The organism is Vibrio aphrogenes, assembly GCF_002157735.2.
Lineage (GTDB): Bacteria > Pseudomonadota > Gammaproteobacteria > Enterobacterales > Vibrionaceae > Vibrio > Vibrio aphrogenes.
The window spans coordinates 461373-519043 of record NZ_AP018689.1 but is presented as its reverse complement, the minus strand read 5'-3'; the positions used below and the strand labels follow the sequence as shown (position 1 = coordinate 519043).

General features: G+C 42.1%; 51 protein-coding genes (2 of these 51 cut by a window edge). 16 read left to right on the top strand and 35 right to left on the bottom strand.

What is annotated here, in order from left to right:
- Positions 1-476 carry the final stretch of a M23 family metallopeptidase gene (locus tag VCA1004_RS02445; protein ID WP_086982260.1) on the top strand. The gene continues 622 nt to the left of window position 1, outside the view, so 476 of the gene's 1098 nt are visible here — the last part of the coding sequence; the start codon falls outside the window, past its left edge; the stop codon is at positions 474-476.
- 210 nt (positions 477-686) lie between these two features.
- Positions 687-1172, top strand: a complete 486-nt coding sequence (locus VCA1004_RS02440; protein WP_086982259.1) for a VOC family protein — start codon at positions 687-689, stop codon at positions 1170-1172.
- Between the two features lie 134 nt (positions 1173-1306).
- Here the strand turns inward: VCA1004_RS02440 and tyrA are convergent, their stop codons facing one another.
- Both tyrA and VCA1004_RS02430 read right to left on the bottom strand, forming a co-directional pair.
- Positions 1307-2437, bottom strand: a complete 1131-nt coding sequence (gene tyrA, locus VCA1004_RS02435; protein ID WP_086982258.1) for a bifunctional chorismate mutase/prephenate dehydrogenase — start codon at positions 2435-2437, stop codon at positions 1307-1309.
- A gap of 44 nt (positions 2438-2481) precedes the next feature.
- Positions 2482-3555: a 3-deoxy-7-phosphoheptulonate synthase gene (locus VCA1004_RS02430; protein ID WP_086982257.1), complete on the bottom strand. Its 1074-nt coding sequence runs from the start codon at positions 3553-3555 to the stop codon at positions 2482-2484.
- Between the two features lie 199 nt (positions 3556-3754).
- Between VCA1004_RS02430 and VCA1004_RS02425 the strand changes: the two genes are divergently transcribed.
- Complete coding sequence (locus tag VCA1004_RS02425) at positions 3755-5434, top strand: sensor histidine kinase (RefSeq protein WP_086982256.1); 1680 nt, start codon at positions 3755-3757, stop codon at positions 5432-5434.
- An 11-nt stretch (positions 5435-5445) separates the two neighbouring features.
- Positions 5446-6180, top strand: a complete 735-nt coding sequence (btsR, locus tag VCA1004_RS02420; RefSeq protein ID WP_086982255.1) for a two-component system response regulator BtsR — start codon at positions 5446-5448, stop codon at positions 6178-6180.
- 116 nt (positions 6181-6296) lie between these two features.
- Here the strand turns inward: btsR and VCA1004_RS02415 are convergent, their stop codons facing one another.
- Positions 6297-7763: a RimK family protein gene (locus tag VCA1004_RS02415; protein ID WP_086982254.1), complete on the bottom strand. Its 1467-nt coding sequence runs from the start codon at positions 7761-7763 to the stop codon at positions 6297-6299.
- 102 nt (positions 7764-7865) lie between these two features.
- On the opposite strand from VCA1004_RS02415, the gene VCA1004_RS02410 reads away from it, so the two are divergent.
- Positions 7866-8951, top strand: coding sequence for a GNAT family N-acetyltransferase/peptidase C39 family protein (locus tag VCA1004_RS02410; protein ID WP_086982253.1), 1086 nt, complete (start codon positions 7866-7868; stop codon positions 8949-8951).
- 232 nt (positions 8952-9183) lie between these two features.
- Here VCA1004_RS02410 and VCA1004_RS02405 read toward each other — a convergent pair whose 3' ends face one another.
- Both VCA1004_RS02405 and VCA1004_RS02400 read right to left on the bottom strand, forming a co-directional pair.
- Positions 9184-10968 (bottom strand): cation:proton antiporter, encoded by a 1785-nt coding sequence (locus tag VCA1004_RS02405; RefSeq protein WP_408646892.1) that lies wholly within the window; start codon positions 10966-10968, stop codon positions 9184-9186.
- Between the two features lie 53 nt (positions 10969-11021).
- On the bottom strand, positions 11022-11396 hold the full coding sequence (locus tag VCA1004_RS02400; protein ID WP_408646865.1) for a DUF2799 domain-containing protein: 375 nt from the start codon (positions 11394-11396) through the stop codon (positions 11022-11024).
- A 265-nt stretch (positions 11397-11661) separates the two neighbouring features.
- Here VCA1004_RS02400 and VCA1004_RS02395 point away from each other — a divergent pair, with 265 nt between their 5' ends.
- Positions 11662-13152: a carbon starvation CstA family protein gene (locus tag VCA1004_RS02395; protein WP_086982250.1), complete on the top strand. Its 1491-nt coding sequence runs from the start codon at positions 11662-11664 to the stop codon at positions 13150-13152.
- Positions 13153-13596: 444 nt separating this feature from the next.
- On the opposite strand, the gene VCA1004_RS02390 is transcribed toward VCA1004_RS02395, so the two are convergent.
- From VCA1004_RS02390 to murJ, 8 genes are all read right to left on the bottom strand, one after another.
- Entirely contained in the window at positions 13597-14421 is an 825-nt protein-coding gene (locus tag VCA1004_RS02390; RefSeq protein ID WP_086982249.1) for a DUF4393 domain-containing protein, read from the bottom strand.
- A gap of 79 nt (positions 14422-14500) precedes the next feature.
- On the bottom strand, positions 14501-14818 hold the full coding sequence (locus tag VCA1004_RS15270; protein ID WP_232012633.1) for a DUF4145 domain-containing protein: 318 nt from the start codon (positions 14816-14818) through the stop codon (positions 14501-14503).
- A 716-nt stretch (positions 14819-15534) separates the two neighbouring features.
- Positions 15535-16491 (bottom strand): 4-hydroxy-3-methylbut-2-enyl diphosphate reductase, encoded by a 957-nt coding sequence (gene ispH, locus VCA1004_RS02380; protein ID WP_164520813.1) that lies wholly within the window; start codon positions 16489-16491, stop codon positions 15535-15537.
- Positions 16492-16564: 73 nt separating this feature from the next.
- Positions 16565-16993, bottom strand: coding sequence for an FKBP-type peptidyl-prolyl cis-trans isomerase (gene fkpB / locus VCA1004_RS02375; RefSeq protein ID WP_086982248.1), 429 nt, complete (start codon positions 16991-16993; stop codon positions 16565-16567).
- 189 nt (positions 16994-17182) lie between these two features.
- On the bottom strand, positions 17183-17683 hold the full coding sequence (gene lspA, locus VCA1004_RS02370) for a signal peptidase II (protein WP_408646864.1): 501 nt from the start codon (positions 17681-17683) through the stop codon (positions 17183-17185).
- 17 nt (positions 17684-17700) lie between these two features.
- Positions 17701-20559, bottom strand: a complete 2859-nt coding sequence (gene ileS, locus VCA1004_RS02365) for an isoleucine--tRNA ligase (RefSeq protein ID WP_086982246.1) — start codon at positions 20557-20559, stop codon at positions 17701-17703.
- 60 nt (positions 20560-20619) lie between these two features.
- Positions 20620-21603, bottom strand: coding sequence for a bifunctional riboflavin kinase/FAD synthetase (ribF, locus tag VCA1004_RS02360; protein ID WP_086982245.1), 984 nt, complete (start codon positions 21601-21603; stop codon positions 20620-20622).
- Between the two features lie 102 nt (positions 21604-21705).
- Complete coding sequence (murJ, locus tag VCA1004_RS02355) at positions 21706-23262, bottom strand: murein biosynthesis integral membrane protein MurJ (RefSeq protein WP_086982244.1); 1557 nt, start codon at positions 23260-23262, stop codon at positions 21706-21708.
- A 293-nt stretch (positions 23263-23555) separates the two neighbouring features.
- Between murJ and rpsT the strand changes: the two genes are divergently transcribed.
- Complete coding sequence (gene rpsT / locus VCA1004_RS02350; protein ID WP_086982242.1) at positions 23556-23816, top strand: 30S ribosomal protein S20; 261 nt, start codon at positions 23556-23558, stop codon at positions 23814-23816.
- Between the two features lie 152 nt (positions 23817-23968).
- On the opposite strand, the gene VCA1004_RS02345 is transcribed toward rpsT, so the two are convergent.
- The 6 genes from VCA1004_RS02345 to rppH all read right to left on the bottom strand — a co-directional run bounded on the left by VCA1004_RS02345 (position 23969) and on the right by rppH (position 29965).
- Complete coding sequence (locus VCA1004_RS02345) at positions 23969-24265, bottom strand: ArsR/SmtB family transcription factor (RefSeq protein ID WP_086982241.1); 297 nt, start codon at positions 24263-24265, stop codon at positions 23969-23971.
- A 31-nt stretch (positions 24266-24296) separates the two neighbouring features.
- Positions 24297-25196 (bottom strand): transcriptional activator NhaR, encoded by a 900-nt coding sequence (gene nhaR / locus VCA1004_RS02340; RefSeq protein WP_086982240.1) that lies wholly within the window; start codon positions 25194-25196, stop codon positions 24297-24299.
- Between the two features lie 108 nt (positions 25197-25304).
- Positions 25305-26156: a thymidylate synthase gene (locus VCA1004_RS02335; protein WP_086982239.1), complete on the bottom strand. Its 852-nt coding sequence runs from the start codon at positions 26154-26156 to the stop codon at positions 25305-25307.
- Positions 26157-26159: 3 nt separating this feature from the next.
- Positions 26160-27014 (bottom strand): prolipoprotein diacylglyceryl transferase, encoded by an 855-nt coding sequence (gene lgt, locus VCA1004_RS02330; RefSeq protein WP_086982238.1) that lies wholly within the window; start codon positions 27012-27014, stop codon positions 26160-26162.
- Positions 27015-27161: 147 nt separating this feature from the next.
- Positions 27162-29411 (bottom strand): phosphoenolpyruvate--protein phosphotransferase, encoded by a 2250-nt coding sequence (gene ptsP / locus VCA1004_RS02325; protein ID WP_086982237.1) that lies wholly within the window; start codon positions 29409-29411, stop codon positions 27162-27164.
- A 38-nt stretch (positions 29412-29449) separates the two neighbouring features.
- Positions 29450-29965, bottom strand: coding sequence for an RNA pyrophosphohydrolase (gene rppH / locus VCA1004_RS02320; protein ID WP_086982236.1), 516 nt, complete (start codon positions 29963-29965; stop codon positions 29450-29452).
- 593 nt (positions 29966-30558) lie between these two features.
- Between rppH and mutH the strand changes: the two genes are divergently transcribed.
- Positions 30559-31230 (top strand): DNA mismatch repair endonuclease MutH, encoded by a 672-nt coding sequence (gene mutH / locus VCA1004_RS02315; RefSeq protein WP_086984608.1) that lies wholly within the window; start codon positions 30559-30561, stop codon positions 31228-31230.
- A gap of 45 nt (positions 31231-31275) precedes the next feature.
- On the opposite strand, the gene VCA1004_RS02310 is transcribed toward mutH, so the two are convergent.
- Positions 31276-31584 carry a DUF6482 family protein gene (locus tag VCA1004_RS02310; protein WP_086982235.1) on the bottom strand — a complete coding sequence of 103 codons (309 nt, stop codon included), beginning with the start codon at positions 31582-31584 and terminating at the stop codon, positions 31276-31278.
- 158 nt (positions 31585-31742) lie between these two features.
- On the opposite strand from VCA1004_RS02310, the gene VCA1004_RS02305 reads away from it, so the two are divergent.
- Positions 31743-32777 (top strand): NADP(H)-dependent aldo-keto reductase, encoded by a 1035-nt coding sequence (locus VCA1004_RS02305; protein ID WP_086982234.1) that lies wholly within the window; start codon positions 31743-31745, stop codon positions 32775-32777.
- Between the two features lie 68 nt (positions 32778-32845).
- On the opposite strand, the gene VCA1004_RS02300 is transcribed toward VCA1004_RS02305, so the two are convergent.
- The 7 genes from VCA1004_RS02300 to xerD form a co-directional block, all read right to left on the bottom strand.
- Positions 32846-34177, bottom strand: coding sequence for a sigma-54-dependent transcriptional regulator (locus VCA1004_RS02300; protein ID WP_086982233.1), 1332 nt, complete (start codon positions 34175-34177; stop codon positions 32846-32848).
- Between the two features lie 219 nt (positions 34178-34396).
- Positions 34397-35920, bottom strand: coding sequence for a lysine--tRNA ligase (lysS, locus tag VCA1004_RS02295; protein WP_086982232.1), 1524 nt, complete (start codon positions 35918-35920; stop codon positions 34397-34399).
- A 104-nt stretch (positions 35921-36024) separates the two neighbouring features.
- Positions 36025-37123, bottom strand: a protein-coding gene (gene prfB, locus VCA1004_RS02290) for a peptide chain release factor 2 (protein WP_126000517.1) whose coding sequence is annotated in 2 segments (ribosomal slippage) — positions 36025-37047 and positions 37049-37123 — 1098 coding nt in all. Because the reading frame shifts where the segments join, the coding sequence is not laid out codon by codon here.
- Between the two features lie 203 nt (positions 37124-37326).
- A complete protein-coding gene (gene recJ / locus VCA1004_RS02285; protein WP_086982231.1) occupies positions 37327-39096 on the bottom strand; it encodes a single-stranded-DNA-specific exonuclease RecJ in 1770 nt (589 codons plus the stop codon).
- Between the two features lie 101 nt (positions 39097-39197).
- The gene (yqfB, locus tag VCA1004_RS02280) at positions 39198-39497 is read right to left on the bottom strand and encodes a N(4)-acetylcytidine aminohydrolase (RefSeq protein ID WP_232012632.1); all 300 of its coding nucleotides are present in this window, start codon (positions 39495-39497) and stop codon (positions 39198-39200) included.
- A 29-nt stretch (positions 39498-39526) separates the two neighbouring features.
- The gene (dsbC, locus tag VCA1004_RS02275) at positions 39527-40291 is read right to left on the bottom strand and encodes a bifunctional protein-disulfide isomerase/oxidoreductase DsbC (RefSeq protein WP_232012612.1); all 765 of its coding nucleotides are present in this window, start codon (positions 40289-40291) and stop codon (positions 39527-39529) included.
- A 27-nt stretch (positions 40292-40318) separates the two neighbouring features.
- Positions 40319-41227 carry a site-specific tyrosine recombinase XerD gene (xerD, locus tag VCA1004_RS02270; RefSeq protein WP_086982229.1) on the bottom strand — a complete coding sequence of 303 codons (909 nt, stop codon included), beginning with the start codon at positions 41225-41227 and terminating at the stop codon, positions 40319-40321.
- A 204-nt stretch (positions 41228-41431) separates the two neighbouring features.
- Between xerD and fldB the strand changes: the two genes are divergently transcribed.
- On the top strand, positions 41432-41950 hold the full coding sequence (fldB, locus tag VCA1004_RS02265) for a flavodoxin FldB (RefSeq protein ID WP_086982228.1): 519 nt from the start codon (positions 41432-41434) through the stop codon (positions 41948-41950).
- A 157-nt stretch (positions 41951-42107) separates the two neighbouring features.
- Here fldB and brnQ read toward each other — a convergent pair whose 3' ends face one another.
- On the bottom strand, positions 42108-43430 hold the full coding sequence (gene brnQ / locus VCA1004_RS02260; RefSeq protein ID WP_086982227.1) for a branched-chain amino acid transport system II carrier protein: 1323 nt from the start codon (positions 43428-43430) through the stop codon (positions 42108-42110).
- A 280-nt stretch (positions 43431-43710) separates the two neighbouring features.
- Here brnQ and VCA1004_RS02255 point away from each other — a divergent pair, with 280 nt between their 5' ends.
- Positions 43711-44421 carry a tRNA1(Val) (adenine(37)-N6)-methyltransferase gene (locus tag VCA1004_RS02255; RefSeq protein WP_086982226.1) on the top strand — a complete coding sequence of 237 codons (711 nt, stop codon included), beginning with the start codon at positions 43711-43713 and terminating at the stop codon, positions 44419-44421.
- A gap of 132 nt (positions 44422-44553) precedes the next feature.
- Entirely contained in the window at positions 44554-45786 is a 1233-nt protein-coding gene (gene srmB, locus VCA1004_RS02250) for an ATP-dependent RNA helicase SrmB (protein ID WP_086982225.1), read from the top strand.
- 369 nt (positions 45787-46155) lie between these two features.
- Here srmB and yaaA read toward each other — a convergent pair whose 3' ends face one another.
- The gene (gene yaaA, locus VCA1004_RS02245; protein ID WP_086982224.1) at positions 46156-46932 is read right to left on the bottom strand and encodes a peroxide stress protein YaaA; all 777 of its coding nucleotides are present in this window, start codon (positions 46930-46932) and stop codon (positions 46156-46158) included.
- 98 nt (positions 46933-47030) lie between these two features.
- Positions 47031-48458: an alanine/glycine:cation symporter family protein gene (locus VCA1004_RS02240; protein ID WP_086982223.1), complete on the bottom strand. Its 1428-nt coding sequence runs from the start codon at positions 48456-48458 to the stop codon at positions 47031-47033.
- A gap of 698 nt (positions 48459-49156) precedes the next feature.
- Between VCA1004_RS02240 and VCA1004_RS02235 the strand changes: the two genes are divergently transcribed.
- On the top strand, positions 49157-49342 hold the full coding sequence (locus VCA1004_RS02235; protein WP_086982222.1) for a DUF3545 family protein: 186 nt from the start codon (positions 49157-49159) through the stop codon (positions 49340-49342).
- Positions 49343-49411: 69 nt separating this feature from the next.
- On the opposite strand, the gene VCA1004_RS02230 is transcribed toward VCA1004_RS02235, so the two are convergent.
- Positions 49412-49942: a hemerythrin domain-containing protein gene (locus VCA1004_RS02230; RefSeq protein WP_086982221.1), complete on the bottom strand. Its 531-nt coding sequence runs from the start codon at positions 49940-49942 to the stop codon at positions 49412-49414.
- Positions 49943-50057: 115 nt separating this feature from the next.
- Complete coding sequence (gene ung / locus VCA1004_RS02225; RefSeq protein ID WP_086982220.1) at positions 50058-50753, bottom strand: uracil-DNA glycosylase; 696 nt, start codon at positions 50751-50753, stop codon at positions 50058-50060.
- A 329-nt stretch (positions 50754-51082) separates the two neighbouring features.
- Here ung and grcA point away from each other — a divergent pair, with 329 nt between their 5' ends.
- Positions 51083-51460, top strand: a complete 378-nt coding sequence (grcA, locus tag VCA1004_RS02220) for an autonomous glycyl radical cofactor GrcA (protein ID WP_086982219.1) — start codon at positions 51083-51085, stop codon at positions 51458-51460.
- A gap of 164 nt (positions 51461-51624) precedes the next feature.
- On the opposite strand, the gene thrC is transcribed toward grcA, so the two are convergent.
- The 3 genes from thrC to thrA are packed head-to-tail and all read right to left on the bottom strand — an operon-like array spanning position 51625 to position 56355.
- On the bottom strand, positions 51625-52914 hold the full coding sequence (gene thrC / locus VCA1004_RS02215; RefSeq protein ID WP_086982218.1) for a threonine synthase: 1290 nt from the start codon (positions 52912-52914) through the stop codon (positions 51625-51627).
- Positions 52911-53894 carry a homoserine kinase gene (thrB, locus tag VCA1004_RS02210; RefSeq protein ID WP_086982217.1) on the bottom strand — a complete coding sequence of 328 codons (984 nt, stop codon included), beginning with the start codon at positions 53892-53894 and terminating at the stop codon, positions 52911-52913. The genes thrC and thrB overlap by 4 nt, the downstream gene beginning before the upstream one ends.
- Before the next feature lies 1 nt (position 53895).
- Positions 53896-56355: a bifunctional aspartate kinase/homoserine dehydrogenase I gene (gene thrA, locus VCA1004_RS02205; protein WP_086982216.1), complete on the bottom strand. Its 2460-nt coding sequence runs from the start codon at positions 56353-56355 to the stop codon at positions 53896-53898.
- Between the two features lie 100 nt (positions 56356-56455).
- Between thrA and VCA1004_RS02200 the strand changes: the two genes are divergently transcribed.
- On the top strand, positions 56456-56965 hold the full coding sequence (locus VCA1004_RS02200) for a helix-turn-helix domain-containing protein (RefSeq protein WP_086981789.1): 510 nt from the start codon (positions 56456-56458) through the stop codon (positions 56963-56965).
- Positions 56962-57671 carry the 5' portion of an IS3 family transposase gene (locus tag VCA1004_RS02195; protein WP_086981067.1) on the top strand. The gene runs 136 nt beyond the window's last position, so the window shows 710 of its 846 coding nt (coding positions 1-710); the start codon lies at positions 56962-56964; the stop codon falls past the right edge of the window. The genes VCA1004_RS02200 and VCA1004_RS02195 overlap by 4 nt, the downstream gene beginning before the upstream one ends.

Sequence of the window (57671 nt, the reverse complement as noted above, 5' to 3'; positions counted from 1 at the left end):
CCGCCGACGGAGTGGTAGAAACGACACGCCCCAGTCAACAAGGTTACGGCAATATGATCAAAGTGCGCCATGCTTTTGGATTTATGACCTTATACGCCCACCTTCACCAATTTGCCGTTAGCCAAGGACAATTCATTGAAAAAGGCGATCGTATTGGTTTTTGTGGTAGTAGTGGCAATTCAACCGGTTCACATTTACATTACGAAGTACGCTTTATTGGTAAAGCGCTCAACCCACAAGATTTCATGCAATGGCAACCAAACCATATTGCTTATTTGTTTACCCAACAACAGCAAGTACCTTGGGCGAGCTTAATGGAGCAATTGACCAATACCATCCACTTACAAACCTTCCTCGCCATCAATCAAACCAATTATTCCTCCTCCCCTTCATCTAAAATCATCAAACAACGCTCTCAAGGATTAGATCAATTTGGTCTTAGTGAAGATAACTGGCAAACCGTAAAAGAGCGTTAACCAGTCTTTGTCTTTATCAGTGGCTGACCTCTTCAATCTTTCTTCCCTCTCTAGCCTTTCTTTCCTCTCATGACCAATTCCAACCCTCTTTATTATAAATTAAAATTATTAAAATAATAATTTATGATAATTTTTAATGATACCCGCATCCACCTATACTCTCCTCATCGAAACAAAACACGATATTAATTTTAAAAATTGGAGCAAATTATGAAAATGAATCACGTTGGTATTATGGTTGGTGATATGGATAAAGCGGTTGAGTTTTATACTAAAGCACTTGGTCTTGAGATTGTGATGGGTAACACTAAGGTAACAGAAGAACGTGAAACTGCGATTGGCCGTATGTGTATTGCCGTTTTTGGTGAAGGGTTTAAAGGCTTTAACATTGCCCACTTACTGACTAAAGATGGTATTGGCTTTGAGCTTTTCGAAATGAAAGAACGCCAACAACGTCATGAAGTCGATTTCTCTCGCATTGGTATTTTCCACTTCTGTCTACAAACAGATGACTTTGAAGGTGTGATCAAACGTACTGAAGAGTTAGGCGGTAAAGTTCGTATGGATATTATGCGCTACCACCCTGAAGATGAAAATAACACCTCACAAATGGTTTATCTTGAAGACCCATTTGGTAATTTATTTGAGTTGTATTCTCACTCTTATCAAGAAACTTACGCGGCCGATTACGAATAATCAACAGCCATAACAAACAAAAAGGATTGGTTCATTGCCAATCCTTTTTTCGTTGTGCCTGTCTGGTATAAACAAACCCAATGGATATTCGCGTTCAATAGTTACTTGTGACTTCTAGTCATCCGCAGCTGAGGTTACTTACCTCGATGAATTGAATCATTGGCTTGTTTCAGTAAATTTTGGCTTTCTCGCATAAATTGTTGAGAGTAATCACCGTACCATGTGGAAACCGCATTAAATTGTTCAATAAAAGCTTGTTTATCTTGATTATCTAGAATCTTAATCGCCTCACCAAAACGTTGATGAAAGCGTTTAATCATATCGATATTGCGTTGCGACGACATAATAATATCGCCATATAAATCAGGATCTTGAGCAAATAAGCGGCCAACCATCGCCAATTCTAAGCGATAAATGGGGGAACTTAATTGCACTAAGGTATCTAGGTTCGGGTTTTCTTGAGATAAGTGAGAGCCATACGCAAACGATGTAAAATGGCGCAGCGCTTGGATCAAGGTCATGCCATTGTCGTGCTCTTCAGCATCAATCGCACAAATGCTCGCCCCCCAAATTTCAAATTGCTTAAGTAACCATTGATAAGTTTCCGGCATACGACCATCACTGCAAATGATCACTTGTTTTGCCATGCTCGGAATATCCGGTCCAAACATCGGATGCAAACCGACCACTGGCCCGCAATGAGCTTCCAGCATTGCCGCTAAAGGTTCAGCTTTGATGGATGTTAAATCACATAAAATGCAGTCATCAGGCAATTTAGGTAGTTTTTTTATCACCGTATCAGTTAAATGAATCGGCACACTGACCACCACCATGCCCGCATCTTGCACTAATTGCTCAGCGTTATCCCAATCTTGGCTACCTAGCACTTTCACTTGGTAACCTGAAAGCTCAAACATGCGCTTAAACAAACCGCCCAACTGCCCATGTCCCCCAACGATCACGATAGAGCGCAATTCTGGATTCAAGCATTTAAAGCCCGAGTCTTTTTCGCTGGCATACGATTCACGCATAGTGCGACGCAAAATATCTTCAATTAATTGAGCTGGAACCCCTCGCTTTTCTGCTTCTGCGCGACGAGAAGCCAACATTGAGGCTTCACGGTCGGGGGCATAAATGGGTAATCCGTATTTACTTTTTACTTCACCAACTTTTTCAACCAAGGCCAAACGCTGGGCTAACAGCTCAAGCATTTGTTTATCAACTGCGTCGATTTGATCTCTTAATTCATTTAATTCTATTGCCATGGATTTCCCTAATTCCCATCAGACTACGCACTTAGACGGTTACTTTACCCTTTTAAACGGTCTTGTAAAAATGGTACTAACTCTTTATGTGCATGACGTAACAAGCTTTCTGTCGTATCCCAATTAATACAAGCATCAGTAATCGAGACACCGTACTGCATTTCCGACAATGGAATATCAGACGCTTGATTGCCCTCATTAATATGACTTTCAATCATTAAACCAATAATGGATCGATTACCTTCACGAATTTGATGAATCACATCTTCTGCTACTAAAGGTTGACGGCGATAGTCTTTACGAGAGTTAGCATGGCTACAATCCACCATCAAAGCAGCATCTAAACCATGTTTTGCCAACTCTTGCTCGCACTCATTGACTGATACCGAATCATAATTAGTTTGTTTACCACCGCGCAAAATGACATGACCATTGTGATTACCTTGTGTCGTCAATAACGCAACTTGTCCGTCGCTATCAATACCCATAAAACGATGGCTCGAGGAAGCGGCTTGCATCGCATTAATTGCGGTTGCTAAGCTGCCATCAGTGCCGTTTTTAAATCCTACTGGAACCGATAAGCCACTGGCCATTTCACGGTGAGTTTGAGACTCAGTGGTACGTGCACCAATTGCCGCCCAACTGAAAGTATCTCCTAAGTATTGCGGGCTAATAGGATCTAATGCTTCTGTCGCTAACGGAATTTCCATTTCAGCCAAATCAACCAATAATTGACGAGCCAGATGCAAACCGTGCTCAATATCAAAAGAGTTATCAAGATGAGGATCGTTAATTAAGCCTTTCCAGCCCACAGTCGTACGTGGTTTTTCAAAGTAGACCCGCATCACCAAATAAATTTGATCGTCTAGTTGACTGGATAATGCTTTCAAGCGCTTGGCGTATTCTTTCGCCGCATCAATATCATGAATTGAACAAGGACCACAAACCACTAATAAACGATGATCTTTCTTGTGTATAATGTCAGCAATCGTTTGGCGTGATGATTGAATACACTTTCTCGCTTTCTCACTAAGCGGAATTTTCTTTTTTAACGCATTGGGGGTGATAATCAGTTGTTCATCGCTGATGTTAATATTGCTTAATTCACTTTTGTACATAACCTTCACCTGTAAAAAAATCGATACATCCATTGTTCTGAGTTAAGCCTCAGCCGTTAATGAAATTAAATTAACAGTATTGATTATGTTTGCAAGTAGTATCATTTGTGTGACAACAAACAAATGAATGTAAAAAATAAAATACACATGTTCATTTTATTTTACTAAAAGAACAATCTCCACGGATCATGTAGGAACTATGGATTTAATACTCTCTTTATTACAACAAATGTGCGTTTATCTGGTTTTAGCTTACATGTTGAGTAAAACGCCGATTTTCCTACCTTTGCTTAATATCTCTTCGCGCTTATCACATAAGTTCAGTTGTTATGTTTTATTTTCCCTATTTTGCATTATGGGCACTTACTTTGGCTTACAGATAGACGATGCCATTGCCAATACTCGAGCTATTGGGGCAGTGATTGGTGGATTATTAGGAGGCCCTATTGTTGGCTTTGCTGTCGGTCTGACCGGAGGCTTACATCGATATAGCTTAGGAGGGTTTACCGATGTCGCTTGTGCCATATCAACCACCGTTGAAGGCTTAATTGGTGGGTTATTGCATTTATACTTAGTCAGAAAAGAGAAAGTAGAACAACTATTTAATCCCATCATTGTGCTAGCGGTAACCTTGGTTGCTGAAGTCAGCCAAATGTTGATCATCACCACGGTCGCCAAACCCTTTGATCAAGCCTATGCCTTAGTATCCGATATTGCCGCCCCAATGATCATCGCCAATTGTATCGGAGCCGCTTTATTTGTGAGCATCTTACAAGATAAAAAAACCATTTACGAAAAGTACTCTGCCACTTTCTCTCGCCGAGCATTAACCATTGCCGAACGAAGTGTCGGGATTTGGAATACCGGCTTTAACTCAGTCAATGCTGAAAAAATTGTCCGCATCATTTATGAAGAAACCAATGTCGGCGCCGTGGCGATTACCGATAAAGAAAAAATCTTAGCCTTTATTGGCACTGGCGATGATCATCATAAACCGAATACTCCGATTTCCTCACCTTGCACCATTCAAGCGATGCAACAAAACCGAGTCATGTATTTAGATGGTCGAGAAAGTCCTTATCAATGCTCAATTTCCAATCATTGCTCTCTGGGCTCAGTGTTGGTGATCCCGTTGCGAGCCGGTAAAGAAGTAGTGGGAACCATCAAATTGTATGAACCTAAGCGAAAATTACTTTCCAATATCAACCGCTCAATGGGGGAAGGGATTGCTCAATTGCTTTCTAGCCAAATTCTTTACAATGACTTTCAACGTCAGCAAACCTTATTGACTCAAGCCGAAATCAAATTGCTACACGCTCAAGTGAACCCACATTTTTTATTCAACGCCCTTAATACCATCAGTGCCGTGATTCGCCGCGATCCCAATAAAGCCCGCGAACTGATTCAGCACCTCTCACATTTTTTTCGTAGCAACCTCAAGCAAAACATTGAAACCGTCACCTTTAAAGAAGAGCTTGCCCACGTCAATGCTTACTTAACGATCGAAAAGGCACGATTTACTGACCGCCTTGAAGTTGATATTAATATTGATGAACATTTGCTCGAAAAGTCGCTCCCTAGCTTCACCTTGCAACCTTTAGTTGAAAATGCGATCAAGCATGGTATCTCCAATAAAATTGAAGGTGGTAAAGTACGCCTCTTCAGTCAGCAAAATTCACTTGGTTATCGTATTATTGTCGAAGATAATGCAGGCAATTTCGAACCCCCTAAATCGGATCATGAAGGTTTAGGCATGGAGATAGTAAATAAACGGCTGACTCATTTTTATGGCCCACTTGCCGAGCTACAAACCCACTGCCATAAAGATCACCTAACTCGAATGAGTTTCCTCATTCCTTATGAAAAAATTGGTAAATAAAAGGATTAGCAATGTTAAGCGCCATTGTGATTGATGATGAGTTATTTGCTCGTGAAGAACTAACCGAATTATTACAAGAAACGGATAACGTTGACGTCATCGCGCAAGCCAGCAATGCCATTGAAGGCTTAAAATTAATCAATACCCTAAAGCCTGAAGCCGTGTTTGTTGATATTCAAATGCCTCAGATCTCTGGGATTGAATTATTGGCGATGCTCGATCCTGACAACATGCCGCACGTTATTTTTGTCACCGCCTTTGATCAATACGCCATACAAGCATTCGAAGACAATGCGTTTGATTACCTCTTAAAGCCAGTTGATCCCATGCGCTTACAAAAGACCATTCAACGATTATTAAAAGCCAAACACAACCAAGAAGCCTTGCACACCCCCGCTCAAATTAACGCTATCGCACCGAAGCAATTACAACAAGTACCTTGCCTTGGTCATAACCGCATCATGCTCATCCCTTTACAAGAAATTGAGTCGGCGTTTAGTGATTTATCTGGCGTTCATATTCAAACCGCTCAACAAACCACTTCCAGTCAATTGACCTTGAAAACATTGGAAGAAAAAACCGCTCTCTTGCGTTGTCACCGCCAATACTTGATCAACACACAGAAAATCCGTGAAATTAAATTATTGGATAATGGTTTAGGTGAGGTGATCACGCGCAGTGGTCAAGTGGTTCCAATTAGCCGTCGCTATTTGAAACCACTTAAAGAAGAGTTGGGAATAGTGTAAAAACAAGTTCCTGGTTTCGAGTTCCTAGATTCGCTTCGCTGCTAGAAAGAGCAAAACTCATCGCCGCTCTTTCTAGGAACTATAAACTAGGAACTAGGGACTAGGGACTTTCTCTTCTAAAACCCCCTCAACTGAATTCGACGCAAGAATTCGGTCATGATACGGTCGTAAAGTAAATCCCCTAACCACAAGTCTTCAACTTTATTATCAATACTTGGGTTATCGTTCACTTCAATGACATACACTTGCCCATCGATTTCTTTTAGATCTACGCCGTATAAACCAGAGCCAATTAAGTTCGCCGCTTTTACGGCAGTATCTACCACATTCTTCGGTACTTGTTTTAAATCCAGTGTATCAAAGCCACCCGAGGTAGTACGGCCACTATTGTGATGCTGATAAATCTGCCAATGACCTCGACTCATATGATAACGACACGCATAAATGGCCTGACGGTTCATCACCCCAATTCGCCAATCAAAATCGGTCGGCATAAAGGCTTGCGCTAGAATCAAAGCACTTTTATCAAACAACTCAGCGGCTTTGGCTTCCAGCGTCGATTGATCCGTCACTTTGACCACCCCAACGGAAAAAGCCCCGTCAGGAATTTTTAGCACCAAAGGCAGCTCCATGTATTCAAGTAGGTTCTTTTTCCAGTCAGGATCAAAACTGCGCAAAATCATCGACTTTGGTGCAGGCACATTGTGTCGATCCAGTAACTCGGTTAGGAAAACTTTATTGGTGCATTTCATGATCGATTCCGGATCATCCATCACCACTAACCCCAGCTTTTCCGCTCGCTTAGCAAAACGATAAGTAAAGTTACTGATATTAGTCGTGGCACGAATAAATAACCCATCGAATTCACTTAAACGAGAAAAATCTTCTGCGGTAATGGTTTGCAAACTCATCCCCAAGCGATTAGCGGCTTTCTTAAACCGATTTAACGCCACTGAATCCGAAGGTGGCATTTTTTCTTCCGGATCCACCAGCATTGCAATGTCATAGCGATATTGCTTACTTGGTTTTGGTGAAGATCGCCACACTTTATTGGAGAATTGTTCGAGCGACTGAGCAAAAACATCCTGTTCTTCATTGTTCAAATCTTGGAATGGAAAAGGGGTCACCTTGACCAGTTGCCAATGCTTACCATGTTTTTTTAATTCGATATCCAACACCGGGATCATAAAGTGTTCAAATAGACGACGGGCGACTTTTTCCAACCCTTTAACGTTACTGCGTCCAAAATAAATCTTGCTCGACACTTGCTCGGCATCGGCGAAGTATTTATTCAGATCTTGCTCTGGTAATGAAATCACAAACGGTTGATTGACATCATTGATAGCCATGACTCTCGGAATAACCCGATGCCCACGTGCTTCGGCTAATAATGAGCAGTAATAACCATTACTCATGTAACCATAGTCACGACATAAGTTAAGCACTTGCACGCTTTTATGTTTGTCAGATTTTTCGGAAAGAAAGCTTGGTTGCAGATACGTATCCACCGTGACCACTTGATCGGAAGGAAAATATTGACGCCAGTCGCTGTCTTTATCAGTCACAATAACAAAATTTGCCATGAATCCATTTACCTCTAGCAAAAATACACATTGTCGTATCTAATCATTGTGCAGCCTCCTCTATGAGGCCTGAGCAACAATCCTATTAGGTGGGACAGTAAGATGGAATTTCGCCGAGCAACACAACAAGATTTACCCGCATTAGTTGAACTAGAAAGCCAAGTGTTCAGTAGTGACGTTATCGCACCACGCCAAATGAAGCGGTTTCTACAATCTCAACACAGCCTGGTATTTGTGGCTCAAGATAAGCAACAAATCGCCGGTTATGCGCTACTTCTTTTCCATCAAGGAACACAACTATCACGCTTGTATTCTATTGCGGTTAACCCCGATTTTCGTGGGCAACAAATCGCTCAACAATTAGTGGAAATGTGTGAACGTTCTGCTTTAGAACAAGGTTCAACAACATTACGCTTAGAAGTCAGAAATGACAATATCGCCGCTAAGAATTTATACCAAAAACTGGGCTATAAACCGCTCAAAGTCTTAATCCATTATTATGATGATTTAGCCGATGGCATCCGTATGCAAAAGCGTTTAACGGCCAGCCAACCGAAAACCTTATTGCCTATGCCTTTATACATTCAGACCACCCCCTTTACCTGTGGAGCGGCTTGCCTGTTAATGGCTTTTTCAATGCTTGATAAGGCCTTTGAGCCCAATCGTAAAGAAGAGCTACAACTGTGGCGAGAGGCCACCACCATTTTTATGGCCGCCGGTCATGGTGGATGCAGTGGTCACGGCTTAGCTTTAGCCGCTAAAAAGCGAGGATTTGATGTCGAGTTGTGGATCCATTCTCAGTCCACTCCTTTTGTGGATAGCGTGCGCGATCCTAATAAAAAAGAAGTCATTGAAATTGTCCATCAAGATTTTTGTCAACAAGCGGAAAGTTTAGGCATTCACCACATTATGTCTCCGCCGAATAATCAACAAATAGAGACTTGGATAACAGAAGGAAAAGCGGTATTACTGCTTATCAGTACTTATCGGTTTAATGGCTACAAAGAACCTCATTGGATCATTTTATCAGGGATGAACGAGCAGTTTTTCTTCATTCACGATCCACACAGTGATCGCGAAAATGATGTTGCTTCGTCCGCTTCCATTCCGGTAAGTAAAGCTAGCCTTGCTCAGATCATTGGCTTTGGTAAACAAAAACACACCGCTTGTGTAGTAGTAAGTTCCTAGTCACGAGTTCCTAGTCTCGCTTCGCTACTAGAAAGAGCATGGTAGTTACGAGTCTCGTGAACGCTGCGCTTCGGGTTGCGAGTAAACGCTTTTTCGCTTAACTCGCAACACGAAACTCGCCACTTCTTTTTCTTTTCGGCTCCCGAGTGGAGCGTCCCCGTTACTAGTTACGCTCTTTTCGAGTAACGAGCAGTGAAACGCCCGAAACCCGATAAGCGAAGCGCCCGCGCCCCTATTCCTTAATCAAACTCACGACGGTCCACCCAGCTTCAGTGGTGTGAGTCGAATCATTGGATAAAATATGAATATTGCCTTTCGGGTCGACGGTAAATAAGGGGATTCGGTGCCCATCGACATACTTCATCACATAATCTTGCCACTTAAACTCATTGGTTAATCGAGTGTGTTTAATTTCGGCACCTTGATTGATGAGACTGGCCAGTTTTTTATACCCGACATCATCTCCCAGAAAAACGCGGCCATGCTTTTCTTCCACTACACGGTGCTTTTCATGTTCATTTTCTTTGTTGCGACCATTTAAGAAAAATACTCGACGCTCACTAAACTCATTCATGAAATATCGTGCCACCACAATATTGAAATGCTTATCGGGAGTCACCGAAATTAAATTACCAATACCAATTAAATCGAGGTATTCCTCCGCATGACTGGAAATAGGGTTGCCATAATACGTCTCTAACCCTTGCATGCGCGCTTTTCGAATGTATTCCCAGTTAGAATCTGTAATCACGATTCGGTAACCGTATTTTTGTAAGGCCATGGCAATGGTTCGGCCAACATCATTGGCTCCGACAATCAAATAGCCACGAGGTGACGGTTCTGAAACGTTTAACAAATTGGCTAACGGTCGCGCGGTGATACTTTGCAACACCACGGTTCCTACGATCACCATGAAGGTTAAAGGCACCAATAAACTTGCGCCTTCTACTCCGGCATCCACCAGTTTAATGGCAAATAATGAGGAGATAGAGGCGGCAACAATCCCACGAGGTGCAACCCAAGCAATGAAGGCTTTTTCTTTAAAACTTAGGCTACTGCCGATAGTGGCAACGAAAATCGCAATAGGACGAGATAACAATTGAATGGCGACAAATAACACGCCAGCAGCCACACCAAGCGCAGCAAAGTCATCTAATTCCATCCGTGCCGACAACATTAAGAACAAGCCTGAAATTAACAGGATGGTTAAGTTTTCTTTAAAGTGCAGAATGCTCTGAATCTTGACGCCTTTGGCATTAGCTAGCCACATCCCCATCACGGTAACGGCTAGCAAGCCTGATTCCGATTCCAAGCTATTTGAGATCGAAAAGACCCCAAGCACTAAGGTTAACACCGCAAAAGGTTGCAGGTATTCAGGGAGTAAACGTTGACGTAAGACATGTGCTAACAGCATGCCAGCTAGCGCGCCTAATACGATCCCTATCAGTAAAATTAGCCCAAAGACATGCAAGCTATGCAACTCACTGCTCGAGACGATGAACTCATAGACCATCACAATAAATAAAGCGCCAATAGGGTCAATCAATATCCCCTCCCAACGCAAAATATTAGCCAGTTTAGCTTTTGGTCGAACGGTACGTAATAAAGGCACCACTACGGTAGGACCAGTCACGACCGTCAAACTACCAAACAGCAATGCCAAGGGCCAACTGAAATCCAGCAGATAATGTGTAAAGACACTGGTTAGCGCCCAAGTCACTAAGGCTCCAATGGTGACAATATTAATCACCGTGCGGTTCACTTCTCGTATTTCTTTAAAATTGAGGGTGAGACTGCCTTCAAATAAGATGACCCCAACAGCTAACGAAATGAGTGGAAACAATAAGTCACCAAACATTTCATTCGGTTGAAAAATATGAGTAATTGGCCCAATAATAAAACCGGCAATCAACAAGAATAATATCGCCGGTAACTTCATTCGCCACGCTAACCATTGGCAAGCTAACCCGACCAATCCTACCGCCGCCAACATCAAACCAACATCAATATTTTGCAACATCTATGACACCTATACCGTGGTTGTAACTGAGTCTCTTATCAATTTTAAGTTTATTTATTCAGTTGGCTGTCATTCCAGCCTCGCTGCCATTCCATACGAAATTTTTGAGCGTTCGGTGTCCCTTCACAGACGCCTTCATAATAACTCCCAGTCAAACCAATTTGATAAGCGTGATTAGGGTTACAATACTCATCGACCCCTTTCATATACCCTTGGGCATAATCATCAATATTTACATTATTGAAATCTTTAAAGTCGCCAGCAGTACGGTGTGGTTTACCGCGAACGCCATCTGAATAACCTACTGCCTGCCAATCACCAGCCTTGGCATAATCTTCCGCAGTATTGGCACAAGCCGCTAATAATACTAACGTGGCTGCCAGCAATGATTTAGTAAGCCAACTAGAGGGTTGAATCTTTTTCATATACATATAATTCCTTTACGTTATTGATTCATTTAACTATTGTTTTCGTTATAAAAGGCGAGTCTAATTCCCTCAACTATTACACAGGTCACATTTAAAACAAATCATAAATCCACTTATTTGCCCAAATAAAACCACTCAAAGTCGCTTATAACCGCTCAATTCATTATGCGACCACTCATTAAAGCGTTACATGAATGTTATCAACACACCTTTTAATATAGACCCTGTCTATCTGAACCCTATTTTGAACAGGATAATAATTATGATGATGTTCCTTTTCTGCGTGGCAGCCTTAATTGTGGGCTACTTTATATACGGGGCTTTTATTGAAAAAGTCTTTGGCGTTAAAGAAAACCGCACGACTCCGGCTTACTCTAAGCAAGATGGTGTGGATTATGTTCCCATGTCGAACAAGAAAGTCTATCTCGTTCAACTTCTTAATATCGCTGGGGTCGGTCCAATTTTTGGCCCAATCATGGGTGCCCTTTACGGCCCAGCGGCTATGTTATGGATTGTACTTGGTTGTATTTTTGCCGGAGCGGTACACGATTACTTCTCTGGGATGCTGTCGATTCGTAATGGTGGGGCCTCTGTACCCAGCATTACTGGCCGCTACTTAGGTAAAGGGGCAAAACACTTCATGAACGTGTTTGCAATTGTGCTCTTATTGCTTGTTGGGGTGGTCTTTGTTTCAGCGCCAGCAGGAATGATCACCAACCTAGTCAATGAACAAACCAGCATGACGGTTTCAATGGGCACTATGGTAGCGATTATCTTTGGTTACTACATTTTAGCGACCATCGTCCCAATTGATAAAATCATTGGTCGCTTCTACCCATTATTTGGTTTCCTATTGATTTTCATGTCAGTCGGTCTGATCAGTGCCATCTTCTTCTCTAGCGAGCACACGATTTTGGCAGGCTACCACTTCAGCGACATGTTCACTAACATGAACCCGCATGACTTACCGCTTTGGCCTGCACTGTTCATCACCATTGCTTGTGGTGCGATTTCTGGCTTCCACGCCACTCAATCACCATTAATGGCACGTTGTTTAGAAAATGAAAAAAATGGTCGTTTCGTGTTCTTTGGTGCCATGATTGGTGAAGGCATCATCGCATTAATTTGGTGTGCAATTGCCCTTTCTTTCTTCGGTTCAATGGACGCCTTAGGCGAAGCAATCAAACAAGGCGGCCCAGGCAATGTAGTGTATTCTTCATCCTTTGGCCTATTGGGCGTTTTTGGGGGAGTGATTGCGTTCCTTGGCGTGGTTATTTTACCGATCACTTCCGGTGATACTGCATTCCGTTCAAGCCGTTTGATTTTAGCGGAATACTTCAACATGGAACAAAAAACATTGAAGAGCCGTTTATTTATGGCACTACCGCTATTTGTTCTGGGTGGCATTTTGACTCAAGTCGATTTCGGTATCATCTGGCGTTACTTCGGCTTTGCTAACCAAATGACCGCGGTAATGATGCTGTGGACAGCCTCGGCTTACCTATTACGCTTTAATAAACTACATTGGATCACTACCATTCCTGCGATGTTTATGACTACGGTATGTATTACCTTTATCTTAAACAGCAGCACATTAGGCTTTGGGCTACCAATGCAGCTATCAACTATCATCGGTGTGATCGCCATGCTTATCATCACAGCTTACGTGATTAAAATCTCTAAGGGCAAAGGTGACCCAGAGTTTGATCACGCTGAAGAAGATAAGTTAAACGCGAAGCCGGAGACGGTGTAAAACGTTACTCGGAAGCTCGTGACTAGAGCGCGTTGCTTCTCGGAAAAGATCAAGACCGATAGTTGAGAGACTGTCGGTTTTTTTGTGTATAAAGGATGGGGTAAAGTTGCTGGGGTTAGTGGTTTTGAGTTAATTAGGTTTAATCACTTAACTCAATATTGGATGAAACGAATCACTCCGGCCTTGTCATCCCGCACATGAGCCTAGGCGAAGAAGATGCGGGATCTCGCTTTCAAGTAGTTTCATTGGTGTAATAGATTCCGGATAATTCGTTCCTCATTTCCGGAATGACGTACTTGAGGGTAGCTAAAGGTTTCAAACATAGCTGAGCTAACGAGGTGAGTTAGCAAGATTTGAGATAGAAACTATTTAGAGCTATTAAACTAAACCATTTTTATCAGATTAAGAAAAGTATGTTGAAGCAATAGTCGTTTGTTAGATGAATTATTGTGTTCGATGATCTACAACACAAACATCAATAAACTGACGCCCCAAATCGGTTACAAGAACAGCCGTTTTTTTTATTTCGGCAACTCTACCCTCTTGTTTGTTTATATGGCTAACTATACTTTTGACTGTCATATGAGAAATAATTTCGTCGTAGATACCTTCTTCAATGAGTTGAAAATTATCTGGAATATCAACAAGCCCTAACCGAATTAAATTACTCCAATACGAAGAGTTTAATCCCAAATTCTCCACGTTTAGTTTCTCACCAATATTGGTGAAATACCTATACTCATATCTACCACCCGATTTGTCTTTACGGTTATTTTTTATGTCTATAATCGGAGCAGAACCTGATGAAGTAAAGTAAACAAGCAATTTAGCCTCGTCTGGTGATAACTGCTTAATTATTTCAACAAAAGATGGATGAGCTTTATGAGTTGTATTTTTATCCATACTTGAAGCGATCAAGTTAGCATAAAGCTCTTTCAATTCTTCTATGCTACCCGTGTACTTAAGTGATTCTAGCGCAGGGCCTGCAACATTTGGCGGAGGAGAAACGATGTCTTCATCTTTTACACTAGATAACTTCTCGGACACTTTTGTATCAACAAAATCTTTAATTTTGTCATAACCCCAAACTAATGAAGAGACAGGGGCCAATGCTACATTGACAGTTTTTGCTACGGTACATAAAGCTTTTCCTATTTCCTTCGCAGCAGGTTGTAATGCGTCTTCATAAACTGGAATAGCTTTTGCTAATCCAGTTACGGCATTGATAGTTCCTTCAATATTGCTCTCGTTACTACTTTCATTACTCATAATTGGAATTCTTCCTTATTCTTTTAACGCTTAACTCACATGAGAAATAGGAGCGAAGCGAGTATTTTTTCCTATGCAGTTACTTGCTCGCAAATTTATCCCGCTTCTCAACAGCCTCTAAAGATCCAGAAGGTAGTGTTCCATAGAAGCTCTCAATTTCTTTAGGCTCTGTGATCATTTTATCCGCAATGAAATTGATAAGTTCAAATAACTTTAGTACTCGCTCCGGCTCTTCGGAAAGATTTATCTCTCCAGGATGAACTGCGTTGTTACCTGTAATTCGAAGGGCGTCTAGGGACTTTTGCACTAGTGGGTTTAATCCTTTACCAACAAGGCTTTTTATATCTGCGTTTATATTCTCGCCTTTTTCACCAAGCTGTATACAGAGCTTTTGCAGACTTAATCTTAAAAGTGCTGCCGCTGCTCTAGGTGAATCTCCGAGTATATGGGCAGCTTCAAGATAATCCGACTTTATCTCATCCTGTAAATCTAAGTTCGGTGGTGGTGGAAGTATTTTTTGGGGTACAGCATGTTATCCCCAAACCAGACTGCAATATCATTGCAATGCTGGCATTTCGTTACGATCCACTCCTTTGGAAGTGGTTCATTGAAATGTGAATGGTCATCTACAATGCTATTCCATTGGAAATTGGCAATAGAGTGGACATGCCCATAGAATTGTTTCGCATAAACATTGCAATGCGGGCAGTGAAACTCACCTTTGCCTAAGGATGGCGGGAAGTAGTCATTTCTCTTCATATTTACTTCATTACCTCATAGATGTCTAACGCTTATTAGATAGAAAACTGCCAAATTTTATGCCCCAAATTTACCTGTTTAGTTCTCACTATACATCAACTAAACTCTAACCCCATGAGTGACAATGAGTATTTATTTGAATAGTTTGATGTAAGTTGGAATTAAAGCCTCAACAGGCTGTGGGAGATCCTGAACCACGTTCGTGCCTCACTATTCAGGATGACAACCTTTAAAAAAGACAATAACTTAAAAAACAAAAAGGCCGCTAGATTTTCACCTAGCGACCTTGTTTAAATTTGTATCGAACCATCTTTTCCGAGCCACGAGTAACGTCTTTACCGAGCAACGCTAACGCTACTCCACATTCTTTATTTGCAGCTCTTTTGGCACTTCAAAAAACATATTTTCTTCACGGCCTAGTACTTCTTCTACATCACGTCCGCCTAGCTCTTTAATACGCTCAATGATTTGATTGACGAGCTCTTCAGGAGCCGATGCACCTGCTGTAACACCAACTTTAGTTTTACCATCAAACCAAGCAGGATTAATATCTTCAGAACAATCGGTCAAATAGCCTGGAGTGCCTAGTTTTTCTGATAGCTCTTTTAGTCGTGTTGAGTTTGATGAGTTTTTCGAGCCAACTACGACCATCACATCAACGCTACCAGCCAAAATACGTACCGCATCTTGACGGTTTTGTGTCGCATAGCAAATATCATCTTTACGCGGGCCTTGGATCTTAGGGAAAACTCGACGCAACTCATCAATCACATCCGATGTTTCATCAACGGATAACGTTGTCTGGCTCACATAATGAAGGTGTGTTGGGTCTTTAACCACCAGCTTTGCCACATCTTCTGGGCGTTCAACTAAGTACATGCCGCCAGTATCACTGGTATACTGGCCCATGGTACCTTCCACTTCTGGGTGCCCCGCATGGCCAATCAGCACCACTTCCATATGTTTACGACTGGCGCGCGCCACTTCCATATGAACTTTGGTCACTAATGGGCAAGTTGCATCAAACACCGTCAATTGGCGCTCTTTAGCTTCTTGACGCACCGCTTGTGATACCCCATGAGCGGAGAAAATCACAATATTATCATCGGGCACTTCAGATAATTCTTCAACAAAGACTGCACCACGCTGCTTTAACCCTTCAACCACAAAACGGTTATGCACCACTTCATGACGGACATAGATTGGCGGCTGGTACATTTCTAATGCACGTTCAACAATACTGATCGCACGATCAACACCCGCACAAAAGCCACGAGGGTTCGCTAACAAAATTTTCATGTTCTGAGTCATCTCTTCGTATCATAAAAGCATCCGATAATGGCGCTATTCTACCTATTACCGAATCTCTGACAACCGATAGATGTTAATCAACGTTTAAAATCTCCACATCAAAAATGACTGCCTGCCCAGCAAGTGGATGATTAAAATCAACTTTTACCGATTCTCCATTAACCTCAGAGATGATCCCGGGAATCTCACTACCGTCAGGGCCTGAAAATGCCATAATGGTGCCAACTTCTAAATCTTGACCACTAAAACGGGTTTTATCCATGTATTGAATAAAATCAGGATTGGCCATGCCAAAAGCATCCTCAGCGTCTAATTCAATCGCTTTACTGTCACCTGTTTGTAACCCGATCAAACACTGTTCAAAGTTTGGACTTAAACTGCCATCACCCATCGAAAACTTCGCAGGCTTGCCCATATTATGCGTACTATCCGCTACCGAGCCATCTTTTAACTTAATGGTAAAATGTAAAGTCACCGTACTACTTGCTGTAATTACTGACACAAAACGTCCTTATTTTAGTTTCGAGTTTCGAGTTTCGAGTTTCGAGTTTCGAGTTTCGAGTTTCGAGAAGATTATATAAAAAAGCACCGCAGGAAAAACCAACGGCGCTCATATTGTTAAGCAATATTAAGAGGCGATCTTCTCAGCATCTTGATGTTACTTGGGTATAGCTAAGGCTTATGTCGCGAATTAACGCTCTGCTTGCTCTTTTTTCGAACGGAAGCCGTCGATTACGATCATTACCGCACCAATACAAATGGCAGAATCAGCCAGATTAAAGGCTGGCCAATGGTAATTACCCCAGAAGAAATCCAGATAATCCACCACAAAGCCATGCACTAAACGGTCAAAAACATTGCCAAGTGCGCCTCCAATCACTAATGAATAAGCGATATTGTTCCAACGTTCGGTGGCCGGTAGCTTACGCATCCAAAGCATCAGTACCCCGGTCACGACAAAGGCTATCCCGGAAAAGAACCAACGCTGCCAACCTTCTTGATCACTCAAAAAGCTAAAGGCGGCCCCTAAGTTATGTACATACAGTAAGTTGAAAAATGGCAATACTTCAATACGGTTGGTCCAACCATATCCCATGTTGTTCATCACCACTAACTTAATGCCAATATCAAAGCAAAACACGACTACCGCTAGCCATAGCCAGCGGAGACCCGTTTGTTTTAAGCCACTCATATTAAGTAAACTCATTTTTATGCGAACTGACGAACTTCACCGTCGCCATCTACGTTTGAAACGCAGCGACCACAGATAGTTTCGTGACCGGCGATAGTGCCAACATCGGCCACATGGTGCCAACAACGATCACACTTCTCAGCTTCAGAAGCCGCAACTTCTACAAATAAACCTTCAACTTCAGTTTCTTTGGCTGAGTCCGTTTTCTCGCTAAGCGGTTTTACTTGTGCTTTAGAGGTTAATAGTACGAAGCGCAATTCATCTTCAAGTTTATTGATGGTTGCGGCTAACGCCTCCTCTGCGAACAGAGTCACTTCCGCTTGTAATGAGCCACCAATGGTTTTGTCATTACGCGCAGCTTCAAGCAATTTGTTCACTGAAGCACGTACCGTTTGGATTTGCGTCCAGAATGTGTTGTTTAGCTCTTCGCCTTCCGCAAGACCAAATAAACCATCGAACCATTCACCCGTAAATACGAACTTATCACGAGCCTCACCATTAGGCAGTTTGGCTGGCATTTCATTCCAAATTTCATCAGCCGTGAATGACATGATTGGAGCCATCCAACGTACTAAGGCTTCAACAATGTAGTAAAGCGCGGTTTGACAGCTACGTTGAGCATGACCACCACGTTTTGCTGTGTACTGACGGTCTTTAATTACATCGAGGTAGAATGAGCCCATTTCAATTGAACAGAACTGCATTAAACGCTGCGTAACGCCATGGGTGTTGTATTCTTCATAAGCTTTAACGATTTCGGTTTGCGCCGCTTGTGCACGAGCTACCGCCCAACGATCTAATGCCACCATATCTTCCGGTGCCACCATATCGGTTGCTGGGTTGAAGCCGTTCAAGTTTGCGAGGAAGAAACGTGCCGTGTTACGAATACGACGGTAAGCATCGGCGCTACGTTTTAGAATTTCATCAGAAACCGCAACTTCACCGGTGTAGTCAGTTGAAGCTACCCATAGACGTAAAATGTCAGCACCCAACTTGTTGGTTACATCTTTTGGCGCAACCACGTTACCGATAGATTTCGACATCTTACGACCATTGCCATCAACCACGAAACCGTGCGTTAATACTTGTTTGTAAGGTGCTTTATCTTTGATCGCAACCGAAGTAATCAACGATGATTGGAACCAACCGCGGTGTTGATCCGAACCTTCAAGGTAAAGATCAGCGCTGTTGCCATTGAATTCCTCACGGCTATCTACTACCGCAAAGTGAGTGGCACCAGAATCGAACCATACGTCTAAAGTATCAAGTACTTTTTCGTAATTCGCCGCATCCGCTTCGCCCATAAGGTCGGCAATTTCAACATCCCACCAAGCTTGAATGCCTTTTTGTTCCACTAATTTCGCAACTTTTTCAATCAGTTCTGGCGTATTAGGGTGCAGTTCAGCGGTTTCTTTATGTACGAATAAAGCAATTGGCACGCCCCAAGTACGTTGACGAGAGATACACCATTCAGGGCGACCTTCGATCATGCCTTCGATACGGCTTTGACCCCATTCAGGCATCCACTGAACATTTTTAATTTCGCTTAATGCTTTTGCACGTAGACCCGCTTGATCCATCGAGACAAACCATTGTGGAGTTGCACGGAAGATGATCGGAGTCTTGTGACGCCAGCAGTGTGGGTAGCTATGTTCATAAGCGTGATGATGTAATAAAGCGCCTTTTTCTTTCAATACTTCAAGCACTGAATCGTTGGCTTTAAATACGTGTTGGCCGGCAAATAGCTCAGTATCCGGTAGGTAAACACCGTTTGAACCGACTGGGTTTGCCACTTCTAGACCGTATTGCTTACCCACCACAAAGTCTTCTTGACCGTGACCCGGCGCGGTATGAACCACACCTGTACCTGAATCTGTTGTAACGTGATCGCCTAAAATCGCAGGCACATCAAACTCATAGAATGGGTGATTAAAGCGAGAAAGCTCTAACTCTTTACCGGTAGTAAAACCTAAGTTATGGAAATGCTCAATACCCGCACGATCCAGTACCGACTTCGCTAACTCAGACGCGACGATGATACGTTCCGCTTTGTGCTCACCATGTGCTTCCACTTGGATAAGAACATACTCAAGGTCGTCACGTAAACATACCGCGCGGTTAGCTGGTAGAGTCCAAGGCGTGGTCGTCCAAATCACAATCGACACATCACCTTCGCCTTGATGACCATCTTTACAATCAAACTTGGCAACGACAGCGGCTTCATCTGCTGCTTTAAAACGCACATCGATAGAAGGCGATACTTTATCTTTGTATTCCACTTCTGCTTCAGCCAATGCTGAACCACAATCGGTACACCAGTGAACCGGTTTGAAACCTTTTAGTAAGTGACCTTGATCGGCGATTTTACCTAGCGCACGAATAATGTTCGCTTCAGTATCAAAGTCCATAGTGCGGTAAGGTTTGTCCCACTCGCCCATAATACCTAGACGTTTAAAGCTTTCTTTTTGCCCTTCAACTTGGCCTGCCGCATATTTACGACATTCTTCACGGAATTCAGCTGCAGAAATTTTTTGGCCTGGCTTACCTTTTTTCTTCTCAACCATTAATTCAATTGGAAGACCATGGCAGTCCCAACCTGGAACGTACGGCGCATCAAAGCCAGATAAGGTCTTTGACTTAATAATAATATCTTTAAGAATCTTGTTTAGAGCGTGACCAATATGAATATCACCGTTGGCATAAGGAGGGCCATCGTGTAATACGAAGGATTTTTTACCTTTCTTTGCAGCACGGATTGCGCTGTAAAGATCTTCTTTGTACCAACGCTTAAGCATTTCTGGCTCACGATTGGCCAGATTTCCGCGCATTGGAAACCCTGTTTCAGGTAGATTCAGAGTATCTTTATAGTCAGTCATCGATTCTTAATTCCGTTACATTTGGGCGACATTAATTAAAAAATTCGCAGAGATACTCAATCAAGCAAGTGCCTCTGAAAACATATTGTGTTCAAGTAACCACACCCTTGCTACTTGCGCATCTAATTCTATTTGTTGTTTCAATAATTCGAATGAATCAAATTTTTGTTCATCACGAATTTTATGCAGCAAAACCACTTCTAATTGTTTGCCATATAAATTCTGTTTGAAGTCGAATAAATGAACTTCTAATTGCTGACGTATGCCATTGACGGTAGGTCGATTGCCGATATTGGCTACCCCTCCCACCATTTTTTGCTCATCCGCCCCTTTGACCTTCACCGCATACACCCCAGACACCGGAGAAACATTACGTTTTAACGGTATATTTGCCGTGGGAAACCCGATGGTTCGACCCAATTTACGGCCATGAGAAACTCGACCATTAATACTGTAATCACGCCCGAGCATGGTTGTGGCTGAGGCTAAGTCATCACTGGCAAGCGCTTGACGAATCGCCGTACTGCTCACCCGGATAGGCGTAGCGTCTTGTTGAGTGACGCGGGCTGGCATACAAAAACTTTGCGTGCTTACCACTTGAAAGTCATGTTCTTGAGCGGCTCGTTGTAGATCTGAAAAATTACCTTTCCGATCTTTACCAAAGCAAAAATCATCACCTACTACCAAAAATTTAACACCTAAACGTCTCACCAACAATTCATAGATGAAATCTGCTGGGCTTTGACTGGCAAATTCTTGGTTAAAATTAACACATAATAAACGGTCTATTTGACATTTTTCTAATTGAACGAACTTATCTCGTAGACGTGTTAAACGTGCTGGTGCCGCTTGTTTAGCAAAAAATTCCATTGGTTGGGGTTCAAATGTCATCACCACCGCAGGTAACCCTAAGCGATCAGCCTGCTCACAAAGCTGGGTTAAGACTTGTTGGTGCCCTAAATGCACCCCATCAAAATTACCAATGCTCAGTACGCATCCTTTATGATGCGGTTTAATGTTATGAATGCCCCGGATTAATTCCATATGGTTCTTTATTACCAAATTGTTGCCAAGCGTTAAACCGGCGAATTATATACGTTATACCCTTAAGATGCGAGCGCTTGAATCGGCTTTACTCAGCTTTGTTTAATCGGCTTTTAAATGTCGCGTACGCACACCTAAGATCAGCGCAGACACCACATAGACTAAAGCACCTAAACCGATCAAGCCAACTAACCACATTGCACGATAAGCCGTTGACCAGCTTAACCATACATCAAAATCAGCCATCTGCCATTCAATCGCAGCGACCATGACAGCGCCTGCCAATGCTACCTTTATTGCAAAGCCAATGGTTTCTTTTGATAAACGATAAACATTGGCAATATGTAATCCACGATATAACAACGTCATATTAACGAGCGCTGACAAAGAAGTGGCTAAAGCCAAACCGACGTAACCAAAGAAGTAGGCAAAAATAGCATTAAAAACGATGTTGGTTAGCATAGCGATAATGCCATAACGAACAGGAGTTTTGGTATCTTGTCTCGAATAATATCCCGGTGCGAGCACTTTAATTAACATAAAGTTTAACAAACCCGTCGCATAAGCCCACAGTGATAAAGAGGCATTTTGCACATCCGCCGGTGAGAACTCCCCACGCATAAACAATACCATCAACATTGGTTTGGCAAGAATAATCAAACCGCACATCGCCGGGACGCCAAGCAATAGCACCATACGCACCCCCCAGTCCATAGTTTTCGCAAAACCGTGACTTTCAGCATCCACATGATTACGAGACAGCGCCGGTAAAATTACCGTGGCAATCGCAATCCCAAATAACCCTAAAGGAAACTCAAGCAACCGGTCAGAATAATACAAATAACTAATCGAGCCTGTCGCTAAGAAGCTGGCTACTGCTGAATCAAATAACAAGTTGATCTGACTAACAGAAACGCCAAATAAAGCAGGAATCATTAAAGTGCGGATTCGTTTCACGCCTGGATCATTCCATCCCCATTGCGGACGAACGATCATTCCTTGCTTTAATAAAAATGGAATTTGGAATAAAAATTGGACTAACCCCCCTAAAAACACCCCGATGGCCAAGCCGACTTCTGGCTGTTCCATATTCGGTGAGATATACAGTGCGGCCACAATCATCATGATATTTAAAAATACCGGGGTAAAAGATGAAACGGCAAACTTCCCTAAGGTGTTTAGAATCGCACCAGATAACGCCACAAAAGTGATGAACCACAAATAAGGAAAGGTGATTTTTAATAAAAAGCTCGCCAGAAGAAACTTATGGGCATCTGGTCCACCATTGAGCCAATCCATAAACCAGCCCGCACCAAAAATCGCTGTAACAATTCCCGACCCGAGCACTCCAAATAAAGTCACTAATGTCACTAAAACCCCAAGCGTTCCGGAGGCTTTGGCTATCAATTGGCGAGTTTTATCCATATCACCAGAGGCGTGATACTCAGTTAAAACAGGAACAAAAGCTTGAGAAAATGCCCCTTCAGCAAATAAGCGACGTAAAAAATTGGGAATGCGGTTAGCAAAGAAAAACACATCCGCCGCCGCCCCTGCTCCCATTAAATTCGCGACCACAACATCACGTACAAGACCTAATACCCTAGAAACAAATGTCATTGAGCTGACAATTAGACCTGATCTCAGTAGTTTTCGACTCACGAGTGCCTCAATAGAAAATGAATATAAATGACGACAAGCCCCTAAAACTCTCACTCCTAATAATTAGAAGTAATTTCGTCTTACCAAGTGGCTTTGTAATGAGATAATTAATAGCATTGGTATGCAAATGCTGATAGAATCCCCGCCATCTTAACCGCGATAGCCATACTTCACCAAAGTTTTGTTTGGTAAAGATTGGTTTTTGCACAAATCTGTTGACTTTTTTTTGGGAAAAAGGCATAGTCCTCGCCCTTAAATTGTCACCGAACTAAAGTTTTTTGGGAGTTAGACCCTTGGCAAACAGTAAATCTGCTAAGAAGCGCGCTATCCAAGCTGAGAAACGTCGCCAGCACAACGCTAGCCGTCGTTCTATGATGCGCACTTACATGAAAAAAACTATCGCTGCAATTGCTGCAGGCGATAAAGAAGCTGCAACAGCTGCACTAGCTGAAGCAACACCATTACTAGACCGCATGGCGACTAAAGGCCTTATTCATAAGAATAAAGCTGCACGTCATAAGTCTCGTTTTACTGCAGCGATCAAAGCTCTTTAATTTTAAATTGCTTAATTGCTAAAAAACCGGCTCAGGCCGGTTTTTTTATATCTATAATTTTCGTTTCTCGTTTCTCGTTTCTCGTTTCTCGTTTCTCGTTTCTCGTTTCTCGTTTCTCGTTTCTCGTTTCTCGTTTCTCGTTTCTCGAAAAATTATTTTTTACAATAGAGTTGATGCAACTGCTCAATCAATGCTTTTACCTCATCACTTTGTAATGAGTAGTACACGGTTTGTGACTGTTTACGGGTACTGACTAACCCATCACGGCGCAACCAAGCAAGATGTTGGGAAAGAGCCGATTGACTCAAAGGTAGCTTTTCACACAACTCTCCAACCGACAATTCATCTTCATGCAAAATGCACAAAATTTGTAGTCGATTCTCATTGGCCATCGCCTTTAACAAGACCACCGCTTGTGAAAGATTACGTTCCATCTTATTTAGATCCATGATACTGCCTCACTCATTGTCCAGCGCGTTATCATAACGTGACTTTAAATAATTCGCTAAAATCTGCATCACATACATTTTTTACTGATGGATGTTGAATCATTCGTTCAGCAAAAATCACATAATACTCTTCTTTTAAATCATCCACTTCTGCAATTAAATGCAATGGAAACTCATCATCGACTTCTGCCGCATATAAATTCGGTGCAAGAAAGATCGCTTCAGTGTGGTAACGAGCAAATGCTTTCATTAACGCTGAATCGTCAAATTCTCCTAAAATATTAGGGGTGATACCCAATCTTTCAAACCAATGCATCACATTTCTTCCCATCGAGGTGCGTCGTCCCGGGATCAATAACTTCCGCTGATTTAATATCGCGGGAAAATCGCCATCAACGATCGCTTGAGAAGAGTAAAAACTCATCTTACATTCCCCAAGTTTTTTACTAAATAACCCAGGGCTTTGGCTCGAATCCACCGGACAATCCGATAAAATCATATCCAATTTATGTTGAGACAACTGTTCTAATAACAATTCATGAGTCGATTCAAAACAGCGTAAATGGATACTGTTATCGTCCGGCACCGTATTCAATAAAATTTTACTGACCAAACGCTTAGAGAGCGCATCGGCTACGCCAACATCAAATAAAACATTAGCTTGCTGTGAATAATTGACGATATCCAGCATTTCATAACTAAGGCCAAACATTTTATCGGCATATTTGAAAACCAATTGACCAAGCTCCGTCGGCTCAACACTACGCCCACTTCTCTTCATCAATTTGCCGTTCATGCGATCTTCAAACGCCTTGATTTGGCCGGTCACTGTTTGTGGCGTTAAAAATAGCGCTTCCGCAGCTCTAGCCACCGATCCCTGTTTACATACCATCCAAAAATAATAAAGATGGTTGTAATTCAAATGTGACATTATTCCCTCGAAAAAACGATAGCTTATTCATGCATAATATGGTTTTTTCGAGTAATTAAAAAGCCTCTATTTACTCACGCAAATAGAGGCTGATTAAAAATGAATTAATTACACTGAAAATGGGTATTTTATCGGCTCATGGCATTGATAATCGGTGACTTCAAAATCATCTAACGTTACCCAGGTTTCTAAATCCTCTAATGTTTTTATCTTTGGATTAATGTGAAATTTTGCCGCAGCAAATGGCTCACGCTTTAATTGGATATCGCGCATAGGTGCCAATTGATCTTCATAAATATGTCCATTGACGATTTTATGGTAAGCCACTCCGGCTTTTTTACCGGTGATCTGCGCCATAATGGCTAAAAAGACATACACTTGCACCATATTAAAATTCAATCCCAGCGGAACATCACAAGAGCGTTGTGTGCTATTTAAATACAATGTATCACCGAGCAACGAAAAGTGGTGGCTATACATGCATGGGCGTAGGCAGCCCATATGGAACTCGCCCGGATTATAGAAATTTAAAATTTCACCACGGTCATCCACGCCACGAGTTAAGTCATCAACAATTTTACGTAATTGGTCAATATGACCACCATCGGGTTTGGCCCATTGTCGGCCTTGTACGCCATAAACTCGCCCCATATCATCTTCACCTTTTCGGTAAGGATTATTGAGCCAAGCTTGATTTAAGTTCGCATTGGCATCCCAAGTCTTTGTGCCCAATTTACGAAAGTCTTCCGCATTGTCATAACCGCGAATATAACCGAGTAATTCCGCCACCGCTGCTTTCCAAAAGCTTTTACGAGTGGTGACGAGTGGAAACTGATTATGTCCAACATCATAGGTTAAATCGGCATTAATAATGGTTAAGCAACGCTTTCCAGTTCGTTCGTTTTCAACCCATTGGCCTTCATTAATAATACGTTGGCATAGTTCTAGATATTGTTTCACAAGTTATTTTCCTTTTACGGCTTTGCTTGGTTTGCGTTCACTTTCTTGACGGCTGGAATCAATTGTCGGCTTTTGAGTCTTATAAGACCAAATCATGATCAATGCGCCGATTATAATCATCGGGGTCGATAAAATCTGCCCCATTGAAATAAAGTTATCAAATAAGCCAAGTTGAGCATCGGGTTCACGCACAAACTCTACGCAGAAACGGAAGACACCATAACCGATTAAGAATAACCCTGATACCGCTCCAGCTGGTCGAGGCTTACGAATAAACCAATGTAGAATTAAGAACAGCACCACACCTTCAAGCAAGAACTCATATAGCTGTGATGGGTGTCGAGGATAAGGGCCACCCGTTGGGAAAATCATCGCCCAAGGTACCTCTGTCACTCGCCCCCATAACTCACCATTAATAAAGTTACCAATTCGGCCTGCTCCTAAGCCAAAAGGAACCAATGGCGCAATAAAATCGGCAATACTAAAGAAAGTACGGTGATGCTTACGTGCATACCACCACATTGCAGTGATCACGCCCAGTAATCCGCCATGGAACGACATGCCGCCGGTCCATACTTTAAAAATATACAGAGGATCGGCCATCCAGTAATCGAAACCATAAAACAGAACGTAACCAATGCGCCCGCCTAAAACCACCCCTAAGAAACCGGCAAATAACAGATCCGAAACTTGTTCTCGTGTCCAACCACTACCAGGTTTATCGGCACGTTTATTAGCCACATACATCGCAAAGGCAAAACCAAGTAAATACATCAATCCATACCAGCGAACGCCAATCGGACCAATGGAAAAAATGATTGGATCAATTTGTGGGAAAACCAAAAATCCCTGACTCATAAAAGTCTCTCTGTTCTCGTTAATAATCAAAAATAGTGACTACTTATGACCGAAATAACCGTCATTAGTGCCATAAAATAATAGGGCTTACTGAATGAACGGTATCATAAAGTAAACCCAAATCAGTTGCAGTATAAAAGTCTCAGGCTAGCTCTTACCGGCTCGGATAAAACCGGCTAATCCTTTCTCTTCTAAATATTGGAAAACCAAATTATAAATATCCGTTCCGTAAGCTTGCTGCATCGCTTGATGTAATAAGGCTTGTAATTCTTCTGACTGAGATTTTCGTAAAATATATTTAATACGAGCAACATTAGAAGTATTCATGCTTAATGAACGATAGCCCATGCCAATCAATAATAAGGCACCGATAGGGTCTCCAGCCAGTTCTCCACAAATACATACCGGTAACTGATGCTGCTGACACATATCATGAATGTGTTTAAGCGCTCTGACGACCGAGGGATGGACATATTCATAGACATCAGAAACACGAGCATTATTACGATCAACCGCCAATAAATATTGAGTAAGATCGTTGGTGCCCACTGACACAAAATCCACTTTATCGGCAATTAAAGGCAATAAATACAGCATAGATGGGACCTCAAGCATAATCCCCACTTGAGGTCGACAAATATTAGGATCTAACGTCGTTACTTCTTTATAGGCCTGCTCTATCAGCGTCAATGATTGATCAATCTCCTGACATCCGGATACCATCGGCAACATAATATTTAAATTATTTAAGCCGGAACTGGCTTTGAGCATAGCTCTGAGTTGGATAAGAAAAATATCAGGATGATCAAGTGTAAATCGAATCCCACGCCAACCTAAAAAAGGATTGTCTTCTTCAATAGGAAAGTAAGGTAAGGCTTTATCTCCACCAATATCCAAGGTACGCATCACGACTCGTTTATTGGGATAAGTGGTTAAAATCGTCTTATATTGCTGGGTTTGTTCTTCTTCTGATGGAAAACGATTTTGTAGTAAGAACGAGATTTCGGTGCGATAAAGCCCAACTCCATCAACACCTTGGTTAACCGCAATATTAGTATCGGCACTTAAACCGGCATTTAGCATAAGCTCAACTCGCTGACCATCTTTGGTCGCAGCGGGTTGCGCCAGTTCTTGTGCGACTAACTCAGATAACTCTTCTTCCTCTGTTGCTAATGAACGATATTCATTTAAAAGTTGATAGGCAGGCTCAACAAAAATATCACCGCTATAACCGTCCACAATCCCCAACTTTCCAGAGATCAATTCCGGTTTAACTTGCACCCCCATAATTGCTGGAATATCTAATGCTCGAGATAAAATAGCCGCATGTGAGTTGGCAGCCCCTTCCATCGAAATGACGGCTAATAATTTATCTTTGGGAATCGCCGCTAAAATTGATGCTGTCAGCTCCCTCACCACCAAGATCATCGGCTCTTTAATTAACGGATCTCTTGCTTCGCTATTATGTAAAAAATACAACAATCGTTGACCAAGCTCTCGAATATCATTGGCACGTTCTCGTAAGTAGGCATCACTCATTTTCGCAAAGCGTTCTGAATATAACTCAACGACTTGCCTGAGAGCCCAATCGGCTCGGTCACCATCTGCAATTTTTTTGTTGAGATCGGCACGCAACATAGGATCGTGCAGCAAGTGAATAAACAATTCAAAAATGGCTAAAGTGTCTTTATTTAATTCATTATCAAAACGCTTTCGCATGCGGCGAAAATCCGCAATGGCATTTTCAATGGCTAACGCTAGCCATTCTTGTTCTTTATTGATATCCAAACAGGATGCAGGAGAGATCTTAGAAAGATCCGGATGGGTATCGTCCCACCAAATTTTACCAATCGCGATCCCTGAAGAAGCGGCAATGCCTTTATAAGAGTGAACTCGGCTCTTATTTAATTGCCATTGGCCTTGTGCTTTTGCATTGGCAAGAATCACAGCAAGTTGCGCTGCGAGAGTCACTAAAAATGATTCTTCTATTTCACTAAACGAGCGAGGGGAGCGCTGCTGAATCACTAACACTCCCAGTACTTGGCGACGATGAATGATCGGCGTACCGAGAAAGGATTGATAAATATTCTCACCAAGTTCCGGAAAATATTTAAAATTGGGATGATTTTGGGCATGGGCTAAGTTTAATGGCTCAGCACTACGACGTACTAAGCCAACTAAACCTTCGGTAAAAGGGATATGAATCGTCTGACCGGAAAACTTAAGCCCTTGAGTCGCCATCAACTCAAGTCGGCTTTTTTCATTATTGGCTAAATAGACGGTGCAGCACTCGGTGTGCATTGCCTGACAAGTATCCTTGACCAAAATATCTAGAGCTTGACGAAGATCGTCGGCTTTAGAGACTTGTTCAACAATCTCCCTCAGTTGAATCAGCATTCATTCCCCCCTTGTTACTCTCTCTTAAGAGAAAGACATTATCGACGCATTTTACGCTTACCTTTTATTTTAGGTTCTCTAAATGGCATGGCGATAGAAGCAAATTCTTTCATTGCTCGCCGATACACATCTCTTTTAAAAGAAACCACTTGTCTGACTGGGTACCAAAAGCTCACCCAACGCCAACCATCAAATTCAGGGGTTCGACCACGGTTCATATTGATATTGGATTCATCACATTCTAAACGCAGTAAAAACCATTTCTGTTTTTGGCCAATACATACGGGCTTGGAGTCCCATCGAACCAAACGCTTTGGCAACTTATACTTTAGCCAATGGCGACTGACTCCGATGATCTTCACATCATTTTTTGTTAGCCCAACCTCTTCATACAATTCTCGAAATAGCGCTTGTTCCGGTGTTTCGCCGTCATCTATGCCACCTTGTGGAAATTGCCAAGAGTGCTGCCCGTATCGTTTTGCCCAGAATACCTGACCATGGTTGTTACATATTACAATTCCCACATTTAAGCGGTAACCATCGCCATCTATCACGGCTAACCTCTAATATAAATCTCTGTTGGCAGTGATTTTTTCACATATCCACAAAAGGGGCAAATTTCAAGTGCACAATATCGCATTTTTTATTGCTCATCTGACACTTTTACTTTAAAAATCGCTCAAAACATAAGTTATCAACACAAATCTAAGCATAATGTGGGATTTATTCACTATTTCTGTGAATAAATGTGTGAAGAAAATGAGTAAAGGAATTAATGGGTGATTTAACCATCAGAACCAACCGTATAAAAACCATTCAAAAATAAGTTAAAAATCTATAAAAACAATAAGATAAACAAAAAAGCTCATATTTTAAACACACCCTGGATCTTTAGGATCATTTGTAAACACAGATCGGTCAAAGATCCACCATGCTTGATATTATCCACAAATAATGAGGAAAAAACGTTCAAAAAGGCTTCATACCTAACAAAACATCGTGTTCTATGTGAATAAAATGATCGCTAATTGCATGATTAATGATAAACACTGACCATCTTGTGGATAACTAACAAAATTCTCTCAATAATAAGATCCATTCTAAAATGTTGTACAATAACGCCAGATTTCACAACTCGATGCTTGTTATGCCGCTATTACCACAAACCGAATTTGAATTAATGCAACGAGCCAATCAGCTGGTTGGTCAATCCTTTGCTTGCCTAGCTAGTATGGCTGGTATTGCTGTACCCGCTAACTTAAAAAGAGAAAAAGGTTGGGTTGGACAACTGATAGAGTGGCATTTAGGGGCGGAATCAGGCAGTAAAGCACAGCCCGACTTTGAACACTTAGGCATAGAATTAAAAACTATTCCCATTAGCTTTACCGGTAAACCATTAGAAACCACGTTTGTATCCGTTGCTCCCTTAACTGGGGTGCATGGTTTGACCTGGGAAAATAGTCATGTAAAACATAAATTAGCTAAAGTTTTATGGGTTCCTGTCGAAGGAGAAAGAGAGATTCCTTTAGCAGAAAGGCGGGTTGGCCGTCCGTTACTGTGGTCTCCTAGTCCAGCAGAAGAATTGTTGTTAAAGCAAGATTGGGAAGAACTTATGGAATTTATTGTGTTAGGTAAAGTTGAGCAAATCACAGCTAAGCATGGCGCAGTAATGCAATTACGTCCTAAAGCAGCCAACAGTAAAGTGGTGACCGAGGCATACAGCTCAGCAGGTCAGCCCATCAAAACCTTACCAAGAGGTTTTTATCTACGCACACAATTTACGGCAGAGATCTTGATGCGCCATCTCAACTTAAATTAATCCAGGCAAGCTTAGCTTATCCTCAACGCACTCACTGGCAGCGACTTAAGACGCTAAATGAAGCTTAATGTCCTGAAACAGCGCACTTTCTTCCGCCCCACATTCATCATAAGCATTGTGTAACCTTAAGTAAGCACTGGTAAAGCCTAGCTTCTTCAACTCCTCTTTTACTGATTCTATCGAATTAAAATACGCTAATCGATCTTGCTCAGTAATCGGTTCGAGGCGGTGTTTGTATTCTACGGCTAACGAATATTGCGACAAATCAGCACAACTAACCACAAACACTTTTGGTGGCTCAATATGTTCTTTTTGGCTGGCTTGTAACCAATGATCTAATTGCTGTTTTTTCATAGTATCTCCCACTATTGAGTCGGGAAAAAGCATACGATATGCTCGATTGATCTTTGACCGTTATGATCAGTCTAGATCATATTAGCGGTTACTTCATACTCTTGTGCTTTTCCTATATATTGGAATTCACTTTAATGACAATAAGCCAAGGATGTGCAATGAAATACCATAAGATCCCACATTCCACTCTTGAAGTTAGCCAGATTGCTTTAGGCACCATGACCTATGGTGAACAAAATACTCAAGCGGAAGCGTGTCACCAGTTAGATTATGCTCTTGAACGAGGGATCAACTTAATCGATACCGCTGAAATGTACCCCGTTCCAGCAAAGCCAGAGACCCAAGGTTTAACTGAGCAATACCTTGGTCATTGGATAAAGAAATCTGGCAAGCGTGAAAAGATCATCCTCGCATCGAAAGTGACAGGCCCCGGCCGACTATCCCATATTCGCGATCATATCAGCCTCGATCGCCGTAATATTCATTTAGCGATCGATTCCAGTTTGCAAAGGCTCAACACCGATTATCTCGACCTTTATCAAATCCACTGGCCACAACGACAAACCAATTGCTTTGGTCAGCTCAATTATCCCTATATTGATGAACAACAAGAAGTTACCTTAATCGAAACATTAGAAGCGTTAGCCGAACTGGTGAAAGCAGGAAAAACACGTTATATCGGGGTATCGAATGAAACGCCTTGGGGATTAATGACTTTACTTCGATTAGCTGAAAAGCATGATCTTCCTAGAGTGATCTCTATCCAAAACCCTTACAGTCTGCTTAATCGTAGTTTTGAAGTTGGCTTATCCGAAATTTCTCACCATGAGGGAGTAGAGTTACTCGCCTACTCGCCACTGGCTTTTGGCACCTTAACTGGCAAATACCTTAACAATCAGCGTCCAGCAGGATCTCGTTGCCAATTATTTGAACGGTTTGTCCGTTATTTTACGCCACAAGGGATTGAGGCGACTCAAGCTTATATTGATATCGCACACCAACATGGGCTTGATCCGGCACAAATGGCCTTAGCTTTTGTCAATCAACGTCCATTTGTCGCATCAACAATTATTGGGGCGACTAATATGCAACAATTGGAAGCCAACATTAACAGTATCGATACGATATTAAGCGATGAAGTCTTGCGAGATTTGTACGAGGTGGGCGTGAAATACTCCAATCCTTGCCCTTAAAAATGCATTGAGAATGGTGAAGTATTATTAGACGTTGGTGGTATCACTTACCCCACCAGCGTTTAGTATTAATCGGCAATAATTTTATATTTACTGAGTAACCGATACATGGTTGCTCTGGAAATTTTCAATTCCTTTGCTGCGAGCGCCACTTGTCCATGGTAAGTCTCTAGCGCTTGTATTAAAGCTTCTCTTTCTGAATTTTCTCGAATCACTTTTAAGCTACGAACGTGTTGATTTTGAGTGGGAAGGTCAAAATGGTCTGGTTCTAAAATGGTTCCCTCACACATCAATACCGCACGCTTCATCTGATTAACCAGTTCTCTAACATTACCCGGCCAATGATATTGAACCAACATGGTTAAAGCTTGCCGGGAGATACTGCGTACTTGGCTTGAATATTCACGGCTAAACTGCACAAGATAATAATTGGCCAAAGCAGAAATATCACTCGCACGCTCTTTTAAAGGTGTCATATTAATCTTTAAAATTTTCAATAAATACAACAAGTCTGAAGAAAACTCCTTATCCTTGACGCTTTGCTCAAGATCATTATAAGTGGTTGCAAGTATTCTAGTATTAATAACTTTTTCACCTTTCGAGGTTGGAATAGCTGGATAATGAATAAACTGCAATAAATGATTTTGTTGGCTCATTGCCAAGGCACCAATATCTTTAATCAGCAATGTTCCTTCATGAGCTTCTTCTAATTTAGTGACAAAATCTGTTTGATGTGACTCGCGACCAATCCCAAAAACTTCTTTTTCAAAACGCTTCTCAGATAAGGCACTCGCACAGACCACCACAAAGGGACCTTTATTTCTGCCGGATGCTTCATGAACTAATTTAGCCACTAAGCTTTTTCCAACTCCCCTTTCCCCAGAAATAATAACGCTAGTCTCAGTCGGAGCGATGCGCTGGATTTGCTCTTTTAGTCGTTTCATTGAAAGTGAATCTCCAACTAAGCGCGCTTGTTTGTCCATCACACAGTCAGGCCATACTTTCTTTTCTAATTTTAACATTCCTAACTGATGCCCAATGCTACTCAATAACAGTTTTACCGGCATTGGTGCTGAAAAAAAATCCGTACAATAATGCACAATAAACTGGCAAATAGGATCTCTATTCAATTGATGCTCGTTGATATAAGCCATCCAGCGTACATGTTTATTATTATTGGCCAAATAGGCAATAGCGCTGAGGCTAAAGTTATCATGGGTAAGATCCACTAAACCAATGCAAGGCCCTATCCGTTCTATCATAGATTGACCTTGTCTTAAGTCTGTACACTGCTCAACTTTCCAGCCAGCTAAAGTCAGATTGTCATACCACGTCTCATGACGACCACCAATAATTAACAGTGATCCCGGTATTGAGTCCATTCGAAATTGATTCATCATTCTCTATCCTTCATCTCATCCACTGCTCAATAATTAGGCTATTATTAGGTTAAACTATAATATACAGCTCTGTAGAGATAAGGCTATGTAACACTTTCTTAGCTTTGTGATATTGCTTTTATTTACTAAAAATAGGTGGTGGGGAAGAATCTTGCGAATTTTACTTAAAAAAAACCCACCAATGAGACGGTGGGTTTATATCAAAATCAATAACGAAAATTATTGCTGTGGACGCATTGCTGGGAATAGGATCACGTCACGAATAGTATGAGTATTAGTAAATAACATCGCTAAACGGTCAATACCAATACCTTGACCTGCTGTTGGTGGTAGGCCGTGTTCCAGTGCAGTAATGTAGTCTGCATCGTAGAACATCGCTTCATCATCGCCAGCATCTTTAGCTTCTACTTGCGCTTTAAAGCGTGCATCTTGATCTTCTGCATCATTCAGCTCAGAGAAACCATTCGCCACTTCGCGACCACCAATGAAGAACTCAAAACGGTCGGTGAAGAATGGGTTGTCATCGCTACGACGAGCCAGTGGCGAAATATCCGCTGGGTAACCGGTAATGAAGGTTGGTTGGATCAGTTTAGGTTCGGCAGTTTCACCAAAGATCTCTTCAAGAAGCTGACCACATGTCCAGAAGCTTTCCACTTCTACATGCACCGATTTGGCAATTTTCACCATAAGATCGCGATCTTTTACGCCTTCTTCTGTTAGCGCTTGGATGTCAGCGTGATCTGGGTTGTAGTGCTTGATCGCTTCCAGCATACTCATGCGAGCGTATTGACCACCAAATTCAACCATTTCATCGCCATAAGGCATTGCAGTGTTACCTAACACTTCCACAGCAACCGTACTTAATAGCTCTTCGGTTAGATCCATCAGATCTTTGTAATCAGCGTACGCCATGTAGAATTCCATCATAGTGAATTCTGGGTTATGGCGTGGTGACAAACCTTCGTTACGGAAGTTACGGTTCACTTCGAATACGCGATCAAAACCACCAACAACCAAACGCTTCAAGTACAGCTCTGGTGCTACACGTAGATACATATCAATATCTAACGCATTGTGATGAGTGATGAATGGACGCGCTGTCGCACCACCAGGGATCACGTGCATCATTGGGGTTTCTACTTCTAAGAAGCCTTTTTTCGCCATGAAGTTACGAATTGCCATCACCAACTTAGAGCGGATGATGAATGCGGTACGTGAATCTTCGTTAACGATAAGATCGACATAACGCTGACGGTAACGCATTTCTTGGTCTGTTAGACCGTGGAATTTTTCCGGTAATGGACGCAGTGCTTTGGTAAGCAACTCATACGATTCCATGTTGACGTAAAGGTCTCCTTTACCCGATTTATGCAGTGCGCCTTTAACACCGATGATGTCACCAATGTCTAAACCTTGGTATTTCTCTTTTAATTCTTTTTGTACATCTTTCGCAGCGTACGCTTGAATGCGGCCAGAAGTTTCTTGCAATACAAGGAAAGGACCACGTTTCGCCATCACACGACCGGCAATGGCCACAATATGGTTTAGTTCTTCCAACTCTTGTTTAGATTTTTCACCAAACTCAGCTTGAAGATCACCGGCTAAATGTTCACGACGGAAGTCATTTGGGTGACCATTGGCTTTACAGCTTTGACGAATGTGGTCTAATTTTGCACGGCGTTCGGCAATCAGTTTATTTTCTTCTACTGCATCAATTTGGTGCTGGCTGTTTGATTCAGTCATCATGTGCCCTTATTTATAATTTGGTTATCTTCTATTTTCTATCTCGCTAAGCATTAGCCAAATAGAAGAGGAAATTGTCTCTTAGTCGTTTGAAACTCGTTGCTTTATAAGCCTGATTTCAAACTCGCTTCAATAAACTTATCGAGGTCACCATCTAACACTGCTTGAGTGTTACGGTTCTCAACGCCAGTACGTAGATCTTTAATACGAGAATCATCCAGTACGTACGAGCGGATTTGGCTTCCCCAGCCAATGTCAGACTTAGAATCTTCGTTCGCTTGTTTTTCCGCATTTTGCTTTTGCAGTTCAAATTCAAACAATTTGGCACGCAATTGCTTCATTGCCTGATCTTTGTTTTTGTGTTGCGAACGATCGTTTTGACATTGCACTACAATATTGGTCGGAACGTGGGTAATACGTACCGCCGATTCGGTGGTGTTTACGTGCTGACCACCAGCCCCTGACGCACGATAAACATCGATACGTAAATCAGCAGGATTAATATCAATCTCGATGTTGTCATCAATTTCAGGGTAAATAAACGCCGAGGCAAATGAAGTATGACGACGACCACCTGAATCAAATGGAGATTTACGAACAAGACGGTGAACCCCAGTCTCGGTACGTAACCAACCATAAGCGTATTCACCAGAAATACGAACTGTTGCGCCTTTAAGGCCGGCAACGTCGCCTTCTGACACCTCAATCACTTCGGTTTTAAAGCCTTTAGCTTCAGCCCAACGCAGATACATACGCAACATCATGGATGTCCAATCCTGCGCTTCTGTACCACCAGAACCTGATTGTAAGTCGATATAACAATCGGAGGCATCATGATCGCCAGAGAACATACGACGGAACTCTAACTTCTCAAGTTTCGCTTCCAGTTCTGCAAGCTCAGGTTCGATCTCATCAAAGGTTTCCTGATCTTGCTCTTCAACGGCAAGCTCAAGTAGGCCTTCAACATCATCACAACCTTGATCCAATTGATCAATCGTTTCAACGACAGCTTCCAATGCTGAACGCTCTTTACCTAACGCTTGTGCACGTTCAGGTTCGTTCCACACATCGGGTTGTTCAAGTTCGGCATTAACTTCTTCTAGACGCTCTTTCTTAGCATCATAGTCAAAGATACCCCCTCAGAACATTGGTGCGCTCAGCAACGTCCTGTAGACGGTTTTTAATTGGGTTGATTTCAAACATGTTGACTCATCACTTATTTAAGAGATTGGGGATTTCTTATACGTATATAGGCGCGAAATTCTACCTAAATACCTTGCGAATATACAGGAGTTTTGTTGTTAATCCGCCGAAGAAATCAACCACAAAAAATAAATGAAAGCCAAATAGCGCCTCGTCAATCAATCAAAGAGGAATCAGTCACTCCAACGGATCATCCGCATTAACTATTTTGCTTCTAAATACTCAACCATTAATTGCAGCGATTGATTACCACGAAATTCATTAATATCCAGCTTATACGCTAAATGTACGGTTTTCACTGATGCATCTGGCCAACGACGTAAATCGACATTAAATGCAATCCCATCCACCATGATCCCTGTCGGATGTCCTTTAAATAAAGGCTCTAACATCAATTTAAGATGTTTTTCGCCCACTAATTTTTGGTGAAGCAGTTTAAAGTCGCCATCAAATACTGGCTCAGGAAAGGCTTGTCCCCATGGGCCACCAGCACGTAACAATTCGGCAGTGTGCATAGAAAACTCTTCAGGCGTTAATTCACCATCGGAAAGAACGACCCCTTCTAGCGCCGATTCGTCCAGTTCTTCCCGTACGGCTAAATCAAACAATTGCGAAAATTCTTGGTATTTATTTTGATAAATCGTCAGGCCTGCGGCCATCGCATGACCACCGAATTTAACAATAATACCTGGGTATAAAGTGTCGATTTTATCCAACACATCACGCATATGAAGACCCGGAATCGAACGACAAGAGCCTTTTAGCGACGCTTGCCCATCGGCTAACTCGCCACCATCAGCAAAAGCAATGACTGGACGATGAAATTCATCTTTGATCCGTGAAGCTAAAATACCAATTACCCCTTGGTGCCAATCAGCTTGAAAAAGTGTCAATCCATAAGGCAATGAAGACGTATCGGATAGATCACCTCCGGCATTAAGAATACGCTCACAAAATGCCATTGCTTCTTGCTTCATGCCTTGTTCTATTTCACGGCGCATGTGGTTTAAGCCATCCAGCTCATTAGCCATACGACGAGCCGCATGAATGTTATTACACAAGAGCAACTCGACCCCAAACGACATGTCTTCTAAGCGTCCAGCGGCATTAATTCTTGGTCCAAGAGCAAAACCAAAATCGGCGGCAACCAAACGTTTGGCGTCCCGTTTCGACACTTCAATCAACGCTTGAATCCCTGGACGCGCTTTACCGGCACGAATGCGCTGTAAACCTTGATGGACTAAAATGCGGTTATTATCATCTAAGGCCACCACATCGGCAACCGTGCCCAACGCCACTAAATCCAACAGCTCGGCTAAATTTGGCTCTGGGATTTGTTGCTGCGTAAACCAGCCTTGAGCGCGCATTTCAGCACGTAACGCTAGCATTAAATAAAACGCCACGCCGACCCCAGCCAAAGCTTTAGATGGGAAAGCGCATTGCTGCAAATTCGGGTTGACCATCGCATCAGCTTCAGGCAAGACCGAGCCTGGTAAATGGTGATCGGTCACAATCACCGTCAACCCGTGTTGCTTGGCAAACTTAACCCCTTCAATCGATGAGACCCCGTTATCCACTGTCATGATCACTTGCGCGCCACGAGCAATGGCTTGTTCAACCACTTCGGGGCTCAATCCATAACCGTCTTCAAAACGATTCGGGACCAAGTAATCAACATTGTGACTGCCAAGCATTCGGATCGCGAGTACCGATAAGGCTGAGCTGGTTGCCCCATCGGCATCAAAATCACCCACCACGATAATGCGCTGCTGATCTTTAATCGCCTGAAATAACAAAGTCACCGCATGAGAAATGCCATGCAATGCTTGATACGAATGCAAGCCTTTCGCCCCTTTCTCTAATTGCCCCACATCGGAGATATTTCGATTGATATAAATACGTCTTAATAAGGCAGGAATCGACTCGGGTAAAAGAGTCAGGTCAACATCGGGTCGGCGCAGAATGGTAGTCATAATAATCTTAAGTTGTTAAACGTGGATTAAGCCAAGCAATAATAAGTGATCATTAAGAAGTTAAAGTAAGTAAGCACTCACCCTAACTTCTTAAATCAGCACTAGGCTTGTAATTGATATTCAATTAAATATAAAGATTGTTGCCCCGGGTAAATCTCTTGAATCACCGCTTGTAGTTGCGGCAAGGTCATATTCTCTTGCTGGGCATGATATTCATTCAACTCTGAAAAATGAATCGGCGTCACTGAGCATATTTTCAAACGACAAAAGACACGGCCTTGCTCTTGTGTCGAGACAGATACGATAGAACCCGGCGCATAATGGCTATCGGCTTCATCGCGAATGGTAATGGTCTTCTTACCGGCAACGATATCAGCTTCAAAGCGCGCAAAAAAAGTCATTTCGGTCGCGATGTTACTTTTATTATCCATTATAAATTTTCAGCCTTTAACGCTTCTAAAAGTTTGTCTGCCGGTAAGTAGCCACCAACTAAACGCCCATTCGACAATAAAATGGCTGGCGTACCATTGATTCCTAATTGTGCACCAAAGGCATATTGGTCAACGATCATCTGTTGACACTGTGGTAAATGCTTAGAGTTAAAATCAAAATTGCGGTTCAATTTCACATCATCTAAGGCTTGTTTGCGATCATCAGCACACCACACTTTTGCCATCGCATCCGCCACTTCCCCTCTTGGTCCTTGACGTGGATAAGCCATATAGCGAACCGTAATGCCAGCATCGTTATATTTCTGCATTTCTTTATGTAATTTTACGCAGTAACCACAAGTAATATCGGTAAAAACCGTCACCACATATTTCTCATCTTTGGCTTTGTAAATGATCATATCATCGGTAAATTTCTCAACTTGCTTCGCGTATTTCTTGGCGAGTAAATCGGTAAAATTACCTTGTTTATCGAGGCTATACATTTTTCCTTGAATGAAAAAGTCCCCATTTTCAGAAGCGTAAAACAAGCCTTGGTTGGTAGTCACTTCATACAAGCCATCAATCGGTGAAGCTGCAACGTCCATCACCATGATGCCAAGATTAATAAAACGAGCGCTAATTTCATCTTTATTGGCCTCAGCGGCATGGCTAGACACACTGACCACGGCAACCAAGCACGCAAGTAAACCTTGAAATAACACGAAGCGACGACGCATGGCCTTCGCGAAAGAAAATAAATGCATAACACACCTTAAAAAATAAATCACACCTCAAGCACGAGGATGATGTTCTTGATGAATTTGTTTTAATCGTTCTGTTGCGACATGAGTATAAATTTGTGTGGTCGATAAGTCACTATGACCGAGTAGCATTTGCACCACCCTGAGATCCGCGCCATGGTTTAATAAGTGAGTCGCAAAGGCGTGACGCAACACGTGGGGCGAGAGCGCATCTGAATCAATGCCGGCATGTTGGGCGTAAAACTTAATCCGATGCCAGAAGGTTTGCCGTGTCATTTGTTGGCCTCGTTTACTAGGAAACACAACATCAGAACTCTTCTCACCAAGGAGTGCTGGCCGACCTTGCTCTAAATAGGTCTCAATCCACTCAATGGCATCTTCTCCCATTGGTACTAAACGCTCTTTTCCCCCTTTCCCCATCACTCGCACCACACCTTGGCGTAAGCTCATGTTCTCCATGGTCAAACTGATTAACTCTGTGACACGCAGCCCAGTGGCATACAATAATTCCAACATGGCTTTATCGCGTAATTCGAGCGGGTCTTCAACAATCGGAGCGGCTAATAACGCATCAACTTGCTGTTCCGATAAATCCTTCGGTAGACGTTTGGGTAATTTAGGCGCAATTAATAACGCACTAGGGTCATCGGTACGCAATTTTTCACGCGTTAAATATTGAAAGAAACGCCGAATTGCAGACAACATTCGCGCGCGCGAGGTTTGTTTAAATTCTTTTTCAACCAACCAAGCTTGATAGGCTTGCAAATCAAAAGTGGTCACCTCTAAAACCGACACCGATTTATCTTGCAACCAATGAATTAATTTATCGAGATCATGACGATAAGACTGCAAGGTATTTTCGGATAACCCTCGTTCTAACCATATCGCATCAAGAAAACGTTCCACGAAAGATAATTCTGATTGCTTCACTGCCACCATCGTTTTTCACCTAACTCAACCTCTGTCATTTACCCGTTGAGGGTACGGCAGGCCGCAAACAATTACCACTACATTTCATGCCTCGCCTTAATAACTCATGTCGGAAAATGAAATAGCATTATTTTAAAGAAACAAGACGCTATAAAGCCGTTAACTTTATCGCTACAATAAAGCGAAAATTCATCAAATGATCAAAAAATACTTATGAAGATTGGTTTATTCTACGGTTCTAGCACCTGTTACACCGAAATGGTCTCAGAAAAAATACGCGCTATCATTGGTGAAGAGTTAGTCGATATCTACAACATCAAAGATACGCCAGTCGCAGCAATGCAAGATTATGATTTTCTTATTTTAGGTATCTCCACTTGGGATTTCGGTGAGATTCAAGAAGATTGGAGCGCGGTATGGCAGCAAATCGATGGGCTATCTCTAAACGGCAAGTACGTCGCATTATTCGGACTCGGCGATCAAGAAGGCTATGGCGAATGGTTTCTGGATGCGATGGGGATGTTACACGACGAACTCACTCCCACGGGCGTTAACTTCATTGGTTATTGGCCAAATCAAGGTTATCAATTTGAAAAATCGAAAGCCTTAACCGCTGATAATAGCCACTTTGTTGGTTTAGCCTTAGATGAAGATTCGCAATATGAATTAACCGATGAGCGACTAGATGCTTGGTGTGAACAGATTTTAGTTCAATATTACGACGCAATGTAAGCAGCGGTTAACTAGAAGTCACTCAATACCGCACTCTCGGAATACAACTTCTTTTAAAATCAAAGTAATTGACCAATAAGGTTAAATACCAAAACACAAAAGGCAGAGAGATCATTCACATCTCTCTGCCTTTTTTGTCGCTGAGATAAGGTAAGACTTACGCTATATCTTCTACTAATTCTTCAGATTGACGAGCTTGCGCTTTAGGAACAACTAACATGGCAGCAATCGCAATCACGGTTGGTAGCATCCACGCCATACCGTAGTCATAAAGAGGCAAGAACGTAAAGGCACTGGTATCAATACTTAAAGCTTTAGCCGCGTCGATTAAAGCGAAAAGCAATGACACGCAAACAACGACACGGTAAGCCAGTGGGCGATTTGGCAAGCGAGAGCGCACCAAAGTCAGCAAGACGATCGCAATGGCAACCGGATACAAGGCAAATAATACGGGAACTGATAGCGCAATAAGCTGAGTTAACCCCACATTAGCCACCAAGGCACAAACCGCACCAACAATCACAACCCACGCTTTATAACCTACTGAACATAAAGAGCTAAAGTAGTCAGCACATGCAGAAATCAAACCAATCGAAGTGGTCAAACACGCCAATAAAACAATGGTCGTGAGGACTAATTGTCCTTCCGTACCAAATAATGCCTGTACATACACACTTAAGATTGCGCCGCCATTATCCAGTCCAGCAGCAATCGTACTGCTCGTGGCACCAAGATAAAATAAAGATACATAAACCAGAGCTAATCCACCTGCCGCAATGAAGGCTGCGAAGATCACGTAACGAGTTATCGCACGTTTTTCTGTGATTTTTTTCGTACGTAATGCTTCAATGACTAAAGTACCAAACATCAAGGATGCAAAGGTATCCATAGTATTGTAACCATCAAGAAAACCGGTACTAAAAGGCTGAGTCAGATAACTGGCTTGTGCGGCCGCAATCTCACCTTGAGGCTCAACAAAAACCATCACAGAAAGTACCAATAGACCGAGAAATAAAACCGGTGTCAGTACCTTGCCTATCACATCGAGTAATTTACCTTGTGACCAAGCAAACATACTCGCAATAACAAAAAAGGTAATCGAAAAAATGGTTAAATGGATTTGTGATGGCTCTGCAATAAAAGGTTTTAATCCCATTTCATAAGCAACCAATCCGGTACGTGGCGCGGCAAAGGCAGGACCAATAATAATAAAGAACAATACCGCGACTATGGTTGCAGCCGTTTTAGGTAGGTCTTGGGTTAATTTATCCCAACCACCACCCACTAGAGCAATGGCAATAATACCTAACAACGGCAACCCAACAGCGGTACTCAAGAAACCCAACATGGTGGGCAGAACCTCTTCACCTGCAAGTTGCCCTGCAAGAGGCGGAAAAATGATATTCCCAGCGCCTAAAAAAAAGGCAAACAGCATGAAGCCTAAGGCCAAAATATCGGTTATTTTTAACTTTTGGTTCAAAATAAACCCTTAATCTAATAGTAATGAAGTGTCACTTGGCTAGAAAAACCCCCTCTCCCAGCCAATAAAGAAGCGAAGAATAATGAACAAAACAAACTCATTACGCAAGTAAACAGCAATAAAACACCACAAAATAGCAACAAAATAAACAAAAGGCAGTTATTATCACTAGTATTTAATAAGTAATAAGCACGAATCGCTTAACAATTAACAAACAAAACAAGCACGAAATAGAACATAAAACCATCACCTAATAAAAAATCAGTGACTTAGACTAAATATGAAGCAAACTAAAGATTTTCATTTAAAACAATTTTCGATCTATGGTGGTCAATCTGGCATGGCGGTAAGTACTGATGGCATCGTATTAGGTGCGTGGGCGGGCATTACCGAGCACAGTCGAATTTTGGATATAGGAACCGGAACCGGGTTATTAAGCTTGATGTGTGCGCAACGTACTCAACACGCCACTATCACAGCCCTTGATATTGATGACGATGCCATTCAAGCGGCCTCAATCAACATTCAAAATAGTCCTTGGTCATCCAGAATCACGCTGGAACACATCGCCGTACAAGCATTTACCCCACCAGAGACATTTGACCATATTATTTGTAACCCACCTTATTTTAATTCAGGCGTCACCTCGAACTGGCAAGCCCGAGCCACCGCCAGACATACTCACAATTTGTCTCATCTTGAGTTATTAACCGCCTGTCAGCGACTCCTCAAACATGAGGGCGGTGCCAGTTTTATCTTACCTAATGCGGAAGGCGTAGAGTTTATCGCTATGGCGCAGCAGCAAGGATGGTTTGTCGAACAGCTATGTCAGGTGAACACCACCCAGAGAAAGCCTGCTTATCGCTTACTCTTTACCTTAGTAAGGTATCCTACCGAGACTCAGCAGACTCAGTTAACCATACGGCAAGATAATCACTATACCGCCGAATTTATCAACTTAACGCGTGATTTTTATCTCAAGATGTCGTGAAGAGATCGCTCGCTGAAATCACGATCTTGCAGTATAATGCGCGACCGTTTTAATAAACCTTTTTTGCCTATGGCAAGGGTTTGTTTTTTTGAACCCTAATGCTAAAGCCATGTGGCTTATCGGAGATATACCGTGATCAGAACCTTTGCTGAACTCGATCTAGACCAAAACCTTATTGAAGCCATTGAACAAATGGGCTTTGAGCGCCCAACCCAAATTCAAGCGGACGCCATTCCACAAGCGCTTGATGGCAAAGATGTGTTAGCGTCTGCTCCGACAGGTACAGGCAAAACCGCAGCTTTTGTCTTACCTGCTTTACAATATTTACAAGACTTTCCACGTAAAAAAGCAGGTCCCGCACGTGTATTGATCCTAACGCCGACCCGCGAGCTTGCCATGCAAGTTGCCGATCAAGCACGTGCTTTAGCCAAAAATACCAACTTGAATATTTTCACCATTACCGGTGGTGTTATGTATCAAGAACATGCGGATATCTTAGGCACTACCCAAGACATCGTAGTGGCCACACCGGGTCGTTTAATGGAATACATTGAAGCCGAACGCTTTGATTGCCGCGCGATCGAATGGTTAATTCTCGATGAAGCGGATCGTATGTTGGACATGGGTTTTGGCCCAGTGGTCGACCGCTTATCTGCCGAGTGCCGCTGGCGTAAACAAACCTTACTCTTCTCTGCCACTTTAGAAGGTAAAGGCGTCGAAGGGTTTACTGAAGATCTGCTTAAAAACCCGGTCAAAATTGAAGCCGACCCTTCACGTCGTGAACGTAAAAAAATCACTCAGTGGTACCATCGCGCCGATAATGCCGAGCATAAATTAGCGTTATTAAAAGCCATTTTATCCGATCAAGCTGAGCGTAGTATTATCTTCGTCAAAACTCGTGAGCGCTTAGCCGAGCTGCGTGGTCAATTAGAAAGTGTGCAAATCGTCTGCTCTTGGATTCAAGGTGAAATGCCACAAGACCGTCGTAACAATGCGATTCAGCGTTTCCGTGATGGTGAGGTTAACGTCTTGATTGCCACCGACGTAGCGGCACGTGGTATCGATTTACCGGATGTCAGCCATGTGATCAACTATGACATGCCACGCACGGCCGATGTGTACCTACACCGTATTGGTCGTACTGCTCGCGCTGGTAAAAAAGGTAATGCCATTTCGATTATCGAAGCCCATGACCAGCCTATGATTGAGCGAGTTATGCGCTATACCAAAGATGAAATTAAAGAGCGTTACATTAAAGACTTACGTCCAAAAGCGAAAAAACCAACGTTCAAGAAAAAGAAGAAAAAATCCGCTGAGACGAAAAAGAAATCAAACGTGAAGAAAAAGACTGGTAAGAAAAAGTAACTCGCTTGTAATAATTCAGCTGCGTTATTAAAGCCAATCCGTTTATAAAAAAGGAGCGCCATAAGGTGCTCCTTTTTTATTTTTATCAGTATATTCAGGCTTTAGATTGAGACCAATCACATAAATTAACCTCAATTGTGGATCAGAGTATCACAATAAAAATTCTAACCTATTGATATATGTGATAAAAACATCTATCAGGTACCTAGGGTTGGTTACTTTCTCTCAATGCTGCAATTTGGGATGAATAACAAGGCAAAATCATAAGTCAATAGCAGCCCTATTACGTTGATTTTAACGAAGTTAGGCGCCCAAAGTGTATATTGAGTGACTTCTAGTTATCCGCAGCAGAGGTTAAATTAAACGGTCTTAGTGTTGCTCTTCCCGCTTAAACACCAACTCCGTATCCGTTGATTCTGCGGCGACAAAGAAATAACCCGCACTATCAAATGCTTTTAGCTTATCGAGACTGTCTACTTTATTTTCAATGATGTAACGCGCCATCATGCCGCGTGCTTTTTTGGCATAAAAACTGATCACTTTATAAGTGCCATTTTTACAGTCTTTAAATACTGGGGTAATGATGTTGCCTTGGATTTTCGCCGGCTTAACCGATTTGAAGTATTCATTCGACGCCAAGTTCACCAAATAATCATCACCTTGTTGCTGTAGGGCTTCGTTCACTTTATTGGTTACGATATCACCCCAAAATTGGTATAAGTTGCTACCGCGAGAGTTGGCTAACTTCGTCCCCATTTCTAAACGGTAAGGCTGCATGAGATCTAAAGGCTTTAATAATCCATATAAACCAGACAACATACGTAAATGAGCCTGCGCATAATGGATATCCTCGTCAGATAAGCTCTCAGCCTCTAACCCAGTATATACATCACCTTTAAAAGCAAAGAGCGCTTGGCGGGCATTTTCCAACGAAAATTGCGGCGACCATTGTGCAAAACGCGCTACATTAAGGCCTGCAATTTTATCACTCACTTTCATCAAGCTGGCGATATCTTGTGGCGTCAATTGGCGACAGACTTCAATCAGTTCAGCCGAATGCTCTGTCAACTCAGGTAAAGTATGCTCGGTAGTTGGCAGTGGTGATTCATAATCTAAGGTTTTAGCAGGGGAAACCAAAATCAGCATATTCAATCCATTTATTCTGAAGTAACTTATCGCCAGTATAACAAAAAAGCCATACATCTCTGCATGGCTTTTTCAATCAGTGTAATTGCTTGCAACAATTAATCTTCTTTTTTACCCCAAACACCTTCTTCAATTTGAGAGTGTAATTCAGGGAAATCTTCAGCATGGAATGTTGGTAATTTACCTTCATCCAATTGCTTGTTGTAATCTTTCGCTAGTTTTATCACGATGCCTGAGAGCAATAAAATCGCCACTAAGTTAACAATCGCCATTAAGCCCATTGAGGCATCCGCTAAAGACCATACTGTTGGCAGTGTTGCCATCGAGCCAAACATTACCATGGCTAACACGATAACACGGAAAATGTTTTTTGCGTGACGAGCCTTCTTAAAGATGAAGAGAATATTACCTTCAGCATAAGAGTAGTTAGCAATGATCGAGGTAAATGCAAAGAAGAAGATCGCGATGGCAACGAAGGTTTTACCCCACTCACCCACTTGAGAACTTAATGCATTTTGCGTCAAGATGATGCCAGTCACTTCGCCATGTGGTACGTATTCACCAGAAAGCAAAATGATCGAAACGGTTGCAGTACAAATTACGATTGTATCAACAAACACACCAAGCATTTGCACATAACCTTGTGATGCCGGGTGTGGTGGATATGGTGTTGCCGCTGCTGCCGCATTAGGCGCAGAACCCATACCTGCTTCGTTCGAGAACAAACCACGAGCTACACCAGTTTTAATCGCATTCATCACAGCATAACCAACACCACCGGCAGCCGCTTCTTGCAAACCAAACGCACTCTTAAAGATCAGCGCTAAAGCACCAGGAACTTTTTCTAGGTTCATTGCAATGACAATCACTGCAAGTAACAAATAGAAGATAGCCATAATAGGCACTAACACTTCGGCGGTGCGAGCAATCTTACGAATACCACCAAAGATAACAAAGCCAGACAATACAACCAGTACACCACCAACAATGGTTTTATTCCAGTTAAATGCCGTATACATAGCATCTGCAATAGAGTTGGACTGTACCGCATTAAACACTAGACCAAAGGCAATGATAAGAAAGACAGAGAATAGAACCCCCATCCAACGCATTCCTAAGCCTTTTTCCATGTAGTAGGCTGGGCCACCAATGTAGTTACCATCACTGCCTTTCGTTTTGTATAGCTGTGCTAGCGTACTTTCCGCAAATGCAGTTGCCATACCCATCATAGCAATAAGCCACATCCAGAAAATGGCACCTGGACCACCAACCGTCAATGCAACCGCCACACCAGCCATATTACCGGTGCCGACGCGAGCCGCTAAGCTCGTACAAAATGCTTGGAATGAAGATATCCCCGATTCATCCGCTTTACGGCTATTTTTTAAGACTGAAAACGTATGAGTAAAATGGCGGAACTGTATAAAGCCTAAACGTAGCGTAAAGTAGATCCCTACTCCCACTAATAAATAGACCAAGATCGATCCCCAAAGAAGATCATTTAATAACGCGATTAGATCCGTCACGCAAACCTCACCTAAATTATGATTAATTTACCCTCGTAATGACACGAGCTCCCTCTGTCAATATCGCCAATTGAATTGATTAATTTTAGTATAATTTGAACGATGATGACGCTGTTAAAATGCCTTGCTTGTACTTTTGATTGGGTACGGCATTTATATATCCGGCAGGATAATGCAGGCCTCAAGCATAAAAATCAATATGAAATTTAATTCGCAGTTATGCATTTTTAGCCTAATTGCAGCGATTTTTTAGGAAAATTTATGCTTTTTTTTAACATCAAACCCTAAGTTTATGCTTCTTAAATACCGTGACAAAAGCCTAAAAGACCTCAATTGTTATAAAAGTGTGAACTAACGACAGGTAAGAGCCGGCAAGGTTTCAAACTAAACTTGAGTACGCTGGATTAACTTATAATCTCACTACGTCACTTCTTATTGATAAAATCAATAAACTCAAAAAAAATCCCACCAAAAATGTAACCTTCTCACTACTTATTCGTAGCAGTAAAAAAACCTGATATTTTTCAATATTGCTTAAAGATCAATCAAAAACAAAAGAATGATGTCATCTGCAGAATGAAATAAAAGATTCATTTTTTAGAAACAAATGAGAAACACGTCATGGTTAATCTCCTAAGACATGTGGTATCAATAAGTCCTGCATAGGATTCAGCAGACCTAACCAAGAGGGATCTCAAATGGAAAGTTTTCAATTAGATAACATCATGGAAATGGAACCTAACCTTTATCGCTCAAATAAAACAAAGCCCACTAAAAGACGGTGGCGAGAGATAGAGGCAATCCAAGATAAACGTCAGCTACAAAAGGAATTAAAAGAGCTGGATTACCTCGGTGAATATAAGCTAGAAGACATTGATTTCTAATCTCTGTATTATTTAATTCAGGCACAAACTATTGTGCCTGAATGCTTTAGAAATCTTTCTGAGTTCTCTTTACTTTAGGTATTTCGATAAGCGTTGATATTCTTGTTCAATATTTTGACCAAACAATGGATCAACATCTTCATTTCCCCACAATATTTCAACTTGCTGCCAATCTTTCTCCGTAAAACGTTGTTTTAATGCTGGCAAAATTTCTCGCTCTTCAAAGTCCAAATGTTTCTTCTGTTGATGAATGAAATTCGCAAGGTACTCGGTAAACACTTCATGAGGTACAACAGCATCTTGTAGCACCATTGCCAGTAAATCCGCAAACTCTTCTGTTGTCTTACCTAACTTTTTATGCTCTAAAGATAAATTAGCAATACTGGCTTCTTGACCATAATGATCGAGGAAATACTGATAAATAAGATCCTCTTTAGGGTGGTGTGTCAACTCTGAATGACGTTGTAGGTAAGAAATAATATCATTAATAATTAAATAGTTAACCACTTCTCCTTGTTTCAAACTATTCAGTTTTTGATCTAATATCACTAATAAGCGCACCATGTAGCTATGTTCACGGCTGATTATATCTCCAATCATGACCCCTCCTACTCAAGTTAGAGTGATTACTATAAGTCCACATCTCACTTGCGTTTTTGTCCATGGTCAAATATTCACCGATCAAGTATAGTGCATACTCAATAAAAAATTAAAATCACAATAAAGCTATTTGTTCATTCATATCCAAACATACTGAAGTCCAATCGATTGGTTGCTTTTGCTGTTGTTTCAATAACTGATTGGTTTGTGAAAAGTGCTGACAGCCAAAAAAGCCACGATGGGCCGATAATGGTGATGGATGGGGTGCATGCAGCACATGATGCTTAGTGGTGTCTATTCCGGCACCTTTTTTCTGAGCATGAGCGCCCCACAATAAAAAAATCAACCCACTATGATGATGATTCAATTCGGAAATCACCTGATCAGTAAAACGTTCCCACCCAGCTTTAGCATGAGAATGTGCCTTACCTTGTTCAACCGTTAATACGGTATTAAGCAACAAAACACCTTGTTGAGCCCAAGAGACTAAATGACCATGCTTGGGGATAACAAAGTCATCAATATCTTGTGCTAACTCTTTGTACATATTCTTGAGCGATGGCGGGGTTTTAATGCCCGGTTGCACAGAAAATGACAAACCATGAGCTTGATGTGGCCCATGATAAGGATCTTGACCAAGAATCACGACTTTGACTTGTTCAAATGGCGTCTGTTCAAAAGCAGAAAAAACCCACTCTTGAGGAGGGTAAATATTTTTACCTTGTGCTCGTTCATTCTCAACAAATTGTTGCAATGATTTAAAATAAGCCTGTTGTTGCTCTTTGGCGATAATGTCTTCCCAGATCAACATAATAATTCCTATCAAATTGGTGTTTTCCCGACATTCTATACTCTCCTGTATAGAATAAAAAATGCTAAGAAACCTCTTTTTTAGTTGTAAAATTACTACAACTCCCATATTTCAACTATTTTTGATTCTTTAAAAAATGCCAGCAAACCCTTATTTCTTATGCTTTTCTTGATTTAAAGCAAGAAAACACACCAGGAATGGAAACTAATTTTTGTAATTTATTGACCTAAATCAATATTGATTATAGGGTTATTTTGTATATAATGGCGACATCGATTCGTTCGAATACAACATCATATTAACCCCACTAACGTGGAAAGGAGATGGGCATGATCCAAGGTATCCAAATTACTAAAGCTGCAAACGATGACCTACTAAACTCTATCTGGTTACTAGATAGCGAAAAAAATGAAGCTCGTTGTGTTGCTGCAGAAGCTGGTTTTGAAGCAGATCAAGTTGTTGCTGTAGACTCTCTAGGCGACATCGAGTACCGTGAAGTGAAAATTGAAACCGCTCCACGCGTTGAAGGTGGCCAACACCTAAACGTAAACGTACTTTCTCGTGAAACTTTAGAAGATGCAGTTGCACACCCAGAAAACTACCCACAATTAACAATTCGTGTGTCTGGTTACGCTGTACGTTTCAACTCTCTAACAGCAGAACAACAACGCGACGTTATCGCTCGTACGTTTACTGAGTCTATGTAATTTTCAAGTGGCTAGGCTTATAGTTCCTAGTCTCTAGAAAGCAAAAAAGGTGCCTCTCAACGGCACCTTTTTTATTAATAGCCGCTTTTATAAATAACAGCATGCTAATTCAATGTTTGACACTTTCCCTAGGAACTAGGAACTATCAACCTAGATCTTATGCTCTATCTCTGTACCTTTCTTAAAACCGCTTTCAGCAAATCAAAATCAGCCGCTAAATCTTCAGACAATAACTCCATCGCACCGTGCTTCGCCAATGGCCCTGGAACATCAATATCAGAACCTAAAATCTCATCGACGACTTCTTTAAATTTCGCTGGATGTGCTGTACATAAGAATAATCCGGTTTCACCTGGCTGTAGTTGCTCATTTAAAAGCCGATAAGCAATCGCGCCATGAGGTTCACATAAGTAACCTAACTCATTCAGCTCAACGACAGAGGCAGCACTTTGATCATCGGTGACCATGCCCTTACCTAGAGTATCTAATCCCCAACCTTTGATGCGGCACAGTTCTTCAATACGTGGCCAGTTATTAGGTTGACTGACATCCATCGCATTAGAGGTAGTCGCAACTGTGGGTTTTGGATCCCATTTCCCTGTTTCTAGGTAACGTGGCACCGTATCGTTGGCATTGGTCGCAGCAATAAAGCGTTTGATAGGCAAACCTAACGCTTTAGCTAAGAGACCTGCGGTTAGGTTACCAAAATTTCCACTTGGCACAGACACCACTAAGTTTTCACGTTCAGCTTTACTCATCTGTGCTGCCGCTTCAAAGTAATAACAGATCTGCGCCATGAGACGGCTGATATTAATCGAGTTCGCTGAGTTCAAGCCGATTTCTTCACGTAGTGTTTGGTCATCAAAAGCTTGTTTCACGAGCGCTTGGCAAGCATCGAAATCACCATCAATCGCAACAGTATGAATGTTGCCACCTAACGTACAGAATAGTTTTTCCTGTAATGGGCTAATTTTCCCTTTCGGGTACAAGATCACCACATTGATATTTTCTAGGCCATAAAAAGCGTGAGCCACTGCAGCGCCAGTATCACCAGAGGTAGCGGTTAAAATGGTAATTTTTTCGTTTTTATCGCTGGTCACCGCCGCTAAAGATTGCGCCATAAAACGACCACCGAAATCTTTAAATGCCAAAGTAGGGCCATGGAAAAGCTCTAAGGCATACACGTCATCTTTCACTGATTTAATCGGGGCTGGAAACTGAAAGGCCGCTGCGACTAATTGATTGACTTGCTCTGCCGACAGTTCATCGCCAATTAACGCCGATAAAATCTTACTACTGCGGCTCACAAAATCTTCTGCAAGCAATGCATCGATATCATCAAATTGAGGTAATTCTGATGGAAAAAAGAGCCCTTGATTACGCCCTAATCCTTGGCGCACCGCTTGACCAAAAGAGACTTGTTGATCGTTTTCTTTGATATTGTACAGCTTCATAATTCACTTCCTGTTACTCTCGAACCTTCCTTGTCTAAACGACAAATATGTACGAAACCTTCTTCATTTTGTATGTAATGTTCATTTAACCAGCATGCGACTCGCTCTGCGACCTCTTTTTTACTGCAAATAGTAAATAAGGTAGGCCCTGAACCTGAGATACCACACGCAAGAGCTCCGGCTGACATGGCGTATTTACGCGCTTCAGCAAAGCCTGGCAATAGCTTTTCACGATAAGGTTCAGCAATCACATCTTTAATGAGTTTTGCCGCTAATTCAGGCTGAGCTGAATGACACGCATGAATAAAACCACCTAAATGACGACCATGCGCAATGATGTCTTGACGACGATATTGTGATGGCAAAATAGCACGCGCTTCTGCGGTCGAAACTTTAATTCCCGGATAGGCCATGACCCAATACCATTCATCAAAGCAAGGCACTTCTTGACTGATAATGCCGAGTTCTTCCAACATTAATTGCAAGCCACCGAGATAGCATGGTGCGACATTGTCATAGTGAATTCCACCAGAAATATTGCCTTCCATTTCCCCCATTAAGGCCAATAATGCCATTTCATTTAATGGTTCACCATGAAAACGATTTAAGGCGTCCAGTGCGGCAACAATCGAACAAGCGCTTGAACCTAAGCCAGAGCCAATCGGCATATTTTTCTCAAGCGTCATTTCCAGTGGCAGTAACGGAATATTTTTCTTTTCTAGCTCGCGCGCAAAAACCACCCAACAATCATAGACAATATTGTCTTTAGGATCGGCGGGCAGTTTCGAAACAAAGCGGCCCGCTGTTTTTAACTCAAACGGGGTTACTCCTGATGCCACCAACACTCGGTCACCCAATAAACTACCATCTATTGGTGACACCGCCGCACCTAAGACATCAAACCCAACACTCACGTTGCCAATTGAGGCCGGTGCATAGACAGCAACACTTTGAGGTTGATTTGATTGAGATAAAGACATATTAAACTCCTAATTTCCAACCTAAAGTACGCATCACATCCGAAAACACCCCAGCGGCGGTCACTTGAGTACCCGCGCCATAACCACGTAAAACCAATGGGATTGGCTGGTAATAACGACTGTAGAACGCCAAAGCATTTTCGCCATCTTTGATTTTAAACATCGGATCATTTTCATCGACCGCGATCATTTTCACCTTACATTGGCCTTCATCGATACTGCCTACATAACGCAGCACTTTTCCTTCTTCAGCCGCTTGTTTAGATAAAGCCGCAAAGTAAGCATCTGCTTCTGGCAAACGTGCCATGAATTCTTCAACGCTGCCTGAATCATCAAAGCCCGGTGGTAAGGCTTGTTCAACCACCACATCATCTAGCTCTAATTCCATCCCGGCTTCACGAGCAAGAATTAATAACTTACGCGCTACGTCCATGCCAGATAAATCATCACGAGGATCCGGCTCTGTAAAACCGTTCTCTTTGGCAATATTGGTGGCTTGGCTAAGACTCATGCCTTCATCTAATTTACCGAAAATATACGATAATGAACCCGATAAAATGCCGTTAAACTTCTCTAATTCGTCCCCTGCTGAAATCAAATTCTGTAAGTTTTCAATCACTGGCAAGCCTGCACCTACCGTTGTTTCATACATCAATTTACGACGAGTACTACGGGCGATTTCTCGTAACTGATGGTAATAGCTCATGCTCGCCGTGTTGGCTTTCTTATTTGGTGTCACCACATGGAAGCCGGCAGCCAAGAAATCAGTATATTGGTTAGCAATAGCTTCACTGGAGGTACAATCGACCAACACTGGGTTGATAATGTGGTTGCGTTGTACCAAAGCAATCATACGAGCCAAGCTAAATTCTTCGGTAGCGTGAGACATACGATCGCGCCAGTTTTCCAAAGGTAAACCTTCACTGTCGAGCAATAAGCCTTTGGAATTCGCCAGGCCACATACTCGAATCACGATACCTTTTTCGGCCAATTTCGCTTGTTGACGTTGAAATTGATCCACCAGCTCACCACCAACACCACCGATACCGACGACAAATACATCAAGGAAGTGTTTAGAATTAAAGAGATTTTCATGGCAAGCCTTGATGGCCACCGACACTCGGTCTTCAGGAATCACCGCAGAAATGGCACGCTCAGAAGAGCCTTGAGCAATGGCAACAACATTGACATTCACTTCAGCAAGAGAGGCAAAGAACTGCGCCGCAACGCCACGAGAAGTGCGCATTTTATCGCCAACTAATGTCACGATCGCCACATCATCTGTAAACTCGATCGGATCTAACAACCCATCTTTAAGCTCTAATTCGAAGGCATCTTGTAAGGCCAACTCCGCTTTAAATTTATCTTGTGATTCAATACAAAAACTGATGCTGTATTCCGAAGACGATTGCGTGATCAATACAATCGATACCCCAGAGGTCGACATAGCGCCAAACACACGGCTCGCCATCCCCACCATGCCTTTCATACCTGGGCCTGATACGTTCACCATGGTTAATTGGCTTAATGTCGTAATGCCTTTGATTGCAAGATTATCTTCACCGGTATCTTGGCCGATTAAAGTACCGGCACCTTGAGGATTAAAACTATTTTTGATGAGACAAGGGATTTGAAATTGAGCGATAGGAGCAATGGTTTTAGGATGGAGGACAGAAGCGCCAAAATAAGATAATTCCATGGCTTCTTGATAACTCAAAGATTTAAGCAATCTGGCATCTTCAACTAAACGAGGATCGCAGTTATATACGCCATCGACATCCGTCCAAATTTCACAACAGTCAGCACGTAAACACGCGGCTAATACGGCAGCAGAATAATCCGAGCCATTGCGCCCAAGCGTCACCAATTCACCTTTTGCATTCCCTGCAGTGAAGCCTGGCATGATATTAATGTGACCTTGTGGCAACGGATATTGTTGAAAATTAACGGTAGAAATATCCACATCCACCATGGCTTCCAAATGATCGCCTTTAGCTAATAGATAAGAAACAGGATCAATCAAATTGACCGGCTTACCTTTGGCTTCTACCACCGCTTTCATTAATTGAATCGAGATGCGTTCGCCTTTACTGATAATACGAGCATTCACATGATCAGGACACATTCCTAATAAAGCCATGCCATGAACGTATTGTCGTAATTTCTTGATCGAGGTGTTTACTTGATGATCAAATGCCGTACTTTCTAATTCAGGCACCTGTAACTTGATGTGGGCAAATAGGTCATAAAATGATTGTTCAAGCTCATTAATGAGTAACTCGGCCTCGCCATTTTTGAGCGTACTTTCAATCACCGCCACCAATTTATTGGTCGTTTTTCCTGGTGCTGATAACACCACGGCAACTTCTTGTTGCTGAGCATTGTTGATAATAATATCGGCCGCTCTTAAAAAGCGATCAGCATCGGCCAGTGATGACCCTCCAAACTTCAGTACTCGCATCCCTTCCTCCAAATTTTACTTCTAAATTGGCATAAAAAAAGGCCTGTATCTGGTGTGAACTGACCCCCAATAGTTGGACACCAACATTGGGGGTTATTTTATGTCTAAGTACATCAGAGAATTAAAGCTGTGCATTGCTCAGCGTTGCCTTGATGGCGAATCATCGACATCTCTTGCAAAAGAGTTATCTATTCCTGCGAACCAAATTCGTTATTGGACTTCTGTTTACAGGATCCATGGTTCATCTTCATTTTTACCTCTTGATTATGAAAATTCCGCAGATTTTAAATTCTCGGTATTAAAATCAATGTGGGAAAATAACTGGTCTATAAGCCAAGCGAGTGCTGAATTCAATTTTTCTTCTAACGGGACTATTTCTGTTTGGTTAAAGCTTTATAATCAGTCGGGATTCCAAGGCTTACATTCCCGACCTAAAGGCAGACCATCTATGAAAACTCAATCAAATAAGCGTCCGACTAAACCTGATGAAGACATGTCACTTGATGAACTCAGAGAGGAACTGGCTTATTTGAGAGCGGAGAATGCTGTTCTAAAAAAGTTAGAGGAGCTGGACAAGTTAAAACGTCAAGCAGCAAAGAAAAAGCGTTGACTGTTCAAGCTCTAAAACACCAACACAAAATCCAGCATTTATTGCAATCCATTGGATTGCCCAAGAGTGTGTATTACTACCAATGCCAAGTGTTGAGCACTCCCGAGCCTTACGCGAATGAGATAGCGAGTATTGAAAGAATATTTCATAAGCATAAAGGTCGATATGGTTATCGACGCATTCATTATGCTTTACGTAGAGAAGGCATCTACTTAAATCATAAAACGGTTCAGCGCTTAATGGCAAAACTAGGGCTAAAATCGACCGTAAGACCGAAGAAATATCGTTCTTATAAAGGTGCGATTGGGCGTATTGCCCCGAATATTCTGAAGCGAGACTTTAAATCGACGAAACCAAATGAAAAATGGGTGACCGATGTGACGGAATTTAAAGTGGCAGGTGAAAAAGTCTATTTATCTCCTATCATCGATTTATTTAATCAAGAAGTCGTTAGTCATACTGTAGCGAGCTCACCTAAATTACATCTCGTGACCGAGATGCTAGAGAAAGCGACGAGTAAGTTAAGTCAAGCGTCCTCGTTAACTTTACATAGTGACCAAGGGTGGCAATACCAACACCGTGATTATCGTAACAAGCTAAAAGAGAAAAGAATAAATCAGAGTATGTCGAGAAAAGGAAACTGTCTTGATAATGCTGTGGCTGAAAACTTCTTCGCACTTTTAAAAACAGAAATGTACCATGGTTA

Excerpts from the sequence above, each read along its gene's own strand:
- VCA1004_RS02390 (WP_086982249.1), bottom strand. The coding sequence starts at position 14,421 with ATGAGTAATGAAAGTAGTAACGAGAGCAATATTGAAGGAACTATCAAT.
- VCA1004_RS02440 (WP_086982259.1), top strand. The coding sequence starts at position 687 with ATGAAAATGAATCACGTTGGTATTATGGTTGGTGATATGGATAAAGCG.
- VCA1004_RS02230 (WP_086982221.1), bottom strand. The coding sequence starts at position 49,942 with ATGATTGGAGATATAATCAGCCGTGAACATAGCTACATGGTGCGCTTA.
- VCA1004_RS02415 (WP_086982254.1), bottom strand. The coding sequence starts at position 7,763 with ATGGCAAATTTTGTTATTGTGACTGATAAAGACAGCGACTGGCGTCAA.
- ptsP (WP_086982237.1), bottom strand. The coding sequence starts at position 29,411 with ATGCTGATTCAACTGAGGGAGATTGTTGAACAAGTCTCTAAAGCCGAC.
- grcA (WP_086982219.1), top strand. The coding sequence starts at position 51,083 with ATGATCCAAGGTATCCAAATTACTAAAGCTGCAAACGATGACCTACTA.
- tyrA (WP_086982258.1), bottom strand. The coding sequence starts at position 2,437 with ATGGCAATAGAATTAAATGAATTAAGAGATCAAATCGACGCAGTTGAT.
- mutH (WP_086984608.1), top strand. The coding sequence starts at position 30,559 with ATGCCGCTATTACCACAAACCGAATTTGAATTAATGCAACGAGCCAAT.
- VCA1004_RS02235 (WP_086982222.1), top strand. The coding sequence starts at position 49,157 with ATGGAAAGTTTTCAATTAGATAACATCATGGAAATGGAACCTAACCTT.
- lspA (WP_408646864.1), bottom strand. The coding sequence starts at position 17,683 with ATGAGTGGCTTAAAACAAACGGGTCTCCGCTGGCTATGGCTAGCGGTA.
- thrC (WP_086982218.1), bottom strand. The coding sequence starts at position 52,914 with ATGAAGCTGTACAATATCAAAGAAAACGATCAACAAGTCTCTTTTGGT.
- yqfB (WP_232012632.1), bottom strand. The coding sequence starts at position 39,497 with ATGACTTTTTTTGCGCGCTTTGAAGCTGATATCGTTGCCGGTAAGAAG.
- yaaA (WP_086982224.1), bottom strand. The coding sequence starts at position 46,932 with ATGCTGATTTTGGTTTCCCCTGCTAAAACCTTAGATTATGAATCACCA.
- lgt (WP_086982238.1), bottom strand. The coding sequence starts at position 27,014 with ATGAGTCAGGGATTTTTGGTTTTCCCACAAATTGATCCAATCATTTTT.
- VCA1004_RS02300 (WP_086982233.1), bottom strand. The coding sequence starts at position 34,177 with ATGATGAATCAATTTCGAATGGACTCAATACCGGGATCACTGTTAATT.
- VCA1004_RS02305 (WP_086982234.1), top strand. The coding sequence starts at position 31,743 with ATGAAATACCATAAGATCCCACATTCCACTCTTGAAGTTAGCCAGATT.
- ung (WP_086982220.1), bottom strand. The coding sequence starts at position 50,753 with ATGTTGATCTGGGAAGACATTATCGCCAAAGAGCAACAACAGGCTTAT.
- VCA1004_RS02310 (WP_086982235.1), bottom strand. The coding sequence starts at position 31,584 with ATGAAAAAACAGCAATTAGATCATTGGTTACAAGCCAGCCAAAAAGAA.
- btsR (WP_086982255.1), top strand. The coding sequence starts at position 5,446 with ATGTTAAGCGCCATTGTGATTGATGATGAGTTATTTGCTCGTGAAGAA.
- ribF (WP_086982245.1), bottom strand. The coding sequence starts at position 21,603 with ATGGAATTAATCCGGGGCATTCATAACATTAAACCGCATCATAAAGGA.
- thrB (WP_086982217.1), bottom strand. The coding sequence starts at position 53,894 with ATGTCTTTATCTCAATCAAATCAACCTCAAAGTGTTGCTGTCTATGCA.
- VCA1004_RS02400 (WP_408646865.1), bottom strand. The coding sequence starts at position 11,396 with ATGAAAAAGATTCAACCCTCTAGTTGGCTTACTAAATCATTGCTGGCA.
- VCA1004_RS02410 (WP_086982253.1), top strand. The coding sequence starts at position 7,866 with ATGGAATTTCGCCGAGCAACACAACAAGATTTACCCGCATTAGTTGAA.
- VCA1004_RS02395 (WP_086982250.1), top strand. The coding sequence starts at position 11,662 with ATGATGATGTTCCTTTTCTGCGTGGCAGCCTTAATTGTGGGCTACTTT.
- VCA1004_RS02430 (WP_086982257.1), bottom strand. The coding sequence starts at position 3,555 with ATGTACAAAAGTGAATTAAGCAATATTAACATCAGCGATGAACAACTG.
- thrA (WP_086982216.1), bottom strand. The coding sequence starts at position 56,355 with ATGCGAGTACTGAAGTTTGGAGGGTCATCACTGGCCGATGCTGATCGC.
- dsbC (WP_232012612.1), bottom strand. The coding sequence starts at position 40,291 with ATGCATTTATTTTCTTTCGCGAAGGCCATGCGTCGTCGCTTCGTGTTA.
- ispH (WP_164520813.1), bottom strand. The coding sequence starts at position 16,491 with ATGACTCAGAACATGAAAATTTTGTTAGCGAACCCTCGTGGCTTTTGT.
- lysS (WP_086982232.1), bottom strand. The coding sequence starts at position 35,920 with ATGACTGAATCAAACAGCCAGCACCAAATTGATGCAGTAGAAGAAAAT.
- recJ (WP_086982231.1), bottom strand. The coding sequence starts at position 39,096 with ATGACTACCATTCTGCGCCGACCCGATGTTGACCTGACTCTTTTACCC.
- ileS (WP_086982246.1), bottom strand. The coding sequence starts at position 20,559 with ATGACTGACTATAAAGATACTCTGAATCTACCTGAAACAGGGTTTCCA.
- VCA1004_RS02200 (WP_086981789.1), top strand. The coding sequence starts at position 56,456 with ATGTCTAAGTACATCAGAGAATTAAAGCTGTGCATTGCTCAGCGTTGC.
- fldB (WP_086982228.1), top strand. The coding sequence starts at position 41,432 with ATGAAGATTGGTTTATTCTACGGTTCTAGCACCTGTTACACCGAAATG.
- VCA1004_RS02255 (WP_086982226.1), top strand. The coding sequence starts at position 43,711 with ATGAAGCAAACTAAAGATTTTCATTTAAAACAATTTTCGATCTATGGT.
- VCA1004_RS02425 (WP_086982256.1), top strand. The coding sequence starts at position 3,755 with ATGGATTTAATACTCTCTTTATTACAACAAATGTGCGTTTATCTGGTT.
- nhaR (WP_086982240.1), bottom strand. The coding sequence starts at position 25,196 with ATGTCACATTTGAATTACAACCATCTTTATTATTTTTGGATGGTATGT.
- xerD (WP_086982229.1), bottom strand. The coding sequence starts at position 41,227 with ATGGTGGCAGTGAAGCAATCAGAATTATCTTTCGTGGAACGTTTTCTT.
- VCA1004_RS02345 (WP_086982241.1), bottom strand. The coding sequence starts at position 24,265 with ATGGATCTAAATAAGATGGAACGTAATCTTTCACAAGCGGTGGTCTTG.